51 protein-coding genes and 1 tRNA gene (1 of these 52 only partly in view) are annotated in these 56863 nt (G+C 70.6%); 20 read left to right on the top strand and 32 right to left on the bottom strand.

All coding sequences use genetic code 11. The features are described 5' to 3' along the window. From ABD298_RS02300 to ABD298_RS02290, 3 genes are all read right to left on the bottom strand, one after another. A protein-coding gene (locus tag ABD298_RS02300) for a transglutaminase family protein (RefSeq protein ID WP_344298068.1) crosses the window boundary here: on the bottom strand, positions 1–464 show its 5' portion. Its footprint begins 388 nt before the window's first position; only the first 464 of its 852 coding nucleotides appear in the window; it begins with the start codon at positions 462–464; the stop codon falls past the left edge of the window. After that, on the bottom strand, positions 461–1387 hold the full coding sequence (locus tag ABD298_RS02295; protein WP_344298066.1) for an alpha-E domain-containing protein: 927 nt from the start codon (positions 1385–1387) through the stop codon (positions 461–463). Before ABD298_RS02295 ends, ABD298_RS02300 begins: the two co-directional genes overlap by 4 nt. 63 nt (positions 1388–1450) lie before the next feature. Further along, complete coding sequence (locus ABD298_RS02290) at positions 1451–3007, bottom strand: circularly permuted type 2 ATP-grasp protein (protein ID WP_344298064.1); 1557 nt, start codon at positions 3005–3007, stop codon at positions 1451–1453. A gap of 91 nt (positions 3008–3098) precedes the next feature. Between ABD298_RS02290 and pepN the strand changes: the two genes are divergently transcribed. Next, positions 3099–5711: an aminopeptidase N gene (gene pepN / locus ABD298_RS02285; protein WP_344298062.1), complete on the top strand. Its 2613-nt coding sequence runs from the start codon at positions 3099–3101 to the stop codon at positions 5709–5711. A gap of 48 nt (positions 5712–5759) precedes the next feature. Here pepN and lplAB read toward each other — a convergent pair whose 3' ends face one another. Continuing rightward, positions 5760–6818 carry a lipoate-protein ligase LplAB gene (gene lplAB / locus ABD298_RS02280; protein WP_344298060.1) on the bottom strand — a complete coding sequence of 353 codons (1059 nt, stop codon included), beginning with the start codon at positions 6816–6818 and terminating at the stop codon, positions 5760–5762. A 107-nt stretch (positions 6819–6925) separates the two neighbouring features. Continuing rightward, on the bottom strand, positions 6926–7183 hold the full coding sequence (locus ABD298_RS02275; protein WP_208712510.1) for a type B 50S ribosomal protein L31: 258 nt from the start codon (positions 7181–7183) through the stop codon (positions 6926–6928). 120 nt (positions 7184–7303) lie between these two features. Here ABD298_RS02275 and ABD298_RS02270 point away from each other — a divergent pair, with 120 nt between their 5' ends. Then, positions 7304–8338, top strand: a complete 1035-nt coding sequence (locus ABD298_RS02270; protein WP_344298057.1) for an AAA family ATPase — start codon at positions 7304–7306, stop codon at positions 8336–8338. Here the strand turns inward: ABD298_RS02270 and ABD298_RS02265 are convergent. From ABD298_RS02265 to ABD298_RS02255, 3 genes are read right to left on the bottom strand one after another with little or no spacing between them, the layout of a single operon-like run. After that, positions 8312–9184 carry a TrmH family RNA methyltransferase gene (locus ABD298_RS02265; protein ID WP_344298055.1) on the bottom strand — a complete coding sequence of 291 codons (873 nt, stop codon included), beginning with the start codon at positions 9182–9184 and terminating at the stop codon, positions 8312–8314. The two genes, ABD298_RS02270 and ABD298_RS02265, sit on opposite strands and share 27 nt — an antisense overlap. A gap of 23 nt (positions 9185–9207) precedes the next feature. Beyond that, a complete protein-coding gene (locus ABD298_RS02260; RefSeq protein ID WP_344298053.1) occupies positions 9208–10005 on the bottom strand; it encodes a sulfite exporter TauE/SafE family protein in 798 nt (265 codons plus the stop codon). A gap of 1 nt (position 10006) precedes the next feature. After that, entirely contained in the window at positions 10007–10822 is an 816-nt protein-coding gene (locus tag ABD298_RS02255) for an ABC transporter ATP-binding protein (protein WP_344298051.1), read from the bottom strand. A gap of 69 nt (positions 10823–10891) precedes the next feature. Between ABD298_RS02255 and serB the strand changes: the two genes are divergently transcribed. Further along, positions 10892–11767 carry a phosphoserine phosphatase SerB gene (serB, locus tag ABD298_RS02250; RefSeq protein ID WP_344298049.1) on the top strand — a complete coding sequence of 292 codons (876 nt, stop codon included), beginning with the start codon at positions 10892–10894 and terminating at the stop codon, positions 11765–11767. A gap of 123 nt (positions 11768–11890) precedes the next feature. Here serB and ABD298_RS02245 read toward each other — a convergent pair whose 3' ends face one another. Continuing rightward, the gene (locus ABD298_RS02245; protein WP_344298047.1) at positions 11891–12634 is read right to left on the bottom strand and encodes an SDR family oxidoreductase; all 744 of its coding nucleotides are present in this window, start codon (positions 12632–12634) and stop codon (positions 11891–11893) included. Between the two features lie 55 nt (positions 12635–12689). Next, positions 12690–13415 (bottom strand): beta-ketoacyl-ACP reductase, encoded by a 726-nt coding sequence (locus tag ABD298_RS02240; protein ID WP_344298045.1) that lies wholly within the window; start codon positions 13413–13415, stop codon positions 12690–12692. Between the two features lie 132 nt (positions 13416–13547). Here ABD298_RS02240 and ABD298_RS02235 point away from each other — a divergent pair, with 132 nt between their 5' ends. Genes ABD298_RS02235 through ABD298_RS02220 form a run of 4 tightly spaced genes read left to right on the top strand, consistent with a single transcriptional unit; the run spans position 13548 to position 15590 of the window. Next, positions 13548–14012: a DUF3099 domain-containing protein gene (locus tag ABD298_RS02235; protein WP_344298043.1), complete on the top strand. Its 465-nt coding sequence runs from the start codon at positions 13548–13550 to the stop codon at positions 14010–14012. Between the two features lie 11 nt (positions 14013–14023). Continuing rightward, entirely contained in the window at positions 14024–14248 is a 225-nt protein-coding gene (locus ABD298_RS02230) for an acetone carboxylase (protein WP_344298163.1), read from the top strand. After that, complete coding sequence (locus tag ABD298_RS02225) at positions 14248–15111, top strand: SURF1 family cytochrome oxidase biogenesis protein (protein ID WP_344298041.1); 864 nt, start codon at positions 14248–14250, stop codon at positions 15109–15111. The genes ABD298_RS02230 and ABD298_RS02225 overlap by 1 nt, the downstream gene beginning before the upstream one ends. Beyond that, a complete protein-coding gene (locus tag ABD298_RS02220) occupies positions 15108–15590 on the top strand; it encodes a YbaK/EbsC family protein (RefSeq protein ID WP_344298039.1) in 483 nt (160 codons plus the stop codon). Before ABD298_RS02225 ends, ABD298_RS02220 begins: the two co-directional genes overlap by 4 nt. Positions 15591–15593: 3 nt before the next feature. Here ABD298_RS02220 and ABD298_RS02215 read toward each other — a convergent pair whose 3' ends face one another. Together ABD298_RS02215 and ABD298_RS02210 are read right to left on the bottom strand one after the other, a co-directional pair. Continuing rightward, a complete protein-coding gene (locus ABD298_RS02215; RefSeq protein ID WP_344298037.1) occupies positions 15594–17195 on the bottom strand; it encodes an ABC-F family ATP-binding cassette domain-containing protein in 1602 nt (533 codons plus the stop codon). An 87-nt stretch (positions 17196–17282) separates the two neighbouring features. Beyond that, a complete protein-coding gene (locus ABD298_RS02210; RefSeq protein ID WP_344298035.1) occupies positions 17283–18944 on the bottom strand; it encodes a RecQ family ATP-dependent DNA helicase in 1662 nt (553 codons plus the stop codon). 179 nt (positions 18945–19123) lie between these two features. On the opposite strand from ABD298_RS02210, the gene ABD298_RS02205 reads away from it, so the two are divergent. Together ABD298_RS02205 and ABD298_RS02200 are read left to right on the top strand one after the other, a co-directional pair. Next, a complete protein-coding gene (locus ABD298_RS02205) occupies positions 19124–19885 on the top strand; it encodes an energy-coupling factor ABC transporter ATP-binding protein (RefSeq protein WP_344298033.1) in 762 nt (253 codons plus the stop codon). Next, entirely contained in the window at positions 19885–20508 is a 624-nt protein-coding gene (locus tag ABD298_RS02200) for an energy-coupling factor transporter transmembrane component T family protein (RefSeq protein ID WP_344298031.1), read from the top strand. The genes ABD298_RS02205 and ABD298_RS02200 overlap by 1 nt, the downstream gene beginning before the upstream one ends. Before the next feature lie 58 nt (positions 20509–20566). Here the strand turns inward: ABD298_RS02200 and selB are convergent, their stop codons facing one another. From selB to ABD298_RS02185, 3 genes are all read right to left on the bottom strand, one after another. Continuing rightward, positions 20567–22363 carry a selenocysteine-specific translation elongation factor gene (gene selB / locus ABD298_RS02195; RefSeq protein WP_344298029.1) on the bottom strand — a complete coding sequence of 599 codons (1797 nt, stop codon included), beginning with the start codon at positions 22361–22363 and terminating at the stop codon, positions 20567–20569. Positions 22364–22366: 3 nt separating this feature from the next. Then, entirely contained in the window at positions 22367–23698 is a 1332-nt protein-coding gene (gene selA / locus ABD298_RS02190) for an L-seryl-tRNA(Sec) selenium transferase (protein WP_344298027.1), read from the bottom strand. A 36-nt stretch (positions 23699–23734) separates the two neighbouring features. After that, positions 23735–23829, bottom strand: a tRNA-Sec gene (locus tag ABD298_RS02185). Between the two features lie 41 nt (positions 23830–23870). Between ABD298_RS02185 and selD the strand changes: the two genes are divergently transcribed. Continuing rightward, a complete protein-coding gene (gene selD / locus ABD298_RS02180; RefSeq protein WP_344298025.1) occupies positions 23871–24893 on the top strand; it encodes a selenide, water dikinase SelD in 1023 nt (340 codons plus the stop codon). 14 nt (positions 24894–24907) lie between these two features. On the opposite strand, the gene nrfD is transcribed toward selD, so the two are convergent. The 5 genes from nrfD to ABD298_RS02155 all read right to left on the bottom strand — a co-directional run bounded on the left by nrfD (position 24908) and on the right by ABD298_RS02155 (position 33041). Beyond that, positions 24908–25999 carry an NrfD/PsrC family molybdoenzyme membrane anchor subunit gene (nrfD, locus tag ABD298_RS02175; protein WP_344298023.1) on the bottom strand — a complete coding sequence of 364 codons (1092 nt, stop codon included), beginning with the start codon at positions 25997–25999 and terminating at the stop codon, positions 24908–24910. After that, positions 25996–27006, bottom strand: a complete 1011-nt coding sequence (locus ABD298_RS02170) for a 4Fe-4S dicluster domain-containing protein (RefSeq protein ID WP_344298021.1) — start codon at positions 27004–27006, stop codon at positions 25996–25998. The genes nrfD and ABD298_RS02170 overlap by 4 nt, the downstream gene beginning before the upstream one ends. Beyond that, complete coding sequence (gene fdh / locus ABD298_RS02165; protein WP_344298019.1) at positions 27007–30351, bottom strand: formate dehydrogenase; 3345 nt, start codon at positions 30349–30351, stop codon at positions 27007–27009. A gap of 67 nt (positions 30352–30418) precedes the next feature. After that, entirely contained in the window at positions 30419–31660 is a 1242-nt protein-coding gene (locus tag ABD298_RS02160; RefSeq protein ID WP_344298017.1) for a thiolase family protein, read from the bottom strand. After that, positions 31641–33041: a class I adenylate-forming enzyme family protein gene (locus ABD298_RS02155; protein ID WP_344298014.1), complete on the bottom strand. Its 1401-nt coding sequence runs from the start codon at positions 33039–33041 to the stop codon at positions 31641–31643. The genes ABD298_RS02160 and ABD298_RS02155 overlap by 20 nt, the downstream gene beginning before the upstream one ends. Before the next feature lie 40 nt (positions 33042–33081). Between ABD298_RS02155 and ypfJ the strand changes: the two genes are divergently transcribed. Then, entirely contained in the window at positions 33082–33963 is an 882-nt protein-coding gene (gene ypfJ / locus ABD298_RS02150; RefSeq protein WP_344298012.1) for a KPN_02809 family neutral zinc metallopeptidase, read from the top strand. A gap of 80 nt (positions 33964–34043) precedes the next feature. Here the strand turns inward: ypfJ and ABD298_RS02145 are convergent, their stop codons facing one another. The 5 genes from ABD298_RS02145 to ABD298_RS02125 are packed head-to-tail and all read right to left on the bottom strand — an operon-like array spanning position 34044 to position 38780. Further along, positions 34044–34373 carry a metal-sulfur cluster assembly factor gene (locus ABD298_RS02145; protein WP_208712485.1) on the bottom strand — a complete coding sequence of 110 codons (330 nt, stop codon included), beginning with the start codon at positions 34371–34373 and terminating at the stop codon, positions 34044–34046. A gap of 17 nt (positions 34374–34390) precedes the next feature. After that, positions 34391–35164, bottom strand: coding sequence for a Fe-S cluster assembly ATPase SufC (sufC, locus tag ABD298_RS02140; protein WP_344298010.1), 774 nt, complete (start codon positions 35162–35164; stop codon positions 34391–34393). Positions 35165–35216: 52 nt separating this feature from the next. Then, complete coding sequence (gene sufD / locus ABD298_RS02135; RefSeq protein ID WP_344298008.1) at positions 35217–36509, bottom strand: Fe-S cluster assembly protein SufD; 1293 nt, start codon at positions 36507–36509, stop codon at positions 35217–35219. 1 nt (position 36510) lies between these two features. After that, positions 36511–37998: a Fe-S cluster assembly protein SufB gene (gene sufB / locus ABD298_RS02130; protein ID WP_344298006.1), complete on the bottom strand. Its 1488-nt coding sequence runs from the start codon at positions 37996–37998 to the stop codon at positions 36511–36513. Further along, positions 37998–38780: a helix-turn-helix transcriptional regulator gene (locus ABD298_RS02125; RefSeq protein ID WP_369802305.1), complete on the bottom strand. Its 783-nt coding sequence runs from the start codon at positions 38778–38780 to the stop codon at positions 37998–38000. Before ABD298_RS02125 ends, sufB begins: the two co-directional genes overlap by 1 nt. 136 nt (positions 38781–38916) lie before the next feature. Between ABD298_RS02125 and ABD298_RS02120 the strand changes: the two genes are divergently transcribed. Genes ABD298_RS02120 through ABD298_RS02110 form a run of 3 tightly spaced genes read left to right on the top strand, consistent with a single transcriptional unit; the run spans position 38917 to position 41589 of the window. Next, positions 38917–39909: an ABC transporter ATP-binding protein gene (locus tag ABD298_RS02120; protein WP_344298004.1), complete on the top strand. Its 993-nt coding sequence runs from the start codon at positions 38917–38919 to the stop codon at positions 39907–39909. Beyond that, the gene (locus tag ABD298_RS02115; RefSeq protein ID WP_344298002.1) at positions 39906–40646 is read left to right on the top strand and encodes an ABC transporter permease; all 741 of its coding nucleotides are present in this window, start codon (positions 39906–39908) and stop codon (positions 40644–40646) included. Before ABD298_RS02120 ends, ABD298_RS02115 begins: the two co-directional genes overlap by 4 nt. Positions 40647–40650: 4 nt before the next feature. Beyond that, positions 40651–41589: a COX15/CtaA family protein gene (locus ABD298_RS02110; protein WP_344298000.1), complete on the top strand. Its 939-nt coding sequence runs from the start codon at positions 40651–40653 to the stop codon at positions 41587–41589. A 91-nt stretch (positions 41590–41680) separates the two neighbouring features. Here the strand turns inward: ABD298_RS02110 and ABD298_RS02105 are convergent, their stop codons facing one another. Beyond that, positions 41681–42625 carry a heme o synthase gene (locus ABD298_RS02105; protein WP_344297998.1) on the bottom strand — a complete coding sequence of 315 codons (945 nt, stop codon included), beginning with the start codon at positions 42623–42625 and terminating at the stop codon, positions 41681–41683. Between the two features lie 430 nt (positions 42626–43055). Between ABD298_RS02105 and tkt the strand changes: the two genes are divergently transcribed. From tkt to pgl, 6 genes are read left to right on the top strand one after another with little or no spacing between them, the layout of a single operon-like run. After that, positions 43056–45158, top strand: a complete 2103-nt coding sequence (gene tkt / locus ABD298_RS02100) for a transketolase (RefSeq protein ID WP_344297996.1) — start codon at positions 43056–43058, stop codon at positions 45156–45158. 18 nt (positions 45159–45176) lie between these two features. Further along, complete coding sequence (tal, locus tag ABD298_RS02095) at positions 45177–46304, top strand: transaldolase (protein WP_344297994.1); 1128 nt, start codon at positions 45177–45179, stop codon at positions 46302–46304. Positions 46305–46306: 2 nt separating this feature from the next. After that, the gene (locus tag ABD298_RS02090; protein WP_344297992.1) at positions 46307–47917 is read left to right on the top strand and encodes a glucose-6-phosphate isomerase; all 1611 of its coding nucleotides are present in this window, start codon (positions 46307–46309) and stop codon (positions 47915–47917) included. A gap of 19 nt (positions 47918–47936) precedes the next feature. Next, positions 47937–49490, top strand: coding sequence for a glucose-6-phosphate dehydrogenase (zwf, locus tag ABD298_RS02085; protein WP_208712477.1), 1554 nt, complete (start codon positions 47937–47939; stop codon positions 49488–49490). Beyond that, complete coding sequence (locus tag ABD298_RS02080; RefSeq protein ID WP_344297990.1) at positions 49487–50428, top strand: glucose-6-phosphate dehydrogenase assembly protein OpcA; 942 nt, start codon at positions 49487–49489, stop codon at positions 50426–50428. The genes zwf and ABD298_RS02080 overlap by 4 nt, the downstream gene beginning before the upstream one ends. Next, positions 50418–51236 carry a 6-phosphogluconolactonase gene (pgl, locus tag ABD298_RS02075; protein WP_344297988.1) on the top strand — a complete coding sequence of 273 codons (819 nt, stop codon included), beginning with the start codon at positions 50418–50420 and terminating at the stop codon, positions 51234–51236. The genes ABD298_RS02080 and pgl overlap by 11 nt, the downstream gene beginning before the upstream one ends. Positions 51237–51342: 106 nt before the next feature. Here the strand turns inward: pgl and secG are convergent, their stop codons facing one another. From secG to whiA, 6 genes are all read right to left on the bottom strand, one after another. After that, positions 51343–51600, bottom strand: a complete 258-nt coding sequence (gene secG, locus ABD298_RS02070) for a preprotein translocase subunit SecG (protein WP_208712474.1) — start codon at positions 51598–51600, stop codon at positions 51343–51345. 71 nt (positions 51601–51671) lie between these two features. Beyond that, positions 51672–52484 (bottom strand): triose-phosphate isomerase, encoded by an 813-nt coding sequence (gene tpiA, locus ABD298_RS02065; protein WP_344297986.1) that lies wholly within the window; start codon positions 52482–52484, stop codon positions 51672–51674. Positions 52485–52578: 94 nt separating this feature from the next. Then, positions 52579–53823, bottom strand: coding sequence for a phosphoglycerate kinase (locus tag ABD298_RS02060; protein ID WP_344297984.1), 1245 nt, complete (start codon positions 53821–53823; stop codon positions 52579–52581). Positions 53824–53864: 41 nt separating this feature from the next. Then, entirely contained in the window at positions 53865–54872 is a 1008-nt protein-coding gene (gene gap / locus ABD298_RS02055) for a type I glyceraldehyde-3-phosphate dehydrogenase (RefSeq protein WP_208712471.1), read from the bottom strand. 235 nt (positions 54873–55107) lie between these two features. Continuing rightward, positions 55108–55740 carry a superoxide dismutase gene (locus ABD298_RS02050; protein WP_344297982.1) on the bottom strand — a complete coding sequence of 211 codons (633 nt, stop codon included), beginning with the start codon at positions 55738–55740 and terminating at the stop codon, positions 55108–55110. Positions 55741–55846: 106 nt separating this feature from the next. Further along, entirely contained in the window at positions 55847–56827 is a 981-nt protein-coding gene (gene whiA / locus ABD298_RS02045) for a DNA-binding protein WhiA (protein WP_344297980.1), read from the bottom strand. Positions 56828–56863: the final 36 nt, after the last annotated feature.

Here is a 56863-nt window from a genome sequence, read left to right as displayed (position 1 = left end):
ATCTCGCCCCGCATCCAGTCGAACACGGCGTGGGCGGCCTGATTCGGGTCGAGGTCATCGACGAGCCCGGGCACGATCCCGAGCACCTCGGTCCCCGGGCCGGAAAGCCGCGACTGGGGCAGCCAGTCGCTGAACTGGTTCTCGATCTCGGCGCTGCGGAGCCGGTCCCACGAGACGATGTCGCCCTCCACCGGGACCCGCTCGACCCGGTGCACCTCGACGGTGGTCGAGGAGACGACCTCGAGGTACTCGTGCGGGATCTGCATGTCGAAGGCCGTCACCCGGCTGCCCCAGTAGTCCTTGTAGGAGCTGATGGCCGCCTGTGACGGCGCCACCCGCACCTGCGATTCGAGCACCACCTGCTGCGGCTCAGTCAGGGGGGTCATGCGCGCCTCGTTGTACGAGAGCGTGACCCGCTGGTTGTAGCGGTACGCAGTGCGGTGCAGGATCCTCAGCCGGGTCATGAAACCTCTCCCACCCAGGCCTGCTCGTCGGCCTTGTTGAAGTACTTGCGCGAGACCGCGTCGGAGGTCTGGGCCACCGCCTTCTGCACCCGCTCCATGTGCTCGGGGAGCTCGACCATGAGGTCGTCCGTTCGGTGGAACTCGAGGAACGTGCGGGCCTGCCCCACGATCCTCCGCGCGTCGTTGATGAAGCCCACCCGGGTGTCGGACGGGTCGAGCTTGGCGAGCGCCTCGTCGGCGTCGCGGAGCGCGTACACGATCGAGCGCGGGAAGAGCCGGTCCATGAGCAGGAACTCCGCCGCGTGCCGCTCGTCGAAGGCAGCCCGGCGCGTGCGGAGGAAGGACTCGTATGCGCCCGCGCAGCGGAGCATGTTCACCCACGACATGCCCGCCGTGTGCACCTCGCGGGTCGAGAGCATGCGCGCGGTCATGTCGGCCCGCTCGAGGGAGCGGCCCAGGACCATGAACAGCCAGCCCTCGTCGTGGCTCATGGTCGTGTCCGCGAGGCCGCGCACCATGGCGGTGCGCTCGAGGACCCAGTTGCAGAACCTGTACGTGCCCACGACATCCTTGCGGTGCTGGCTCAGCCCGTAGTAGGTCGTGTTGAGGCACTCCCACAGGCTCGAGGACACGGTCTCGCGGGCACGGCGCGCGTTCTCGCGCGCGGCACCGAGAGAACCGGCGATCGACGTCGCGTTCGAGCGGTCGTACGCGAGCGCGTGCAGCAGCTCGGTGAGCCCGAAGTCCTCCTTGTCGGGGCGTGCGCCCATGACGCCGAGCAGCTCCTGGGCGACGCTGTGCTGCTCGGAGGGCGGCAGGTGGTTGAGCCGCTCGAGGTGCACGTCGAGGATGCGGGCGGTCCCGTCGGCCCGCTCCACGTAGCGGCCGATCCAGAACAGGGATTCAGCGATGCGGCTGAGCAAGTCGGCCTCCAGACGTTGGGGGGACAGACGGACGACGGCGACGGCTCGCCTGGGCGGGCGCGCTCACTGCTGCTGCTCCGCCTGGCGGTCGCGCCAGTTGCTCTCGACGGGCCAGACGCTCGTGCGCTCGCGGATGCTGATCGAGTGGCGTGGCTCGGCCTCCACCGGGACGTCCGCCGACTGCGCGAGCACCCAGGTGTCCTTCGACCCGCCGCCCTGGCTCGAGTTGACGATGAGGGAGCCCTCCTTGAGCGCCACCCGGGTGAGGCCCCCCGGGAGGACCCACACGTCGTCGCCGTCGTTGAGGGCGAAGGGGCGCAGGTCCACGTGCCTGGGCCCGAACTTGTCCCCGGACAGGGTGGGAACCGTGGAGAGCTGCAGGACCGGCTGGGCGATCCAGCCGCGCGGGTCGGCGATGACGCGGCGGCGGAGGGTGTCGAGCTCCTCGCGGGTCGCGTCGGGGCCGATCACGAGGCCCTTGCCGCCGGAGCCGTCGACGGGCTTGACCACGAGCTCGTCGAGCCGGTCCAGGACTTCCTCGCGCGCGTCGTCCTCCTCGAGCCGGTACGTGTCCACGTTGGCCACGATGGGGTCCTCACCGAGGTAGTACCGGATCAGGTCGGGAACGTACGAGTAGACGAGCTTGTCGTCCGCGACGCCGTTGCCGACCGCGTTCGCGATCGTCACCCCGCCCGCACGGGCGGCGTTGACCAGGCCGGGGCAGCCGAGCATGGAGTCGGAGCGGAACTGCAGGGGGTCCAGGAAGTCGTCGTCGATCCTCTTGTAGATGACGTCGACGCGCTGCTCGCCCGCCGTCGTGCGCATGTAGACCCGGTTCCCGCGGCAGATGAGGTCGCGTCCCTCGACCAGCTCGACGCCCATGAGCCCGGCCAGGAGCGTGTGCTCGAAGTAGGCGGAGTTGAAGACGCCCGGGGTGAGCACCACGACGGTGGGCTCGTCGACGCCGGCGGGCGCGGTCTTGCGGAGGGCCGAGAGGAGACGCCGGGGGTACTCCTCGACGGGGCGGATGGGCTGCTGGCTGAACGCCTCGGGCAGGCCCTTCGCCATGGCGCGCCGGTTCTCGAGGACGTAGCTCACGCCCGAGGGCACGCGCACGTTGTCCTCGAGCACGCGGAACGTCCCGGCGGCGTCGCGCACGACGTCGATGCCCGAGATGTGCACGCGCACGCCGCCGGCGGGCTCGAAGCCGTGGACCTGGCGGTGGAAGTGCTGGCTCGTCGTGATGAGGCGGCGGGGCACGACGCCGTCAGCCACGACCGCCATCTTGGAGTAGACGTCGTTGAGGAACGCCTCGAGGGCTCTGACCCGCTGCGCGACCCCCTTCTCGAGGACCGCCCATTCGGCGGCCGAGATGACCCGGGGCACGATGTCCAGGGGGAACGGCCGTTCCTCCCCGGCGAAGTCGAACGTGACGCCCCGGTCCAGGAAGGTCCGCGCCATCGAGTCGGCGCGGGAGCTCACATCGGTCAGGTCCAGACCGTCCAGCGCCTCCGCGAGCTGGCGGTAGCTTGGGCGCGCTACCTGGTCTGGGGCGAACATCTCGTCGTACGCGCCAGTACGGGCGGCGGCGACGGAGTAGTCCTCGAAGAGATCCGACATAGGGGACAGCTTTTCACCTATCCCCCGCTGACGCATAACGGGGCCCGCCCCGGGCCCCTGCGGTGTCGGGGCGTCGTGGTTGAATGGCCGCGTGCACACCCAGAACCTGCGCCGTGAGGAAGCCGCCGCCCGGGCCCGCGTGATCTCGGTCGACTCGTACCACGTCACGCTCGACGTCAGCGATGCGGAGGACCCGTCCGCGACGTCGTTTGGCACCACGAGCGTCATCCGCTTCAGCGCTGAACCGGGGGCGGAGACGTTCGCGGACTTCGTGGGCGAGGCGGTGACCGAGGTCCGGCTGAACGGCCGCCTCCTCGACGAGGCCATGGTGTACGACGGCGCGCGGCTCCGGCTGGCAGGCCTGGAGGCCGAGAACCAGCTCGAGGTGACGGCGCTCGGCCGCTACTCGCGCTCCGGCGAGGGCCTCCACCGGTTCACCGACCCCGCGGACGGGAAGACGTACCTCTACACCCAGTGCGAACCTGCGGACGCGCGCAGGTACTTCGTGAACTTCGAGCAGCCCGACCTCAAGGCGACCATTGCCTTCACGGTCCTCGCCCCCGATGGGTGGCACGTGAGCGCGAACGGGGCCCTCGCCGCGGTCGGCGCGGCGGGCGGGGACGCCGGCGTCGTGCGCTGGGACTTCTCCCCCACCCAGCGGATGTCGACCTACCTCGCGGCCGTCGTCGCCGGTCCCTACCACCGCGCGACTGACGAATGGCAGGGCACGACGCGCGACGGCGAGCGGCTCACCATCCCGCTCGCGGCCTATTGCCGCGCGTCGCTCGCAGCCAGCTTCGACGCGGACCGCATCTTCGACCTCACGCGGCGCGGCCTGGACTTCTACCATTCCGTCTTCACGCCGGGATACCCCTGGGGCAAATACGAGCAGGCGTTCGTCCCCGAGTACAACCTCGGGGCAATGGAGAACCCCGGCCTCGTGACGTTCACCGAGCAGTACGTCTTCACCTCACGCGCCGCTGAGTCCCAGTACGAGGCCCGGGCGAACACGCTCCTGCACGAGATGGCGCACATGTGGTTCGGCGACCTCGTGACGATGCGCTGGTGGGACGACCTCTGGCTCAAGGAGTCGTTCGCGGACTTCATGGGTACCTTCGCCGTGGACCGGGCCACCGGCTGGCGGACGGCGTGGGTGAACTTCGCGAACCGGCGCAAGGCGTGGGCGTACGTCCAGGACCAGCTGCCTACCACGCACCCCATCGTCGCCGACATCCCAGACCTCGAGGCAGCTGAGCAGAACTTCGACGGCATCACCTACGCCAAGGGCGCCTCCGTCCTCAAGCAGCTCGTCGCCTTCGTGGGCGAGGACGTCTTCTTCGACGCCGCCCGCTCGTACTTCCGGGCGCACGCCTACGGGAACACGAGCCTGACGGACCTGCTCGCGGCCCTCGAAGAGGCCTCGGGCCGCCCGCTGCGCGAGTGGGCGGAGCGGTGGCTGCAGACGTCCGGGCTGAGTGTCCTGGAGCCGGTGGCGGAGCACGACAGCGACACGCTGGCCCGCGTGGCCGTCCGGCAGACCGCTGTGGACCCCGTGACCGGGCGCGAGGCGCTGCGCCCCCACCGGCTCCGGGTGGGGCTCTACGCGCACGACGCCGCGGGCCGCCTCGTGCGCACAGCGTCGGCCGACGTCGAGGTCACCGGCGCACTCACCGAGGTGCCGGAGCTCGTGGGCCAGCCGGTCCCAGAGCTGGTCCTGGTCAATGACGAGGACCTCACCTACGCGAAGGTTCGCCTGGACCCAGCGTCCGAGCAAACGGTGCGCACGTCGCTCGGCGACCTCGACGACCCCTTGGCCCGCGCGCTGTGCTGGACGGCCCTGTGGCACGCCGCCCGCGACGGCGAGGCGCCAGCGCAAGAGTACGTGCGCGCCGTCGAGCGCTTTGCCGGCGCGGAGACGACCGTCGGGGTGCAGCTGACGGTGCTGGACAACGCCCGCACCGCGATCGAGAGGTACACGCACGGCGAGGGCCGGCCCGAGCTCCGCGAGAAGTACCTCGCCGTGGTGGCCCATGAGCTCCGGGCGGCCGCGCCGGGCTCGGACCAGCAGCTCGCGTGGGCGCGTGCGCTCGCGGCCGGGAGCCGGTACGGGGGCGGCCAGCTCGGCCTCGTGCGCGGCCTCCTGAGCGGCAGCCAACAGGTACCGGGCCTCGTCGTCGACCAAGACCTGCGGTGGCCCCTGTGGCAGGCGCTCGCGGCGCAGAGCCAGGCGGGAGCCGCGGAACTCGACGCCGAGCTCAGCAGTGACCGCACAGCCAAGGGGCGTGTGGGCCATGCGCTGGCCATGGCCGCCCGTCCCGACCCGAAGGTCAAAGAAGCGGCGTGGAAGGCGGCGGTCGAGGGCGAAGGCCTCACCAACGAGCTGCTTACTGCCACGGTCGAAGGCTTCATGGCGGGTCCGGTGGCCCTCCGCCAGCACTTCACGGAGCGCTACTTCGCCTCCCTCACCGGGCTGTGGGCGGACCGCTCGCAGGAGATCGCCACCCGGCTCGTGCGAGGCCTCTTCCCTGCCGACGCGGTGCTCGCGGTGGACCAGCGGCCCGACGAGGACCCGGTGCTGACGCGCACCGACGCGTGGCTCGACGAGAACGCGCACGCCCCGGCCGCGCTCCGCAGGCTCGTCGTCGAGGCGCGGGACCACCTGCACCGATCACTGAGCGCGCAGTACCGCTCGCGCCACGGCTGAGGAGGAATTGCAGGTCGGCCACACCGAGGGTGCTGGGCGCTCACACGCCTACGGCACCCGGTGGAGCCACTCGCGGGTGGCGAACTTGCGCTCCGCGAGGGCCCGCGCGTCGGCGAGGGACTCCTGGGACAGCGCCACGCGGCGGGCGCCGTAGCGCGCCTCGAAGGTGGACATCATGGCCTCGAAGAGGTCCGCGCGCGCGAGGCCGGTCTGGCGCTTGAGCGGGTCAACGCGCTTCTTGGCGCTCGCGATGCCCTTGTCGGAGATCTTCTCGCGCCCGATCCGCAGGACCTCGGTCATCTTCTCGGCGTCGATGTCGTAGCTCATGGTGACATGGTGAAGGAGGCCGCCGTTGGCGAGGCGCTTCTGCGCGGCCCCGCCGATCTTGCCGGCCTCGGTCGCGATGTCGTTGAGGGGCTTGTAGAACGCCTTGACGCCCACGGACGCGAGGGCCTCCATGACCCACGCGTCGAGGAACGGGTAGGAGTCGGCGAAGGAGAGGCCGTCGACGAGGGACGCCGGGAGGTACAGCGAGTACGTGATGCAGTTCCCGGCCTCCATGAACATCGCGCCGCCGCCGGAGATCCGCCGGACCACCGTGACCCCGTGACGCGCGACCCCGTCCGGATCCACCTCGTTCCGGTACGACTGGAAGCTGCCGATCACCACGGCGCGCTCGTCCCAGTCCCACAGCCGCAGCGTCGGGTTGCGCCGCCCCTCGCCGACCTCGCGGGTGAGCACCTCGTCGAGGGCGACGTTGTCGGTGATGGAGAGAGCGCTGGGAGGGATGACTTCCCAGCTGTGGTCGGCCCACGTGGTCGCGTGGCCGAGGGCGCGGCGCACGGCGACGGCGACGGCATCGGCGTCGAACCCGAACATCACCGTGGTGGGGCCCACGGCGTCGGCGACGGCGGCGCTGATCGTCGCGTTCGGGGCGAGCACCGACAGGCCGACGAGTGCGCCGTTGATGTCTGCAAGGGCCTCGTCGGGTTCGAGGAAGAAGTCCCCGTTGATGCTGGCCGCAGCGATCTCCCCGTCCTCGGACATGAGGTCCGCGACCACGAGCTTTCCCCCGGGCACCTTGTATTCGCCGTGATGTTCAGCCACGGCTCAAGCCTAGACCCGCGGACTGCCCGGACCGGGCCGCGTGGCCCCGGAGACGGCGAAGGCGCCGCCCCTGTACGGGGCGGCGCCTTCGAGCGGCAGGGCCTGGGTCAGGCCTTCTTGCCGAAGTTCTTGAAGCGGGCGTTGAAGCGCTCGACACGGCCAGCCGAGTCCATGATGCGCTGCTTGCCGGTGTAGAACGGGTGCGACTCGGAGGAGACCTCGACGTCGATGACGGGGTAGGTCTTGCCGTCCTCCCACTCGATGGTCTTGTCCGAGGAGACCGTGGAGCGCGTGAGGAACTTCTTGCCGGAGGCGAGGTCGTTGAAGACCACGTACTCGTACGACGGGTGGATATCAGACTTCACAATAGGCCCTTTGCTTATGCCCCTGGATTTTGCCAGAGGCCAGGTGTGAACGCCCTCCCGATTGGAGGGCCAGCAGTCAATGCTACCAGCTCCGCAGCCCTCGAGTACTACAGTGGGTGCATGGCTTCCAGCCGCCATCCGCTCGACGACCTGCGCGAAACCATCGGCCGGCTGGCCGATCAGCTCAAGCTGCCCGGTTCGGAGCGCGTGGACGACCTGGTCGGCGATCTCATCGGTGTAAGGCCCGGCCCCGCCAGACCGCTGTCCGAGGTGCAGGCCGAGCTCGACGCGCTGGTCGGACTGGAGACTGTGAAGGAACAGGTCCGGGCCCTCGTCGCACTGCTCCAGGTCCAGGCCCGCCGCAAGGCGCACGGCCTGCCGGAAGTGGCCACATCACAGCATCTGGTGTTCCTCGGAAACCCCGGCACGGGAAAGACCACCGTAGCGCGACTCCTGGCCGAGATGTACCGTGCGGTCGGTCTGCTGCAGAAGGGCCATCTGGTCGAGGTTGACCGCTCGGGCCTCGTGGGGCAGTACGTCGGCGCGACGGCCATCAAGACGGACCGGGTGATCCGGCGTGCGTTGGACGGCGTCCTGTTCATTGACGAGGCCTACGCGCTGGCTCCGGAGGACGGCCGGACGGACTTCGGCCCTGAGGCGATCGAAGTCCTGCTCAAGCGGATGGAGGACCACCGCCACCGTCTGGTCGTGATTGTGGCCGGGTATCCGCGGCTGATGGCATCCTTCCTGCTCTCGAACCCCGGACTGCGCTCCCGCTTCGCCCGCGAGATCACCTTCCCCGACTACTCGGTCGACGAACTCCAGACGATCTTCCACCAGATGCTGGCCCAGCACGAGTACACGCTGGAGCCGGGTGCGGACCAGATGCTGCGCCGCATCCTCGCCGGGCTCCACACGGGCGAGGACTCCGGCAACGCGCGGTTCGCACGCACGCTGTTCGAGCAGGCGCTCAACCGTCAGGCGCTGCGGCTGTCGCTTGACGAGGGACAGAGTCTCGACGCGCTCGATCGCGAGGCCGTCATGACGCTCACCGCGGACGACATCGTCGAGGCGGCGCTTGCCTTGGGCGAGCAGCCGGAGCCGGAACCGACGCCGGAATCGGAGCAGTCACGCTGGTGGCGCTGGCTGACCTGACCGCGTCGCGTAGAAGGCAACAGCCGACGACGCCGCGACGTTGAGGGAGTCGACGCCGTTCATCATCGGGATCGTGACCCGCCTGTCGAGCACACTGTCCGTCTCCGGCGTCAGTCCTTCACCCTCGGTACCGAAGACCAGTGCGAGGTTCTCGTGGTCCTCGGCGACCAGCTCGTCCAGCGTGATCGCGCCCTCCCCCAGCGTCATCCCCGCCACGACGTAGCCCGCGTCCTTCAGGAGAGCGACATCCTCGGGCCACGACTCGATCCGCGTCCACGGCACTTGGAAGACAGTACCCATGGACACGCGGATCGAGCGGCGGTAGAGCGGATCGGCGCACTGTGGCGTCACCAGCACCGCATCGACACCGATCGCTGCGGCGCTGCGGAAGACCGCGCCCACATTCGTATGATCGGTCAGGTTCTCAAGCACCGCGATCCTCGAACGTCCTCTCTCAGGATCGGCGCCCAGTTCCCGACGGGCGCCGGCGAGCAGCTCGGCGACGGGCACCGGGGCGGGCCGGTGCATTGCGGCCATCGCGCCGCGGTGCAGGTGGAAGCCGGTGATCTCCTCGAGGAGCTCGGGCGGGCCGACGAACGCGGGAACGTCCGGGTGCTCCGCGAGGACGTCGGCGAGGCCCTCGAGCCATTTCTCGGCGAGGAAGAACGAGCGTGGCTGGTGGCCCGCCGCGAGCGCCCTCCGCAGCACCCGGGACGATTCGGCGATGTAGAGGCCCTCCGCGGGCTCGCGCACCCTGCGCAGGTGCACGTCGGTGAGCTGGGTGTAGTCGGCCACGCGCGGGTCGTCCGCGGAGGCCAGCCGGACGATCTGCGAAGACTCTGCCATGGATGCTCGGACCGTGACGGCGCTCAGCCGTTGACCAGCTTGCTGATCATGTTGATCAGCGCCATCACGCCGAGGAGCACGATGACGACCCGCAGCACCGCGGGCTTCATGCGCCGGCCGATGCCAGCGCCGAGGAAGCCGCCAATCGTGGAGCCGACCGCGATCAGCAGCACGACGAGCCAGTTGATCCGGTCGAACGCGAACAGCAGGTAGGCGACCGCCGCGACCAGGTTCACGACGAGGCTCAGGACGACCTTGATCGCGTTCGACTGCTGGAGGGTGCCGTGGAAGAAGATCCCGAGCACCCCCATGAGCAGGACGCCCTGCGCGGCCGTGAAGTAGCCGCCGTACACACCGATGAGGAACGTCAGCACGTAGAGGATCATGGGGACCTTCTGGTGGTCCGCCTCCTCCGGCGTGATGTGCTCGAGCGACTGCCTCGCCTTCGCCCACGCCGACAGGCGGGGCTGGAAGATGACCAGGAAGATCGCGATCACGATCAGGATCGGGGCCACGATGCCGAAGACCGTCTCGGGCAGGTGCAGGAGCAGGAACGCACCCACGAGGCCGCCCACGAGCGAGGCCGGGAGGAGCCGCAGCAGCGTCCGCTTCGCACTCACCGCCTCGCGCCGGTACCCGTACGCCCCCGAGAAGCCCCCGGCCACGAGGCCCATCGCGTTCGAGATGATCGAGTTGACGGGGCTGTAGCCGAGGGCCACGAGGATCGGGAACGTCACGAGAGACCCGGAGCCAACGATCGTGTTGATCGTCCCGGCCCACAGGCCGCCGAGGAAGACGAGCGCTTCGCGCCAGAACTCCACGTCAGGACGCCGAGGCGGCGGCCGCGATCGCGCCGTCCTTCGCGGTGGCCGTGTAGCGGCCGTCCCGTGACACGACGTTCAGGGGCATGCCGAAGGTCTCGCTCAGGTTCGCCTCGGTCAGGGTCGAGGTGATCGGGCCGGAGGCGACCACGCCGCCGTCGCGCAGCAGGAGCGCGTGCGTGAAGCCGGGCGGCACCTCCTCGAGGTGGTGCGTGACGAGCACGAGGGCGGGCGCGTCGTCGTCGGACGCGAGCTCCGAGAGGCGCTGCACGAGCTCCTCGCGCCCGGCGAGGTCGAGGCCGGCACCGGGCTCGTCGAGGAGGAGGAGCTCGGGGTCCGTCATGAGCGCCCGGGCGATCTGCACGCGCTTGCGCTCGCCCTCGGACAGCGACGCGAACACCCGGCCCAGGAGCGGGCCCATGCCCCACTCGTTCAGGAGGCGGAAGGCGCGGCGCTCGTCGTCCTTCTCATACTCCTCGTTCCAGCGGCCGGTCACGCCGTAGGCAGCGGTCACGACGACGTTGAGGACCTTCTCGTCCTCGGGGATCTGGTTGGCCAAGGCTGCGGAGGCCAGGCCGATGCGGGGCCGGAGCTCGAAGACGTCAACCTTGCCGAGGGTCTCGTCCAGGATGCCGACGGTTCCGCGCGTGGGATGCATGCGCGCCGCGGCCAGCTGGAGGAGCGTGGTCTTCCCCGCCCCGTTCGGTCCCAGGACAACCCAGCGCTCCCCTTCGCGCACCTGCCAGTCGATGCCGCCCAACAGCGTCTTCCGCCCCCGGACGACGCTGACCCCGGACAGCTGGAGTACATTGCTCATGACTTCTGACCCTAGTGCAGAAAGTTCGCCCGCCGCGAACCATCGCCCCGCTGGCTAGAATCCTGAACTATGCCTTCCTCCTTCGCCGCCGTACTGCATGCCCTCTCGCTCTCCCCCGAGGACGCCGCCGCGGCGACCCGGGCCCTCGAAGGCGCCGGCGCCGCCGTCGGGCCCTTCGAGACCTCCGGCGACGGCCGCTACGAGGTGATGACGGCCTCGGTGGCGCTCGACGACGCCCGGCTCACCGAGGCGCGCGAGGCTCTGGCAGGCCTGCGCGCCGGCGCCGGCCTGGTCCCGGCCACTCTGCTCTCCGCGGAGCGGAAGCTGCTCATCATGGACGTCGACTCGACCCTCATCCAGCAGGAGGTCATCGAGCTCCTAGCCGACTACGCCGGCAAGCGCGAGGAGGTCACCGCGGTCACCGAGGCCGCCATGCGCGGCGAGCTGGACTTCGCCCAGAGCCTTGTGGCCCGCGTCGAGACCCTCGCGGGGCTACCGGCGGAGGTCATCGACAAGGTGCGCGGCGCCGTCGTGCTCTCCCTCGGGGCGGACGAGCTCATCAAGGCCTTCCACGCCGCCGGGCATGTGGTGTGCGTGGTCTCCGGGGGGTTCACCCAGATCCTCGATCCGCTCGCTGAGGCGCTCGGGCTCGACCATGCAAGGGCCAACGACCTCGAGGTCGTGGACGGGAAGCTCACGGGCCGGGTCCTCGGGGAGATCGTGGACCGCGCCGTGAAGGAACGGATGCTGCGCACGTGGGCCGCCGAGCACGCCATCCCGCTCGAGCACTGCATCGCGGTGGGCGACGGCGCCAACGACCTCGACATGCTCGGCGCGGCCGGGCTCGGGGTCGCGTACAACGCCAAGCCGAAGGTCCGGGCAGCGGCCGACGCCGCCGTCGACATCCCCTACCTCGACGTCGTGCGGCATCTCGCGGGGGTGTGACCCCGCAACGGGATGCCAGGGACCCCGCAACGGTAGGGCAGGGACCCCGCAACGGTAGGGCAGGGACCCCGCAACCGCGCTCGTGGTTGCGGGGTCCCTGCCGCGTTCTTGCGGGGTCCCTGGTCAGGCCTGGAAGTGCTCGGCCCCGCCGACGTACTCGGTGTGGCCGGTCGGGACGTCGGCCGTCACCATCTTCGCGACCTCGGCGGCGAACTCCTCGACGGAGTAGAGCTTCCCGGCGGCCTCGCGGCGGGAGGCGATGGCGCCCGGCGCCGCGCGCTCCAGGAGGGTCGCCGTGATGGTGCCCTCGATCATGTCCCCCGAGACGACGACGAACGTGATGCCTTTCTCCGTCAGCCAGGGGACCAGTTCGCGCAGTGCGGTCTCGCCCGCGCGCTTGGAGCGGGCCACGGGCTCGTAGGCGTCCATCGTGTCCACCGAGTCGATGAAGTGCGCCTGGTGGCTCGTGACGAACACCACGCGCGAGCCCGGCTTCATGCGCTCAGCTGCGGCCTTGAGCATCGCAACCTGGGCGTCGCGGTTCAGCTTGAGCGCGTAGTCCTCACCGAGGCCCGACTCCATGCCGCCCGAGGCGTTGAGCACCAGGACGTCGAGCGAGCCGAAGGCATCCACCGCGGCCTGGGCGAGGGCGTCGACGTCGGACTGGTCGGTGAGGTCCCCGCCCACGGCAGTCGCACGGCCGCCGGCAGCCTCGATCTCGGCCACGACCTTGTTGGCGCGCGGCGCCTTCTGCCGGTAGTTCACGACGACGGCGGCGCCCTCGCCCGCGAGGATCTTCGCCGTGGCGGCCCCGATCCCCCGCGACGACCCCGTCACGATCGCCGTCTTGTTGTCCAGAAGTCCCATGCGCGTTCCCTTTGTGTCTGATTCGTCTGTGTCTGATTCGCCAACGGGCTGGGGGTCAGTGTCCCATGCCGAGGCCGCCGTCGACCGGGATGACGGCCCCCGTGATGTACGCGGCCTCGTCGCTCGCGACCCAGCGGACCACGTTCGCCACCTCCTCGGCCTCGGCGAAACGTCCGGCGGGGACGCGCGAGAGGTAGTCCTTCTGCGTCTCCTCGGGCAGCTCGGCCGTCATGTCCGTGTTGATGAAGCCCGGCGCGACGACGTTGGCGGTGATGCCGCGGGAGCCGAGTTCGCGCGAGTACGAGCGGGCGAGGCCCACGAGGCCGGCCTTCGACGCCGAGTAGTTGATCTGCCCCGGCGCTCCGTAGAGGCCCGAGACGGACGAGATGAGGATCACGCGCCCCTTGCGGAGGCGGATCATGCCCCTGGCGGCCCGCTTGACCACCCGGAAGGCGCCCGTCAGGTTCGTGTCCAGGACGGAGGTGAAGTCGTCCTCGCTCATCCGCAGCAGGAGGGTGTCCTTCGTGATGCCGGCGTTCGCCACGAGCACCTCGACAGGGCCGTTCGCCTCCTCGACCGCCTTGAACGCGGCGTCGATCGAGGCCTCGTCGGTGACGTCGGCCTGGACGCCGAGGATGCCTTCGGGAAGGTCCGTCGGCGTCCGGTACGTGACGGCGACCTTGTCCCCGTTGGCGAGGAACGCCTTGGCGATCGCGAGGCCGATGCCGCGGTTGCCGCCGGTGACGAGGACGCTGCGCGGGGAGGTTGCTTCCGGACTCACAGTGCTCCTTGGGAAGAAGTGGTTGGGAGGCACCGCTCGACGGCGCCGGTTCACGCTGCATCCTAGCGGCTGGCCACCCCGCTTGGACCGCCCGCGGCGGCGGTGGGACAATAGAGGGTGCTTGGGAGTGTGATGACGAAAGAATCTGAGGGCCGCACGGGCCGGGCCGAGGGCCAGCCGCAGGGCGTCGACGATGCCGTGGTGCACAGCATCACGACGGCCGCGCCCGGGCACAGCGTCGACATGCACCAGCGCATGGTCCGCTACTCGTTGGCGATGGGCATCCGCATGGTGTGCATCATCGCGCTGTTCTTCCTGGACGGCTGGTTCAAGCTGATCGCTGTCGCGGGCGCCGTCTTCCTCCCGTGGGTCGCGGTCGTGATCGCGAACGCCCAGACCAAGGCGGAGACGTACGAAAGCGACCTGTACGATGCAGTCCCGATCGCCGAACTGGGCACCGGTCCTTGGCAGCCCGCCGATCCGGGTTCAGAGACTATCGCCGGCGAGACCGTCGACGACGCACCGGGCAACCAGGCGCCGGGTGACGACGGCGAGGGCCGCGACGGCCCGGCGTCTGCGGGTGGAGGGGCCGCGTGAACCTGCTGGACATGGTCCCGGACCCCGCAGGGGCCCCGGAGACCCCCGTGTGCTCCCGCAAGGGCTGCCGCAGCGATGCGGTCTGGCGCCTTCTCTGGAACAACCCCAAGATCCACACCCCGGAACGCCGCAAGACCTGGCTCGCGTGCGACGAGCACCGCGCGTGGCTCGAGGACTACCTCCGGCAGCGCCTCCTGTGGCGTGAGACCCTGCCGCTGACGGAGGCCGCCCGCTGATGTACCGCTTCCTGATCTCCCGGCGCTGGCTGACCTATCTGGGCCTCGCCATCCTCTTCGCCATCGCGTGCGTGCTGCTGAGCCGGTGGCAGATGGCGCGCCTCGACGAGGCCAAGGCCAACATCGACCTGGTCACGCGCAACTACGACGCCACGCCCGTTCCCTTCGCTCAGGCGGCCGACCAGTTCGCCGCCCTCGATCCCCAGCGCGAGTGGATGCAGGTGGAACTGCGCGGTTCCTACGACGTCGATCAGACCCGTGTGGTCCGCAACCGGCCCAACGCCGGGCAGCCGGGCTACGAGGTGGTGGTGCCCTTCCGGCTCACCTCCGGGCAGGCCGTCATCGTGGACCGCGGCTGGCTGCCGATCGGCAACAGCGAGGCGGGGCGCCCCGACGTGGTGCCGGCGCCCCCGGCCGGCGACGTGACCGTCGTCGTGCGCGTGCGCCCGAGCGAGCCGACGCTCGACCGCGGCGCGCCGCAGGGCCAGCTCGCCTCCATCGACCTGCCGGCCTACGCCCAGCAGCTCCCCTACCCGGTGCTGACCGGCGCCTACGGGCAGCTGGCAAGCGAGACGCCGGCGGCGGCCCAGACCCCCGCCCCGCTGCCCAAGCCCCAGCCCGACGAGGGCATGCACCTCTCGTACGCCCTCCAGTGGCTCGCCTTCGCCGTCCTCATGTTCATCGGCTTCGGCTACGCGGCGCGCCAGCAGGCCCGCAACGACGCGATCGACCGGGCCGCCGAGGCCGCGCGGTCCGGTGAGGGCGCGCACGACGCCGCTCCCGCACCGCCGAGGAAACGACGGCGCGGCCCCACGGCTGAGGAAGAGGAGGACGCCATCCTCGACGCGCAGGGCTACCGGTGAGCGAGGCGCCGCACAGCGACCCCTCGGCCGTCGCGCGGGTCCGGGCCGCCCTGACGGCGGCGGGGCTCGCGGACACCGTCGTCACGTTCGAGGACGCCGTCCCCACCGCGGTGGCCGCAGCCGGCGTGCTGGGGTGCGAGGTCGGCGCGATCGCGAACAGCCTCGTGTTCGAGGTCGACGGCGCGCCGCTACTCATCCTCGCCTCCGGCGCCGCTCGCGTGGACACCAGGTTGCTCTCGCGCCGGCTGGGCGGGAAGGTGCGACGCGCCGCCCCCGAGTTCGTGCTCGAGCACACGGGCCAGCGCGTGGGCGGGGTTGCGCCGGTCGGCCATCCCGAACGCCTCCGCACGCTCCTCGACGTCCACCTCGCCGCCCATCCGCTCCTGTGGGCGGGCGCTGGTGACCACCTCTCGATGCTGTCGATCTCCTACGCGGACCTCGCCCGCGTCACCGAGGCCGAGGAGCTCGAGGTCCGGTAGCCCCTACGCGAGCGTGATGAGGTCGAGGTAGTCGGCGCTCCACAGGTCCTCCACGCCGTCCGGCAGCAGGACCACTCGCTCCGGGTTGAGCGCCTCGACGGCGCCCTCGTCGTGGCTGACCATGACGACGGCGCCCTTGTAGGTCTTCAGGGCCCCGAGGATCTCGCGGCGGCTCGCGGGATCGAGGTTGTTGGTCGGCTCGTCCAGGAGCAGGACGTTCGCGCTCGAGGCCACGATGGTCGCGAGGGCGAGGCGGGTCTTCTCGCCGCCGGAGAGGACGCCGGCGGGCTTGTCGACGTCGTCGCCCGTGAAGAGGAACGAGCCCAGGATCCCGCGCACGTCGGCGTCGCCGAGGTGGTCGGGGGCGGCGCTGCGCATGTTCTCGAGGACCGTCCGGTCCGTGTCGAGGGTCTCGTGCTCCTGGGCGTAGTAGCCGATCTTGAGGCCGTGGCCCGCGACCACCTCTCCGGTGTCCGGCGAGTCGACGCCCGCGAGCATGCGCAGGAGGGTCGTCTTGCCCGCGCCGTTCAGGCCCAGGATCACCACGCGGGACCCCCTGTCGACCGCGAGGTCCACGTCCGTGAAGATCTCGAGGGAGCCGTAGGACTTGGACAGGCCCTCGGCCGTCAGGGGGGTCTTGCCGCAGGGAGCCGGCTCCGGGAAGCGCAGCGCGGCCACGCGGTCCGAGACGCGCTCCTCCGCGACCCCCGCGAGGAGCCGCTCGGCGCGCTTGGCCATGTTCTGCGCGGCGACGGCCTTGGTCGCCTTCGCACGCATCTTGTTCGCCTGGTCCATCAGGACCTGGGCCTTCTTCTCCGCGTTGGCGCGTTCGCGCCGTCGTGCGCGCTCGTCCGTCTCGCGCTGGGTGAGATAGCGCTTCCAGCCCATGTTGTAGATGTCGATCACGGCGCGGTTCGCGTCGAGGTGGAACACCTTGTTCACGGTCGCCTCGAGGAGGTCGACGTCGTGGGAGATGACGATGAGGCCGCCCTGGTGCGCCTTGAGGAAGTCCCGCAGCCATGCGATCGAGTCCGCGTCGAGGTGGTTGGTCGGCTCGTCGAGGAGGAGCGTGTCGGCACTCGAGTACAGGATGCGGGCCAGCTCGACGCGCCGGCGCTGGCCGCCTGACAGCGTGCGCAGCGGCTGGTTGAGGATGCGGTCCGGGAGGGCGAGGTTCGCCGAGATCGCCGCCGCCTCGGCCTCGGCCGCGTACCCGCCGCCCGCGAGGAACTCGGCCTCGAGCCGGTCGTAGCGCCCCATCGCCTTGCGCTGGACCTCGGCGTCCTCGCTGGACATGTCCGTCTGGGCCTCGCGCAGCTTGCGCACGACGACGTCGAGCCCCCGCGCGGACAGGATGCGGTCCCGCGCGAGCTGCTCCATGTCCGGCGTCCGCGGGTCCTGGGGAAGATAGCCGATCTCGCCGGAGCGCGTGACAGTGCCCGCCGCCGGGAGCCCCTCCCCCGCGAGCACACGGGTGAGCGTGGTCTTGCCCGCCCCGTTGCGGCCCACGAGGCCGATCTTGTCTCCCTTGTCGATCCGGAAGTTCACCTCGTCCATGAGCAGGCGGGCGCCGGCGCGCAGTTCGAGGTTGGAGACAGTGATCACGTCAGTCGGGTGCCTTTCGGGGGATGCGGCCCGGACCTGGGCCTCATCCCATGGTATCGGCCCGGACGGGTGCCTCCTGACCCGGTGTCAATCCGAGGCGCCTCCCCGGACCAGCAGGCCCTCGTTGTCTTCGATCGCGGCCAGGGCGAGCTCCCGATAGCCCACGGAGTCGAAGAGCACGGTGATGCGGTCCGGTTCCACGCCCATGACGAGGCCAGGCCCCCAGTCCCGATGGCGCACCGGGTCCTGCATCGACCACCCGCCCGGCGTCGCGTCCTCCCGCTCCCGGGCCTGCTCGCGGCTGCCCGTCTCCTCGCACCGGTCGCAGTTGCCGCACCAGGCGGGGGCATCCTCGCCGAAGTAGTTCAGGAGCCACTGCCGGCGGCACAGGTCGGTCTCCGCGTACCCGCGCGCCATCTCCACACGCGAGGTGTCCACGCGCCGTCGTGCGTCCTCCTCTGCCACGGCGCGCTCAACGGCGTCGGGCCGCCCCACGCCGTCGACCGCCTGGAAGCCGTGCCGGCCACCACGGACGGCCCCGCTCGCCTCGAGGAGGGCAAGCGCGCGGGACTGGGCGCGCGCGCTCAGTCCCGTCTCGCTCCGAAGAGCCGTCGGCCGCGCGGGGCCAGCCCCGCGCACGGCGTCGAACACCGCCGCGAGGTGACCCTCTGCGACCGATCCCCCCGCGAAGAAGCGCTGGAGGCCGAGGTCCTCGGACCGATAGTGGAGTACCGCAAGCGCCGGATAGCCGTCCCGGCCGGCGCGGCCGATCTCCTGGTAGTAGCTGTCGAGGGAGTCGGGGATGTCAGCGTGGACGACGAACCGCACGTCGGGCTTGTCGATGCCCATGCCGAAGGCGGTGGTGGCCACGACGACGTCGAGCTCGTTGCCGAGGAACCGCGCGTGGACGGACGCCCGGTCCGCCGCACGCCGGCCGGAATGATAGGCCTCGGCGCGCAGCCCCCGCTGGGCCAGTGCATCCGCATAGTCCTCTGAGGCGCGTCGGGTCGCGGCGTACACCAGTCCGGGTCCTCCGAGCTCGGCTACCTCGTCGAGCACTGCGGCCCGCTTCTCGCCGTCGGTCGCGTGCCGGGTGACGCGGAGGGTGAGATTGGGCCGGTCGAAGCTCTGCACCAGTACGAGCGGGTCCACGAGGCCGAGCTTGGCGACGATCTCCGCACGCGTCTGCGGTGACGCGGTGGCAGTGAGGGCCACGGTCGTCGGATGGCCGAGCCGTTCCACCGCTCCCCCGAGGGTGAGGTAATCGGGACGGAAGTCGTGACCCCACGCTGAGATGCAGTGGGCCTCATCCACGACGAAGAGGTCCGGCCGGAGCCCGGCGAGCCGCGCGAGGGTGTCCTCGCGGGCGATCTGCTCGGGAGCCAGGAACACGAACCTGGCCTCCCCGTCCTCGAGCGCCTCCCACGCGCGGCGCTCAGCCCGCGCCCCCAGAGTCGAGTTCAGGGCGACGGCCCGCCCGGCTCCCAGGGTCTCGTTGAGGGCGTCCACCTGGTCGCGCTGGAGGGCGATGAGGGGGCTGACAACTACCGTGACCGCGTCCAGCGCCGCCGCAGGGACCTGGTACACCGCCGACTTGCCGTGCCCCGTGGGCATTACGGCGAGCACGTCGCGGCCGGTTGCAGCGGCCTGGACCGCCTCGAACTGGCCCTCGCGCCACTCGTCGAATCCGAAGCGCCCTGCGGCGGTCCGGCGGAGCTCGTCATCGGTCGGAGGCTGGTTCTCTGTCATCGTGGATGCGCCTACCCGTCGCGGCGGCAGCGGAAACGACGGCAGGCGCCGCACCCGGTTGTCGGCGCCCGCCAAAGCCAGCCCGGCGCCGTCGTGGGCCGCCCACAAAATGGAGCGTCGCCGCGGTGCGTAGCCTTCTGAGACAGAGGGCCGCGTCCGGCGGCAGCACAGGAGGAACCATGGCCTGCATCGAGATCGACGGCGTCTCCGTCGCCGTCCCCGTCGACGGGATGACGGGCGCGCCCTCCGACGCCGCCTCGAAGGTGCTGCTCGACGGCGTCCGCGCGACACTCACGGAGCCCCGCATCGCCGTCGTGGGTGCCAACGGGTCCGGCAAGTCCACGCTCCTCCGCCTGCTCAACGGGCTCGTCGAGCCGACCTCGGGGAGCGTGCGCATCGACGGCCTGGACACCGTCCGCGACGGGCGCGCGGTGCGCCAGCGCGTGGGATTCGTGTTCACGGACCCGCTCTCCCAGCTCGTCATGCCCACGGGGCGCGAAGACGTCGAGCTCTCCCTGCGCCGGAGGCACCGCAACCGGGCGGAGCGGGCTGCAGCGGCGCAGGCCGTCCTCGACAGGTTCGGGCTCGGGGCGCTCGCCGACCAGAGTGTGTACGAGCTCTCCGGCGGCGAACGGCAGCTCATGGCGCTCGCCGCCGTGCTCGCCGTCGACCCTGGGGTTCTCGTCCTCGACGAGCCGTCCACCCTCCTCGACCTGCGCAACCGCGAACTCCTGCGCCGCACGCTGGCCGGACTCGGTCAGCAGGTGATCCTCTCCACCCACGACCTCGAACTTGCCCTGGACGCTGATCGGGTCCTCGTCGTCGAGGGCGGCCGGATCGCCTACGACGGCGAGCCCGCCTCCTCCGTGGGCTTCTACCGTGAGCTCTGCGCCGCGCCTGCCGGGATCGCCGGTCCGCGCACGACGGCGGAGGGCAGCTGATGCGCGCCCGCTCGGCCGGGGGCCTGCTCGCCGGATATGTCCCGGGCAACTCGTGGCTTCATCGGGCGCCGCTGTGGGCCAAGTTCCTCGGCGTGGGCGCGGCAGGAGCGGCGAGCTTCGTGCTCCTGGACTGGCGTGTCTCCGTGGGGGGCCTGGGGCTCGCGGTCGCGGTCTGGCTCTCGGCGCGGCTCGGAGTCCGCCGTCTGGCGACGTCGTGGAAGCTCGTGCTGCCGTTCGCCGTCGTCCTCTTCGCGTTCCAGTCCTGGCAGCAGGGGCCGGAGACGGCGACGCGGATCGTGGCCAATCTGCTGCTGTGCTTCGTGGCAGCGGGACTCCTCACGGCCACGGTGCCGCTCGAGCGGCTGCTCGACGCAGTCGCGTCGCTCGCTCGGCCGCTCCAGCGCTTCGAAGCGGACCCCGAGCGGTTCGCCCTCGCGATCGCGATCATGCTGCGGAGCATCCCTGTGCTCGCTGGCGCGTTCGCCGAAGTGGGCGATGCTGCCCGTGCGCGCGGGCTCGAGCGCAGCGTGCGGGCCCGGACTGTTCCTGTGGTGCTCTCGGCGGTGGCCTACGCGCGGCGCACTGGCGACGCGCTCGCCGCCAGGGGCCTCGGCGACGACTGACGCCCGCGCCCGCCCTCGGCGCGGTGGCCCATGCCCAGCGGTCTGCGAAGCCTCGGGGCTAGCGGACCACAGCGCGGTGGCCCGCGTCCAGACGCCGGGTCCAGCCGCGAGAGTCGAGATGCTCCAGCAGCGGAACTGCAATCCGCCGCGTGGTGCCGAGCGCCTGGCGCGCCTGGCTCGTGGTGAACGGCTGCTCGAGGCGGGCGAGGACGCGCATCGCGAGGGCCGGCGCCGTCGGGAGGAGAACCACGCCATCGCGCAGCCGCAGCACGCGCCCCATCCGCTCGGCCGCGGCCAGCTCCCGGGCTCCCAACTTGAGGGCGGCCAACTCGTCGGCCTCCGGGGCGCGGAACGGGTCTGCGGTGAGCCGTCGCTCCAGGTCGGCAACTGCCGACTCCGCAGCACCGAGGCTGCCGTGGCCGCCGGGCAGCCGAACGCGGCCACCCTCCTGTTCGAGGCCGGCCTCCCGGACGATGTGGGCGAGGAGCCTCTCGTCGGGCAGGGTGAGCAGGTCGCGGGCCGCACCCATGGACAGGCCCGGGGTCAACGGGTCGCTCTCCTGAAGCGCCTCAAGCGCGGTGCGCAGCCGTTGCTGCCATGACTCGAAGACAGGGGCATGCACCCACCACTCGCGAAGGACGCGGATCCCCGCGGGCGCCGTCGCGGGTTCCTCTGAGAGCAGCCCGAGCCGGCGCAGATGCTGTTCCTGGACCGCGCCCCGCGCTGCCACTTCGCCCAGGACGTCACCTGCGGGGTCCATGTGCGCGAGCCGCTCCGCCCACCGGGCGCCGTCCCCGCGCCGTTGCAGTTCCGGTGGATCGGCATCGAGGACCCGTGCGCCGCCGAGGACCGAGCGGCTCCCCGGGTCACGCAGCACCAGACGGTCGCCGAGGACGAGCGGCAGGGGCCGGTCGAGGACGAGCCGGGCGTGGTCAGCTCCGAAAGGGCGCAGCCGGGCCGGCACGGACGCGGTGCCGACGTGGACCATGAGCTGCTCCGGCACCTCGGTGTAGGGCGCGCCCGTCGTCCGGCGGACGCCCAGGACACGCGTGGAGGGCCAGGCATCGGGGGTGACGAGTGCATCCCCGCGGCGGACATCCTCGGCGGCAACGTCACGGAGGTTCAGGGCCACGCGGCTGACCGGCCCGACCGAGGCATACGAGGCGTCACGGCTTTCCAGGCCGCGGACCACCACCGGCCGGGGATCGCCGTGGCCGAGGAGCTGGAGCAGGTCACCCTGGACGAGGGTTCCTGCGCCCAGGGTCCCGGTCACCACCGTTCCGGAGCCCGTGATGGTGAATGAACGGTCCACCCACAGCCGGACCCGGCCCGTCGGCGTGGGGGACGGCACGCCGGCGAGGACGCCGTCGAGCACTGCGCGGAACTCGGCCAGGCCCGTGCCTTCGGTAGCCGACACCGCCACGGCGGGCGCGTCCCGCAGTCCAGTCCCGGCCAGCTCTCGGCGGGCCTGTGCGAGGACGTCGCCGATCTCGCGGGCGGACGCCCGGTCGGCGCGGCTCAGGACCACGACGCCGTGCTCGATGCCCAGTGCCGCGACGGCGTCGCGGTGGTCGCCGGACTGCGCCTGCCAGCCCTCGTCGGCGGCAACGACGAAGCAGACGACGGGTGCGGGGCCGATTCCGGCGAGCATGTTTCCGAGGAAGCGCTCATGACCGGGGACGTCGACGAAGGCGACCTCCCGTCCCGACGCCAGAGTGGTCCAGGCATAGCCCAGGTCGATGGTCAGCCCGCGGCGCCGTTCTTCCTCCCAGCGGTCCGGCTCCATGCCCGTGAGGGCGCGGACTAGGGTGCTCTTGCCAGAATCGACGTGTCCGGCAGTGGCCACGACGTGCATCGCTCAGCCCGCCCTGCCGGCACCCGCGCCGTCGAGGGCCGCCAGCGCCTGCCGCACTGCGGCGAGGATCCGGTGGTCGTCGTCCTCGGGGACGCAGCGCAGATCCACCAAGCACGAGCCGTCGTGGACGCGCGGCAGCACGGCCGGCTCGCCGGTGCGCAGGAGGGCTGCGATCCCCTCGGGGAGTTGGAGCGCCCATCCGGGCAGGGGAACACCGGGGGCACCGCCGCCGCCGACCCGACCGTCGTGCGGCACGACAGGTACGCCCAGGGCGCGCGCGAGCGTGTCCGTTCGGCGCCGCACCTCGCCCACGTCGGCGTGCAGCGACCGGACCACCGGCGGCGGGTCCCCCGCAACCGTCGCCTCGAGGGCGGCGAGGGCGAGCTTGTCCGCCCGGACGGCACGCGCGAGCGGGTGGCGGGCCAGCCGCTCGATGATCTCCCTGCGGCCCAGGAGCAGACCCGCCTGAGGGCCGCCGAGCAGCTTGTCGCCGCTGGCGATGACGACGTCGGCACCGTCGCCCAGCGCCGTCGCAGCATCGGGTTCGTGCGGCAGGTGCGGGTCGGGCGCCAGCAGCCCGCTCCCAAGATCAGCCACGAGCGGTATCCCGTGCCCAGCCGCCAGGGCACTCAACTCCCCCAGCCCGACTGCGGAGGTGAATCCGTCAACCCGGAAATTGCTCGGGTGGACCTTGAGCACGCAGCCCGTCTCGGGGCCGACGGCGTCGGCGTAGTCACGCAGGTGCGTCCGGTTGGTCGTGCCCACCTCGCGGAGCACTGCGCCGGTCGACGCGATCAGGTCGGGCAGGCGGAAGCCTGCTCCGATTTCGACGAGCTCCCCTCGGCTCACCACCACCTCCCGGCCGGCGGCGAGGGCTGTGGTGGCCAGGACCAGGGCCGCAGCCCCGTTGTTGACGACCAGCGCGTCCTCCGCGGCCGGGCAGGCGGCGAGCAACGCGGCCCGGGCGCTCGCCCCGCGGCGGGAGCGGGTGCCGTCTGCGAGGTCGAGCTCCACGTCGACGTAGCCGCTGGCGGCCACGAGGGCTTCAACCGCACGAGCGGAGAGAGGGGCGCGGCCGAGGTTCGTGTGGACGATGACGCCCGTCGCGTTCAGCACCGGGCGGAGGGTTGTCGCGCTGCGCGCAGTCAGAGCGCCGACCAGGGCCGGCTCCACATCGCTGGGCGCGAGCTCGCCGCGCCGTGCCCGCTCCTGAACCTGCCGGACGGTGTCCCGGATGACGCGCTCGTTCAGTCGGCTTCGGGCCTGATGGACAGCCGGCAGGGCCAGCAGGTCGTTCGTGCGGGGGATGAGGCGGCGAGGGTCGACGTCGTCCACATGCCCTCCTCAGTGCCGGCATCACCTGCCGATGGTTGGCGGTGGCGGACGGGAATCGAACCCGCCAGACCGAGATGCTCGGTCTCACCGGTTTTGAAGACCGGGGGGCCCACCAGGACCCGGACGCCACCGGAGCCCAATGTAGCAGCTCGGCTGCAGGTAGGCTGGGCCCGTGAATGAGGTCCGGACGTCCCTCCCGCGGCTCGACGACGGCGCTGGCGCGCGCCGGCTCACCGACTATGCGCACGGCGGAGGCTGCGCGTGCAAGATCCCGCCCGGCGAGCTCGAAGACGTGGTCCGCGGCCTCATGGGCCAGTCCGGCGCGGACGTGCTGGTCGGGCTCGACAGCGGCGACGACGCCGCCGCCGTCTTGGTGCGCGAGGATCTGGCGGTGCTCTCCACCGCGGACTTCTTCACCCCCGTCGTCGACAACCCCTTCGACTGGGGCCGCATCGCCGCAGCCAACGCCCTCTCCGACGTGTACGCCATGGGAGGCCGTCCGATCATGGCGGTCAATCTCGTGGGATGGCCGCGCGAGGTGCTCCCCACGGAGCTGATGACCGAGGTGCTCCGCGGCGGGCTGAGCACCGCTGCGGAGGCCGGCTGTCCGGTGATCGGCGGGCATTCGATCGACGACCCCGAGCCCAAGTACGGCATGGCGGTGACCGGCGTCGCCCATCCCGACCGGCTGCTGCGCAACGATGCAGCGCAGCCCGGTCTGCCGATCACGCTCACGAAGCCCCTCGGCGTCGGACTCCTCAACAACCGGCACAAGCGGACCGGGGAGGTGTTCCCCGAGGCGGTGGCGACGATGACGGCACTGAATCGCGATGCGTCCGAAGCGGCCGTGGCCGCCGGTGTGCGTGCTGCGACGGATGTGACCGGGTTCGGCCTGCTGGGCCATCTGTACAAGATGTGCCGCGCCTCCGGGGTGGGCGCGGTGGTCGACCTCGCGTCAGTGCCGCTGGTCGAGGGGGCCCGCGAGTCGCTGCAGGAGGGCTTCGTCTCCGGCGGGACCCGGCGCAACCTCGACTGGGTGCGGCCACATCTGCGGTTCGGTTCCGGGGTGACCGACGACGATCTGCTCCTCCTTGCCGACGCGCAGACCTCGGGCGGCCTGCTCGTGATCGGAGAACTGCCCGGGCATCCCGTGGTCGGCCACACCGTCGTGGGCGAGGGCATCGAGGTCCGCTAGACGGAGGTGGCGTATCAGCGCGCGGTGGTGATCGAATCGTCCGTGACGCCGGCCGCGCGGCGGGCAGCGAGCCGCTTCTTCTGCGGTTCGATCGTGTAGCGCGGGTCCTTGGCCGAGGAAAGGCCTGCTTCGAAGAGGCCGAACCTGGTGAGGGCGGAAGCGGCCAGCAATGCCAGCCCCGAGGCTGCGGCCACAGCGCGGCTGCGGCCGGCCAGCAGTGTCCCCACCCCGCCGGCGATCGCCAACCGCTCGCTCCATTTCAGCATGGCACCGGGCCTGCCCTCGTGCAGGGGCTCGGCTTCCACCGGATCCATTCGGTGCTCCATGACCCGCGTCGCCACGAGATCGCCGACGACGCCGAGCGCGCCCAACGTCCGGGCCGGACCGGCCTCGTGGATTGGAGTCGTGATCATGGCGAGCCCGGCTGAGGCGAGCGACGCCGAACTCACGAAGACGAAGGGCAGCTCCTCATGGGCTGCGTTCCAGGTCGGCGTGGCAGTGTCGCCGAGCAGGACCGCTGTGTACGCCGCCAGAGGACCGGCGAACAGCGCCGCCTCGAATCCGGCCGGCCCCTCGACAGCCTGCAGTACCGGCCGCAGCGGGCCCAGCGGCAGCCGCCTGCCACTCATGCGGTCGATCTCCGCGACCGCCGCCACGCCTGCTCCGGCGCTGAACGCGCTGAGGATCCAGGAGCCGACACTCATCGGCGAGGTCAGCTTGAAGGTACGGAGCATATGCAGGAAGCGTTCCGGCCTGCCGAGGTCCTTCACGAGTGCAGCCGCACCGAGGCTCACCGCTGCGAGGGCACTCAGCCGCGCGTTCCGGCGAAGCGCCTCGCGGCCGGTCAGCTGGCCGCCGAAGCCGAGCAGCGCGGAGCCTCCCGCGACGCCGCCAAGGAACAGGTAGGCGGCAACGTCGTCGCCCCACGGCGCAGGCTTGACCACGGGACGGCCGTAGTAAGAAGTGAACTCGGGCTCCGGCACCATCGGCATTTCCCGGGATCCATCGCCGCCGTCGCGGCGGCGTACGCCACGCTTGGGGCCGCCCCGGAGACCGCGGCGGGGAGGCATCGGTGGCCGGAAGCTGTCAAAATCCGAGTGGGTCACGCACGTCCTCTCACGAAAGCCAACGCGGCCGCGGCCACCATTCCGGCCACGGCGATTCCCGCACGCCGGTACATGCGGGGCAGATCGGCAGTGGGAACCTTCGGGTCAGGCGGAAGCCCATAGACCTCGGGCTCGTCGAGCAGCAGGAAGACTGAGCCGGTTCCGCCGACGCCGTCGAGCTCGTTCGCGCCGTAGAGCCTCGCCTCCGTCAGGCCCTGCGCGTGCAGGGCGGCAACCCGCTCCCTCGCCGTTTCCACCATGTCGTCATGGTCGCCGAACTTGATGGACGTCGTCGGGCAGGCTTTGGCGCAGGACGGTGTCTCGTCGGCCACCAGTCGGTCATAGCACAGCGTGCACTTCTGGGCGATGCCGACATTGGGGACCGCGGGGTGGTCGGCGTGCCGGTCCTCCCGCTCGGCGGCCACCGCGACAGTCCCGTCGCGGCGGCGTTCGATCACGCCGAAGGGGCACCCTGCCACGCAGGTCCCGCAGCCGTTGCACACGTCGTCCTGCACGACGACGGTGCCGAACTCGGTGCGGAAGAGCGCTCCGGTGGGACAGACGTCGAGGCATCCGGCGTGGGTGCAGTGCTTGCAGACGTCAGAGGACATGAGCCACCGGAAGTCGGCGGTGTCCGGCGGCGTCGTATCTGCCTCCGCGAGGCTCACCGTCATCTCCGCGGCAGCCGCTGGAGGGCCGACACGGGGCATCCCGAGGTTGACGAGCGCACGTCCGGACTCGCGGGCTTCCGCAATCCGTTCCTTGCCCTGCTCGACGAAGGCGACGTGGCGCCACGTGCTCGCCCCCAGTGCCCCGGTGTTGTCGTACGAGGATTCGAGCAGCTCGAGATTCCCGTCCTGGGGATTGTGGTTCCACTCCTTGCACGCAACTTCACAGGCCTTGCAGCCGATGCAGATAGAAGTGTCAGTGAAGAACCCCTTGCGCGGCTGGGCGTTCTCCCAGTGAGCATCGGCAGTGGGATCGGTCGGTCCGGACAGCTGGCCCATCTAGTCCTCCACCCTCGCGTCGGTGCCCGGCTCGCCGCCCTGGCCGGGTCCGGGAGCGAAGCCTTCCGCAGCGGGATCGGTGACCGCGCTGTTCCCGGTCTCGGGTGTCGTGCCCGCCCGCGCCTGGTACTCGGCCACCAGGGCCAGCAGGTCCGCCCCTCGGGGCCGGCGGCCAGGCCGGATATCGCAGGACGCCACCTTCGACTCCTGGATCTGGACATTCGGGTCCAGTGTCACGCCCAGGAGGTCGTTGGCCGCATCGCCGCTGACGACCGCGTTCTCCCCGACGCCCCAGTGGTACGGCAGGCCGATCTGGTGCACCGTATGGTTGCCCACGGTCAGCGGCTTCATCCGTTCGGTGACGATCACCTTCGCCTCGATGGCGGAGCGCGGCGAGATGATCGTTGCCCACCCGTAGGGCTCGAGCCCTCGCTCGGTGGCCAGCTCGGGGGAAACCTCGCAGAACATTTCCGGCTGCAGTTCCGAGAGGTACGGCAGCCAGCGGCTCATGCCTCCCGCAGTGTGGTGCTCCGTGAGGCGGTAGGTGGTGAAGACGTAGGGATAGACGTCAGCGCCGCTGATGCCAGCGCTTGGCGCACTGAGGTTGTCGGCTCGGGGGAACACGAGCCGTGCTGGGCTCTGCTGCTGCGGGTACAGCGCGTTGGCCACCGGCGATTCCTGAGCCTCGTAATGAGTGGGAAGGGGTCCGTCCACGAGGCCCTTGGGCGCGAACAGCCAGCCCTTGCCGTCAGACTGCATGATGAACGGATCATCTCCGCTGAGCGCGGCGGGACCGCCGAGCGCGGGGTCGGGCTTGCTCCCCGGGGCCCTGTCAGGTGGGAAGTCGGGAACGTCGTCGCCGACCCATCGCCGCTGTTCCTCGTCCCACCAGATGTACTTCTTCCGTTCGCTCCACGGCTTGCCGGCCGGATCGGCAGATGCCCGGTTATACAGGATCCTGCGGTTGGCGGGCCAGGCCCATCCCCATTCCGGAGCCGTGGGCCCCTGCTCGTGGCCGGGCTTCCGATTGGCGGCGTGATTGATGCCGTCCGCGTACACGCCCGTGTAGATCCAGCAGCCTCCCGAGGTTGAACCGTCGGCACGCAGCTCGGTGTACGCCGAGAGGAGCCTGCCTGCGTCCGGCCCCTCGAGATGACGGCCGTTGATCTCGGCCAGCACCGACTCGGGGTCAGGATCGCCGTGCTCGTCCGTGGGATAGTCCCAGGTGAGGTCGAGCAGCGGGCGGTCGCGTTCGTCGTCGGACCCGGCCAGCTTCTCTCGGATCCGCTGGCCCAGCTCGACGAAGAACTGCAGTTCGCTCTGGCAGTCTCCTGGCGGTGTGACCGCTTGATGCCGCCACTGCAGCAGCCGTTGGGTCTGGGTGAACGACCCTGCCTTCTCCACATGGGTGGCGGCAGGCAGGAAGAACACCTCGGTCTCGATGTCCTCGGTTCGCAGCTCCCCGGACTCGATTTCCGGGCCGTCCTTCCACCACGTCGCCGACTCGATGAGATTCAGGTCCCGCACCACCAGCCATTTCAGGTGCGACATCCCCAGCCGTTGCATCCTGCCGTGGGCTGAACCGACGGCCGGATTCTGTCCGAGGAGGAAGTAGCCCTCGACCTGGTCGTCGAGCATGCCCATCACGGTCTCGTACGTGCCGTGCGCTCCGGTCAGCCGGGGAAGGTAGTCGTACGCCCAGTCCTTCTCCGCCGTCGCGGCGTCGCCCCACCAGGCCTTCAGCAGGCTGACGGTGTAGGCATCTGCGTCGGCCCAGAAACCCTTCTGCTTCTTCGAGGCGACGGCGTCCAGATAGGCGCTGAGGGTGTCGTGGCGGCCTGCGCTGGGCATTGGAAGGTACCCAGGGAGCAGGTTGAAGAGCGTCGGGATGTCCGTGGAGCCCTGGATGCTGGCATGGCCGCGCAGAGCCATGATCCCGCCGCCGGGGCGGCCCACGTTTCCGAGCAGAAGCTGCAGGATCGCGGCGGCCCGGATGAACTGCGCCCCCAGTGTGTGCTGGGTCCAGCCCACGGCGTAGGCAAAGCACGTCGTCCGCTCGCGCCCCGAGTTCTCCGTGATGGTGCGCGCCAGATACTCGAAGTCGGCGATGTCGATTCCGCACATGTCCCTGACCACCTCGGGGGTGTAGCGGGAATAGTGACGCTTGACGATCTGGAAGACGGTCCGCGGGTCCTGCAGCGTGTCATCACGCTGCACCTGGGCATGCTCCAAGGCGGGGCCGCCACTGCCGAAGGCGTCGCCAGCGGCCCGAGCCGAAGCGTGAACGCCATGTTCCGAGCCCGCCCCCGGCTCCTTGACGCCGTCACCGCCCTCTTCCGCGTACGACCACGAGGCCGTGTCGTACGCCCGCTTGTCCCGATCGAAGCCGGAGAACAGTCCGCCGAGATCCTCGGCGTCGCGGTAGTCATCGTGCACCAGCGTTGCCGCATTGGTGTACGCCTTCACGTACTCCGTGAACCAGAGGTCGTTGGTGATGACGTAGTTGATGAGCGCGCCCAGGAGGACAACGTCCGAGCCGGCACGGATCGGGATGTGCCTGTCAGCGACCGCGGAGGTACGCGTGAACCTGGGGTCGACGTGGATGACCTTCGCGCCGCGGGCTTTCGCCTCCGCTACCCACTGGTATCCCACAGGGTGGCACTCGGCCATGTTCGAGCCCTGGATGACGATGCAGTCGGCATTGGCCATGTCCTGCAGTGATTGCGTCGCACCACCGCGTCCAAAGGAAGCTCCCAAACTGGGAACCGTGGCGGAGTGTCAAATGCGCGCCTGGTTCTCGGTCTGCACCGCCCCGGCAGCCGTGAAGAGCTTCTTGATGAGGTAGTTCTCTTCGTTGTCGAGGGTGGCGCCGCCCAGCGACGCGATCCCCATCGTCCGGCGAAGCGGCCTTCCGTGCTGGTCTTCCTGCTGCCAGGTCCTGCGGCGCGTCTCGATGAACCGGTCCGCCACCATGTCGATGGCCTTCTCCAGGTCCAGATGCTGCCATTCGGTGGAGCGGGGGGCGCGGTACAGCACTCGGGTCTGCCGGCCCGGCGAGTTGACGAGCTGCTCGCTCGCGGAACCCTTGGGGCAGAGCCGGCCCCGCGAGATCGGCGAGTCCGGATCGCCTTCGATCTGGACAACCTTCTCGTCCTTCACGTAGACACGTTGTCCACATCCGACAGCGCAGTAAGGGCAGACGCTCTGCACGACGCGGTCCGCTGTGGACGTCCGCGGGGCGACCGCCTGTGTCTTGGGCGACGTGACCGATGGTCCGCGGCCGAACAGGTCGCCCGTGGTCACCTGCCGAACCACCGGCCACTCGAGGAAGCTTCGCCGTGCCATGTCCGGGAGCATATCCCACATCACACCGCACGCGACAGAACCTCGCGGTCCCATGGGCGGCGTTCCCTCAGCCGTGCGGCGTCCTGGCCTCGAAGAGGGCCGCTGTGCCAAGGCCCCCCGCGGAGCTGATGAGCGCGAGGCACAGCGCGCCGTCGGGGAGCGATTGTGCGCGGGCGAGCAGCCGGACCACCGAGACCGCCCCGGAGGCACCGTATGCGTGCCCGAGGGCGAGCGCCCCGCCGTCAGTGTTGAGCACGGCCTCCAGCTGCGTTGGCCCGAGGCCGAGCCGGTCGGTGCACGCGAGGACCTGGCCCGCGAAGGCTTCATTGAACTCGATGGCGGCGACGTCCTGGATGTCCAGCCCGAGATCCGACAGCAGCGACCCAGCCGCCGCTGCCGCCCCGAGGCCGAGCCGCCGAGGGTCCACGCCCACGGTCGTCGCGCCCACGAAGGCCAGCGACGCGCGCCCGCTGGCCCCGTGGCAGTCGACCGCGGTACCGCGGGCTGCCACGAGCACCGCTGCCGCGCCGTCGGCGTCGAAGCACGAGTTCCCGGCCGTGACGGTCCCGCCGGCGGCGAACGCCGCCGGGAAGCGGGCCAGGAGCCGGGCATCGAACCGCGCGCGGGGCCCGTTGTCCGCCCGCACGCACCCGCCGCCTCCGCGCACGGGCACGAGCTCGCCGTCGAACGCCCCCGAGGACGCCGCGGCGAGGGCCAGACGGTGGCTCCGCAGCGCGAACGCGTCCTGGCGGTCACGGGCCACGCCGGCCTCGCGTGCCACCGTCTCTGCCGCGAAGCCCATGTCGGGGTCGCCGGGCTCCGCCTCGCCGTCCCGCGTCGGGGCGTGCTGGGCGCGGCGGTAGAAGTCGACGCCGCCGCCTGGCAGCCGTCTCCCCCGCACCGGTGCGGTGCTGATCGACTCCGCGCCTCCGGCGAGGAAGGCCTCGCCGGCGCCCGCCTGGGCGAGTCGGCACGCGAGGACCACGGCGTCGAGCCCCGACCCGCACTGCCGGTCCACCGTGATGCCCGGGAGCCGCTCCGGCAGTCCGGCGTCCAGGGCGGCGAGGCGGGCGAGGTTGCCGCCGCCCCCCGCGGCGTTCCCCACGACGACGTCGGCGAGCCGCGCGGGGTCGAGGCCGGGCGCCGCGGCCAGCGCCTCCAGGACGGGGGCCAGCAGCCGATGGGCGGGGACGTCGGCGAGCAGGGTGCCGGCGCGCGCGAGCGGGGTGCGTCGGCCGGCGACGACGAGGGGCGCGCCGTCCGGCGCGAGCCTCCGGCCGGCGCCGGACTCAGGGAAGGGGCCGCGCACGCGCGTCGCCCTCGAGGATCCAGCGCTGGAACTCGGCCCGGCTGAGCTTGCCCCGCTCCGTGGTGGGGAGCTCGGCCAGCTCGAGGTACGCCAGCGGCCGCTTGACCGGCGGGAGCGAGCCCTCGAGGCCCGCGCGCACGGCGAGCTGGCCGAGCCCCGCGTGCGAGGGCACGATGCCGGCCACGATCCTCTGCCCGCGCACGTCATCGGGAACGCCGGCGACGACGACCTCCGCCACGCCGGGAAGGATCGCCAGCGCCGCCTCGACCTCGTGCGGGTACACGTTGGCGCCGCCCGTGTTGATCATGTCGGCCCTGCGGCCGAGGACGTGGAGGATGTCGCCGTCGAGGAATCCCTGGTCCCGCACCGTGGCCCAGCCGCTGAGCCTGGTGAACGCCTCGCCGTCGTCGCCCCACACGTAGCCTGCGGAGACGAGGGCGCTCTTCACGCAGATGTTGCCCACCCCGCCGGCGTGCACCGGCTCGCCCGCGTCGTCGAGGATGGCCAGGCGGACGCCGGGGAACGCGCGCCCGACGCCCGTTCCGACCTGAGCGCCGACAGTGCCCGGCTCGTGGAGCCGAGCCGCGACGAACGAGAGCTCGGAAGCGCCGTAGTACTCCCACACCGCGGCCTGAGGCGCCCAGCGCCGGACGGCCTCGAGCGTGCGGAGGTCGAGCTTCTGCCCCGAGCACACGACGGCGGTGACGCCGCTCGCGTCGATGTCCCCGGTGAGGCCCCGCTCGGCGAGGACCCGCAGCATCGTCGGGACCAGGACGAGCCTGGTGATGCCCCGCGAGGTGATCTCGGCGTGGGCGTCGCCGACATCGAAGTGCGGGAGGGTGTGGAACGTGGCCCCCGCGTACAGGCACTCGGAGAGCGCGTACAGGTTCAGGCTCGCCGAGAGCGGCCCCGGCGCCAGGACCCGGTCCTCGGGCTTGAGCGCGAAGCACTCGATCGAGGCGTCGAAGGACCGCCGCCACGAGTCCCGCGCACGCGAGAAGCCCTTCGGCAGCGAGGTCGTGCCCGAGGTGAGGCCGACGAGGAAGGATGAGTTGGGATCGCCGTCGGCCAGTTCCGCCGGGCCCGGCTCCACCGTGCGCCAGCGCTCGGCGAGCCGGGCCTCGACGTCGGCGGCGAGCTGCTCCGGCCACAGCGGGTCCAGGACGGCACACTCGCGCTCCCCCGCCACGCCCGCGGCCCACCGGACGGCGAAGTCGACGCCGTTGCCCTGCCGGAGGATGCCCGTGGGCTCGCCCGACCGCGCAAGGGCCGCCGCGGCGTCGTGCAGCTCGGACCAGGTGAGCCGCTCGCGCCCGCACACCACCGCGGGCTCGTGCGGCTTCTGCGCCGCCCAGCGGCGCAGCTGGTCAAGGAAAGGCATCACAGCAGTCTACGGCGGCCGCCCCGCTACTCTGGGGTACATGAGCTTCAATGACGGTGCACAGCTGGACCCGTCGCAGGTCCAGGACCGGCGCGGCGGCGGCCTCGGGCGCGGTGGGGTGATCGGCGGCGGGATCGGCGGGGGCATCGTCGCGCTCATCCTGGTGCTCCTCGGGGTGAACCCGCAGATCCTCGGGGACCTCACGAACCAGGCGCCCCAGACACAGCAGGCCAATCCGAGCAGCCTCGCCGAGTGCCGCACCGGCGCGAACGCCGACGAGCGGCTCGACTGCCGCATCGTCGGCACGGTGAACAGCCTCAACGCGTTCTGGGGCAGCTACCTCCCCCAGCGGGGCGTGAAGTACCCGCGGCCGCAGGCAGTCATCTTCAGCCAGGCGACGAGCACGGCCTGCGGATCCGCCACGAGCGAGGTGGGGCCGTTCTACTGCCCCGGGGACACGACCGCCTACTTCGACCCCGGGTTCTTCCAGCTGCTCGAGACCCGGTTCGGGTCCTCCGGGGGCCCCCTCGCGCAGGAGTACGTGGTGGCGCACGAGTTCGGCCACCACGTCCAGAGCCTCATCGGCACCCTCGACTACGCGCAGAAGGACCCGCAGGGACCCCAGTCAGGCTCGGTGCGCGTCGAGCTCCAGGCCGACTGCTTCGCCGGGATCTGGGCGCACTACGCGTCCGACAAGGGCTCGGGCCAGCCGTTCCTCGAGCCGCTGACGCAGAAGGACGTCCAGGACGCGCTCTCGGCTGCCTCCGCCGTGGGCGACGACCGCATCCAGAAGTCGGCGACCGGCCGTGTGAACCCTGAGGGCTGGACCCACGGGTCGAGCCAGCAGCGCCAGACCTGGTTCATGCGGGGTCTCCAGAGCGGCGACCTCGACCAGTGCAACACGTTCTCGGGAGCCATCTGACGGACGACGACGGGCGGTCACCTTCCGCGGGGAAGGTGACCGCCCGTCGTCGTGCTTGGCGCAGGTGCGGACGCCGGCTGTCAGATGTTGAAGCCGAGGGCCCTCATCTGGTCGCGGCCGTCCTCGGTGATCCGCTCGGGACCCCACGGGGGCATCCACACCCAGTTGAGGCGCCACTCGTCCACCACGCCGTCGAGCGCCTGGCCGACCTGCTCCTCGAGGATGTCGGTGAGCGGGCACGCGGCCGTGGTGAGCGTCATGCTGATGAGCAGGGCGCCGTCCTCGCCGTACTCGAGGCCGTAGACGAGCCCCAGGTCCACGACGTTGACGCCGAGCTCGGGGTCGATGACATCCTTGAGGCGTTCTTCGACGTCCTCGAGCGAGGTCTGTGCGGGCTGGATCTCAGTCATTGCTGCCTTCCAGGTGATCAGGCCGTCACTGCCGAGCCGGCGCCGGCCACGTAGCGGTCGTAGCCCTCGTCCTCGAGGCGGTCGGCGAGCTCGGGGCCGCCCTGCTCGACGACCCTGCCGTCCACGAACACGTGCACGAACTGAGGCTTGATGTAGCGCAGGATCCGCGTGTAGTGCGTGATGAGCAGGGTTCCCATGTTGCCCTCGTCCTGGGCGCGGTTGACGCCCTCGGAGACGACCTTGAGGGCGTCGACGTCGAGGCCGGAATCGGTCTCGTCGAGGATGGCGAACTTGGGCTTGAACAGCTCGAGCTGGAGGATCTCGACCCGCTTCTTCTCGCCGCCCGAGAAGCCCTCGTTCACGTTGCGCTGGGCGAAGTCGGCGTCGATGCGCAGCTGCTCCATGGCGCTCTTGACGTCCTTGGTCCAGGTGCGCAGGGCCGGGGCCTTGCCGTCGATCGCGGTCTTGGCGGTGCGCAGGAAGTTCGTCATCGTCACGCCCGGCACCTCGACCGGGTACTGCATCGCGAGGAACAGGCCGGCGCGGGCGCGGGCGTCGACGCTCATCGCGAGGACATCTTCGCCGTCGAGCGTGATGGAGCCCGAGGTGACGGTGTAGCGCGGGTGGCCGGCGATGGTCGAGGCGAGGGTGGACTTGCCCGAGCCGTTGGGGCCCATGATCGCGTGGGTCTCCCCCGTCTTCACGCTCAGGGTGACGCCCTTGAGGATCTCCTTGACGCCCTGTTCGGTCTCGATCGAGACGTGCAGGTCCTTGATCTCCAGAGTGGACATATGTGTGTTCTCCTTGTGCCCGGTAGGCCCGGGCTAGCCGAAAAGGTGAGGGTCAGATCTCGCTGGCTTCGAGCTCGCGCTCGACGGCCTCGGTGAGGTGCTCTTCGATGGACGGGACGCCGATCTTCTGGATGATCTCGTTCAGGAAGCCGCGCACGACCAGCCGCCGGGCCACATCCTCGGGGATGCCGCGTGCCATCAGGTAGAAGAGGTGCTCGTCGTCGAAGCGGCCGGTCGCGCTCGCGTGGCCTGCCCCTTCGATGAGTCCGGTCTCGATCTCGAGGTTCGGCACCGAGTCTGCGCGGCAGCCGTCGGTCAGGACGAGGTTCTGGTTCTTCTCGTAGCTGTCCGTTCCCTCGGCCTGCTTCTGGATCAGCACGTCGCCGACCCACACCGTGCGCGCGTCCTTACCCTGGAGGGCTCCCTTGTAGAGGACGTTGGAGACGCAGTTGGGCTGGGCGTGGTCCACGAAGGTGCGGTGCTCGAGGTGCTGCCCGGCGTCGGCGAAGTAGAGGCCGAAGAGCTCGGCCTCGCCGCCCGGAGCCGCGAAGCGTGCCGTGGGGGTGACGCGGACCACGGACCCGCCGAGGCTGACGCTGATGTGCTTCAGGTGGGCATCGCGGCCGATCTTGACCTGTTGGCTCGAGGCGTGGACCGAGACGTCGGTCCACTCCTGCAGGGTCACCACGGTGAGGTCTGCGCCGTCCTCGAGGACGATCTCGACGTTCTCGGACACGACTGCCTCGCCGACGTGGTTGAGCACGACGACGGCGCGGGCGCCCTTCTCGGCGACGATCACCAGGTGCAGGGCTGCTGCCGCGGCGCCGGCGCCGGTCACGGTCACGAGGACGTGCTCGTCGAGCTCGGACCCCGCGGGGACCGTCACGACGGTGGCCTCGGAGAAGTGCGCCCACGCGTTCGCGGAGACGCGGTCCTCCGGGATGCCGGCGGTGCCGATGCGTGCGTCGTCGCGGCCGACCGTCTCGACGCGGACCGCCTCGGGCCCCGTGACGTCGACTGTCGGGGCCGCGCCGTCGAGCGCCGCCGTGTGGAGCCCACCGAGGCGCTTGAGCGGCGTGAAGCGCCACTCCTCCTCCGTGCCCTTGATGGCCGGGAAGTCCTCGAGCCGGTACGACGTCAGGCGGCCGGCGCGCGAGCTGTCCGGGATGCCGTAGCCGCCGCCGTGGGAGTGGCTCTTGGCGGCGGCGCCGCCCAGGGGCGAGGCGGTGGTCTGCGCCGGGGCGAGCGTCTCGCCCTCCTCGGTCAGCCCTGGGATGGACGGCGCGCCGATCCGGGCCTTCTCGTCGAGCTTCTCTTCGGTCGTCACTTCGGTAAGTTCAGCCATATCAGCCGACGGACCCTTCCATCTGCAGTTCGATCAAACGGTTCAGCTCGAGGGCGTACTCCATGGGGAGCTCGCGCGCGATCGGCTCGATGAAGCCGCGCACGATCATCGCCATGGCCTCGTCCTCGGGCAGGCCGCGGGACATGAGGTAGAAGAGCTGCTCCTCGGACACGCGGGAGACGGTCGCCTCGTGGCCGAGCACGACGTCGTCCTCGCGGATGTCGATGTACGGGTAGGTGTCGGAGCGCGAGACGGTATCCACGAGCAGCGCGTCGCAGCGGACCGTGTTGGCCGAGTGCTTGGCGCCCTCGCGGACCTGGACGAGGCCGCGGTACGCCGCGCGCCCGCCGCCACGAGCCACCGACTTGGAGACGATCGAGGACTTCGTGTTCGGGGCGATGTGCACCATCTTCGAGCCCGTGTCCTGGTGCTGGCCCTCGCCGGCGAAGGCGATCGAGAGGGTCTCGCCCTTGGCGTGCTCACCCACGAGGTAGACAGCCGGGTACTTCATGGTGACCTTGGAGCCGATGTTGCCGTCGATCCACTCCATGGTGGCGCCCTCGTGGCAGATCGCGCGCTTGGTCACGAGGTTGTACACGTTGTTCGACCAGTTCTGGATCGTCGTGTAGCGGACGCGGGCGCCCTTCTTGACGATGATCTCGACGACCGCAGAGTGCAGCGAGTCGGAGGTGTAGATCGGGGCCGTGCAGCCCTCGATGTAGTGGACGTAGGAGTCCTCGTCGGCAATGATCAGCGTCCGCTCGAACTGGCCCATGTTCTCCGTGTTGATGCGGAAGTAGGCCTGGAGCGGGATCTCGACGTGCACGCCCTTGGGCACGTACACGAAGGAACCGCCGGACCACACGGCCGTGTTGAGGGAGGCGAACTTGTTGTCGCCGACCGGGATCACGGTGCCGAAGTACTCCTGGAAGAACTCCGGGTGCTCCTTCAGCGCGGTGTCAGTGTCAAGGAAGATCACGCCCTGGGCCTCGAGGTCCTCACGGATCTGGTGGTAGACGACCTCGGACTCGTACTGCGCCGCGACGCCGGCCACGAGCCGCGCGCGCTCGGCCTCCGGGATGCCGAGCTTCTCGTACGTGTTGCGGATGTCCTCGGGGAGGTCCTCCCACGACTGCGCCTGCTTCTCGGTGGAGCGGACGAAGTACTTGATGTTGTCGAAGTCGATCCCCGACAGGTCGGCGCCCCACAGGGGCATCGGCTTGCGGTCGAAGTACTTCAGGCCCTTAAGTCGGAGGTCGAGCATCCACTCGGGCTCGTCCTTCTTGGCCGAGATGTCGCGGACCACGTCCTCGTCGAGGCCGCGCCGGGCGTTGGCGCCGGCGTCGGTCTTGTCGGCCCAGCCGTACTCGTAGGTTCCGATCCCGTGGAGCTCCGGGTTCTTCTCCAGGATCTCAGTGATCACCGTGGTCTCGGCGCCGTCGGCGCCCACGGCCCGTGCGGTGGCGTTGTCAGCTAATTGATCCGTCATCACGGCCTCTCGTGCTGCTTGGTTGCGGTCTCCGGGTCGGCCGGCGTGAGCTTGGCCCTCCCGGTGGGTATGTGGGTAGTGCACACGTGCCCGCCTTGGGCGAGCGTTGACAGCCTGCGGACGTCGACGCCCAGGAGTCGGGAGAACGCCGCAGTCTCGCTGTCGCAGAACACGGGGAACTCGGCCGCCAGCTGCTGGACGGGACAGTGTCCCTGGCAGAGCTGGACGCTTGCGAGGTGCGCGGGCAGGGGCGCCTTCCCCTGGACCGACGCGGCCGACGCCACGAAGCCGTCGGCGGTGAGAGCCTCGGCAAGGGCGCGGGACCGGGCCTCGACGTCGTCGCCCGCGGCGTCGACGAGCGGCTGGTAGCGCCGCTCCATCGCCGCGAACCGCTCGTGGGCGAAGTCCTCCACGGCGCTGCGGCCGCCAACCTCGGCCAGGCGTTCGAGGGCCTTGCGGGCGATGTCGAGGTAGTCGTCACCGATGGTGGACTGGCCTCGGGAAGTGAGGACGTAGCGGCGTGCCGGCCGGCCGGCGCCCGTCCCGGAGGTCGCGACGCGCTTGACTTCGACGACGCCGGCCTCCGTGAGCGCGTCGAGGTGGCGGCGCACGGCCGCGGGCGTCACGTTCAGCATGTCGCCGAGCTCGGCGGCGCTGACAGGGCCGTGCTCAAGCACGGCGCTGAGGACGCGGTCACGCGTGCGGTCCTCGGAATCGGCCGGACGCGGTGCTGGGCGCCCGGCAGCGTGCTGCGCAGGCTTCGGCGTCGTCACGGAATACACAACACAATCATTGCCTAATATTCCGCAGGTCTCCAGTAAGGAGAGGCTTATCACGCCGCTGGCGAACCGAGGAAGGGGACTTTGGTCCCTGATCCGCCCGCCGGGCCGATCCTACTACCCCGCGTAGAATGTACGGGTGCTCAGAACCGGTACCCCCTGCCTCGAGATCGAAGGCCTGGTCAAGGACGTCGGCCCGCTCCCAGCCCTCGACGGGCGGATGAAGAGGGTCCTGGCTGGCGTCGACCTCACAGCGAATGCGGGCGAGATCACCGTGATCCTCGGTGTCAACGGCGCGGGGAAGACCACAACCCTCGAATGCGCCCAGGGCCTCCAGCGCCGCACGGACGGCACGGTCAGACTCCTCGGGGAGGACCCGGAAACGGCCAGCGCCGAGCTGCGCGCGCGTGTCGGCATCATGCTCCAGGAGGGTGGTCTCCCGCCCTCGGCCCGCCCCGTGGCACTCCTGCGCCATGTCGCCGGGATGTACACCGACCCGCTCGACGTTGACGAGCTCGCCGGACGCCTCGGGATCGACGACTTCGCCTCGACCACCATCCGCCGCCTCTCCGGGGGACAGAAGCAGCGCGTCGCCCTCGCCTGCGCGCTGGTCGGCCGTCCGGAGGTGGTCTTCCTCGACGAGCCCAGTGCGGGCCTCGACCCGCAGTCCCGGCAGCTCGTGGTCGACCTCATCGACGGGCTGCGCCGGGACGGGCTCGGCGTGATCCTCACGACGCACCTCCTCGACGACGCCGAGCGACTGGCTGACGTCGTCCACATCCTCGACCGGGGTCGTGTCGTGGCGAGCGGCACCGTCGCGGAGCTCGCCGCCCACCGCGGGCCGGCCCAGCGCCGCCTGAGCCTCGCCTCGGATCCCGCGCTCCCGCTCGCCGACGCCTTCGGCAGTCGCCCCGGCCTGGAGGTCACCGAGCGCTCGCCCGGGCAGTACACGGTCGACGGCGAGCTCACGCCGGCTGATCTCCTCGCGCTCGCAGGGTGGCTGGAGGCGCGCGGAATCATGCCGCGCAGCCTCGAGCTGGGAGCGCAGAACCTCGAGGACGTGTTCCTCGCGATCGCCGCGGAGTCCGAGTCGGAGGCGGCCGCCGCCGGGCGCGCGGGTGAGGCCGCATGAAGGCCGCGACCCTCCCCCGCCGGATCTGGCAGCAGGGACGCTACGAGACCGTCGCGATGCTGCGCAATGGCGAGCAGCTCATCCTCATGATCGTCCTCCCGCTCATCGCCCTCATCGGCCTCAGCGTCACGCCCTTCCTCGACGGGCTGGGGCCGAGCCGGGTCGACGTCGCGGCGCCCGGCGTGCTCGCGCTGTGCACTATGAGCGTCGGCTTCACCGGGCAGGGCATCGCGACCGGGTTCGACCGCCGATACGGGGTCCTCAGGTTCCTGTCCACGACGCCCCTCGGGCGCGGGGGCCTCATCGCGGGCAAGGTCCTCGCGGTGCTCGTGGTCCTCGCGGTCCAGACTGTTGTCATCGGCGGCACTGCCCTCGCCCTGGGCTGGAGGCCGGCGGCCGCCGGCGTCGTCCTGGGCGTCCCGCTCCTCGCTCTCGGAGCGGCGGCCTTCACGGCCCTCGGCCTGCTCATCGCCGGCACCGCGCGTCCCGAGGCGACCCTCGCCGTGACGAACCTCGTCTGGATCCTCCTCGGCCTCTTCGGCGGCATCGTGCTCCCCGCCACCCGCCTCCCGGCCGCGCTCGCCCCCGTTGTCGGATTCCTGCCCTCGGGCGCCCTCGGAAACGCGCTGCGGAGCGCGTTCCTCGACGGCACCCTCGACCTCGGCGCCGCCGGGGTCCTCGCCCTGTGGGCCGTGCTCGTCGGCACGGCCGCCACCCGCTGGTTCCGATGGAGCTGATCTCATGACCACCACTGGCCCGACCGTCCTCAAGCGCTTCGCGGCGCGGCTTCCGCACGAGGTGGACCGCCGCATCCGCGCCCTGTCGATTGCGTCCCTCGTCGGGCAGATCGTCCTCATCGGCACCGGCGGCGCCGTGCGCCTGACCTCGTCCGGACTCGGCTGCCCCACGTGGCCGCGCTGCACGGCGGAATCGCTCACCACGACGGCCGAGATGGGACTGCACGGGGTCATCGAGTTCGGCAACCGCCTGCTGACGTTCGCCCTCACAGCGGTCGCCCTCGCGATGCTCGTCATGCTCTGGAACCTGCGGAAGGAGCGCCGCGACCTGTTCTGGCTGGCCGTGGGCCTGCTCGCGAGCGTCCCCGCGCAGGCGATCATCGGCGGCATCACCGTGCTCACCCAGCTCAACCCGTGGGTTGTGGGGCTGCACTTCCTCGTCTCCATGGCGCTCGTTGTGCTGGCGATGCTGCTCGTGAACCGCGCGTTCGGGCGCACGGGCCGCTTCATGGACCGCTCCTACCCCGCGCTTCCGAGCTCGGCATTCCCCGCGGCCGCGGCCACAGCGGTGGCAGCGGGCGCCGCCGTCGTGCTCGGTGTGGTGGTGACCGGCGCCGGCCCCCACGCGGGCGACGCCGATGCCCCCCGCAACGGGCTCGACTGGGACCTCTTCTCCCACATCCACGCGGTCCCCGCCTATCTCGTGGCCTTCGGCGCACTGTTCGGGATCTGGGTGGCGGTCCGCTACCGCGCGCGAGGCGCGTACCGCAACGGCGTCGCCGCGCTGTTGGCGCTCACCGTGGCGCAGACGGTCCTCGGCATCACGCAGTACTACACCGGCATCCCGCCGCTGCTGGTGGGAACCCACATGGTCGTGGCGGCGCTGCTCGTCGCAGCGGCAGTGAACACCGCGGACATCGCAAAGCACAGCCCGCGAGCCTAGGATCCGCAGCCCGCCCCGAGGATGCACACAGACGCAGGAAGGGCCACGCCGGAATCCGGTGTGGCCCTTCCTGCGTCTGCCGCGTTGCCAGTCAGCCGACGAGCGGCGCCCCCACGAACGGGTCCACCGCGAGGGCGAGGAACAGGACGGTGAGGTAGCTGATCGAGCCGTGGAAGACCTTCATGGCCTTCTTGTCCTCGATCTCCTCCCGCTGCGCCCGCGTGTAGAGGGCGTGCGAGACGTAGAGGAACCAGATCCCGCTCGCGACCGCGGCCACCGTGTACACCCAGCCGGCGCGGCCGAGCGGGATCAGCAGCAGCGAGCAGATCACCATGGCCCAGGCGTAGAGGACCACCTGGACGGCCACGATCTTCGCGCCGGCGATGGCTCCGAGCATGGGGACATTCGCGTTGCGGTAGTCATCGCCGTAGCGCATGGACAGCGGCCAGTAGTGCGGCGGCGTCCAGAGGAAGATGACCATGAAGAGGATGATTGCCGGCCACTCGACCGTGTTCGTGACGGCGGCCCAGGCGATGAGCACGGGGAAGCAGCCCGCGGCGCCGCCCCACACGATGTTCTGCGCGGTGCGGCGCTTGAGCACGAGCGAGTAGACGACCACATAGAAGAAGATCGCAGCGGCCCCGAGCACCGAGGAGAGCGGATTTGCCCCGAACCACAGGATGGCGAGGGAGGCGATGCCGAGGATCCACGCGAACGCCAGTGCTTCCCGGGGCGTCACCTCGCCCGTGACGAGCGGCCGGTTCACGGTGCGGCGCATGAGGCGGTCGATGTCGCGGTCGATGTAGCAGTTGAAGGCGCCGGCGCTGCCCGCCGCGAACGCGCCGCCCACCATGGTGGCGAGGATGAGGCCGATCGACGGGAACCCTCGCTCTGCGTAGATCATCGTGGGCAGGGTGCTGACGAGGAGGAGCTCGATGACGCGAGGTTTCGTGAGGGCGACGTACGCCTTGACCTTGCGGCGCAGACCGAGCTTGGCTGATCCGGACTGGGCAACGGGTGCGTCTGCTGTACTCACGGGTGCGCGACTCTGTTCTACTCGGTATCACTCAGTTGAGATGCGGGCCGTGACGCGGCCTCGAAGGCGCACGTGGCCGCCTCCATGATACCCGGCGCCTGTGCTGTCCCCGATTCCGCGCTCGCCCCGCATGTCCGGCGGATTTCCGCGGCATCACGCCCGCACGCGGGTCGCGTGATTCACACTGCGGAATATCGCGGCAAATTTTGGGAACACCCTCTCGTCGGACCCCGCCGCGTGGCTAGTATGTGAGCTGGACGTCCCTTACATGCCATGTGTCCTGCCGGCCCCCGCCAGGACGTGGACGTCCGCAGACAACGTTTCGATGGTGAACGGCTGGCAGTGCGTCGCAGGCCCACCATTTTTTCGCGGGCTCGCCGGAGGCTGCTTGCCGTCAGCAATGGAGAGGGGCTCGGTCTTAGTGCCTGCTGTGGATGTACAAGAACTGGTCTGGACGGATCTGGACCGCAAGGCTGTGGACACGGTGCGCGTGCTGGCTGCGGACGCGGTGCAGAAGGTGGGCAACGGGCACCCGGGCACGGCGATGAGCCTCGCCCCGGCCGCGTACCTGCTGTTCCAGAAGCTCATGCGCCACGACCCCGCCGATCCCACGTGGATCGGCCGGGACCGGTTCATCCTCTCCCCCGGGCATTCCTCCCTGACGCTGTACATCCAGCTGTTCCTGGCCGGGTACGGGCTGGAGCTGGACGATCTCGAGTCGCTGCGCACGTGGGGCTCCCTCACCCCGGGCCACCCCGAGTACGGGCACACCAAGGGCGTGGAGATCACCACCGGCCCCCTCGGGCAGGGCCTGGCCTCCTCGGTGGGCTTCGCGTACTCCCAGCGTCGCGAGCGGGGCCTCTACGACCCCCAGGCGCCCGCCGGCGAGTCGCCGTTCGACCACACGGTGTGGGTCATCGCCTCGGACGGCGACCTGCAGGAGGGCGTGACCTCGGAGGCCTCCTCTCTGGCCGGGCACCAGGAGCTGGGCAACCTCGTGGTGATCTACGACGAGAACCACATCTCCATCGAGGACGACACCGACGTGGCCTTCACCGAGGACGTCCTGAAGCGCTACGAGGCCTACGGCTGGCACACCCAGCGCGTGGACTGGACCGCCTCGGGCGAGTACAAGGAAGACGTGCAGGGCCTGTGGGACGCGCTCGTGGCGGCAAAGGCCGAGACCGGGCGTCCCTCAATCATCTCGCTGCGGACCATCATCGGCTGGCCGTCTCCGACCAAGCAGAACACGGGCAAGATCCACGGCTCGGCCCTCGGGGCGGACGAGGTCGCTGCGCTCAAGGAGGTCCTGGGCTTCGACCCGGAGAAGTCCTTCGAGGTCGATCCCGAGGTCCTGGCGCACACCCGCGGCGCCATCGAGCGCGGCGAGGCCGCCAAGGCCGCCTGGCAGGAGTCCTTCGACGCATGGAAGGCGGCGAACCCCGAGGCTGCGAAGCTGCAGGAGCGCATCGAGGCCCGCCAGCTTCCCGCCGGCTGGGAGAAGTCCCTGCCGGTGTTCCCCGCCGGCAAGGAGGTGTCCACCCGTGCCGCCTCGGGCAAGGTCCTGAATGCGATCGGCCCGGTCCTGCCCGAGCTCTGGGGCGGGTCCGCTGACCTTGCCGAGTCGAACAACACCACGATCGAGGGATCCCCCTCGTTCATCCCCTCCTCCCGCTCCACTGGGGCGTGGAAGGGCAACGAGTACGGCCGGGTGCTGCACTTCGGCATCCGCGAGCACGCCGCCGCCGCCATCGTCAACGGCATCACCCTTGGCGGCAAGACCCGAGCCTTCTCCGGCACGTTCCTGATCTTCTCCGACTACCAGCGCCCCGCGATCCGCCTCTCGGCCCTGATGGGCATCCCGTCCACGTACGTGTGGACGCACGACTCGATCGGCCTCGGCGAGGACGGCCCGACCCACCAGCCCGTGGAGCAGCTCGCGTCGCTGCGCGCCATCCCGGGGCTCGACGTCGTGCGCCCCGCCGACGCGAACGAGGTCGCCCAGGCATGGAAGGCCATCCTGGAGAACACGGACCACCCCGCCGGGATCGTCCTGACCCGCCAGAACCTGCCCGTCTGGGACCGCGCTGAGGGCGGCTTCGCCGACGCCGCGGGCACCGCCCGCGGCGGCTACGTCCTCGCCGAGGCCCAGCGCGACGGGAAGGACGTGGACCCCGAGGTGATCCTCATCGCCACGGGCTCCGAGGTCCAGCTCGCCGTTCAGGCCCGTGAAGCACTGGCCGCCGACGGCATCGCCGCCCGAGTGGTGTCCATGCCGTGCGTCGAGTGGTTCAAGGCCCAGGACCCCGCCTACCAGGAGTCCGTGCTCCCCGCCGCCGTGAAGGCCCGCGTCTCCGTCGAGGCCGGCCTCGCGCTCGGCTGGCGCGAGTTCGTCGGCGACGCCGGCCGCACCGTCTCCCTCGAGCACTACGGCGCCTCCGCCGACTACAAGACCCTGTTCCGCGAGTTCGGCATCACCGCGGAGGCCGTGACCGCCGCCGCCAAGGACTCCCTCGCCGCCACCGCGGCCTGACCCCACCAGGAGGACACCATGACCACCCCGACTCAGGCCCTCTCCGACGCCGGCGTCTCCATCTGGCTCGACGACCTCTCCCGTGCCCGCCTCACCGACGGCTCCCTCAAGGCCCTCATCGAGGAGAAGAACGTGGTCGGTGTGACCACGAACCCGACCATCTTCCATCTGGCCATCACGAAGGGCCACGGGTACGACGCGACCCTCGCCTCCCTCGCGGCAGAGGGCGCCGACGTCGAGCGCGCCGTCTTCGAGCTCACGACCGCGGACGTCGCGGACGCATGCGACCTCTTCGCTCCCGTTGCCGAGGCCACGGGCGGAGTCGACGGCCGCGTCTCGATCGAGGTCGACCCGCGCCTGGCCTGGGACACCGCTGCGACCATCGCCGAGGCGAAGAAGCTCCACGCCAAAGTTGCCAAGTCCAACGTGCACATCAAGATCCCGGCCACGGTCGAGGGCCTGGAGGCGATCTCCGAGACCCTCGCGTCCGGGATCAGCGTCAACGTCACCCTGATCTTCTCGCTCGAGCGGTACCGCCAGGTCATCAATGCCTTCATGACCGGGCTCGAGAAGGCCAAGGCCAACGGGCACGACCTATCCCAGATCCACTCGGTCGCCTCGTTCTTCGTCTCCCGCGTGGACACCGAGATCGACAAGCGCCTCGAGAAGATCGGCACGGACGAGGCCAAGGCCCTCAAGGGCAAGGCCGGCCTGGCCAATGCCCGCCTCGCCTACCAGGTCTACGAGGAGGAATTCTCCTCCGAGCGCTTCAAGCTCCTCGCCGATGCGGGCGCGCGGCCCCAGCGCCCGCTGTGGGCCTCCACCGGCGTCAAGGACCCGAGCCTTCCGGACACCCTCTACGTCACGGGCCTCGTCGCCCCGGACGTCGTGAACACCATGCCGGAGAAGACACTCGAGGCGACTTTCGACCACGGCGAGGTCACGGGCGACACCGTCACCGGAACCTACGCTGAGGCGAACGCGCACCTCGATGCCCTGGCCGGCCTCGGCGTCGACTACAACGACGTCGTCGCCGTCTTGGAGTCCGAGGGCCTGGACAAGTTCGTCGCGTCCTGGAACGAACTCCTGGCCGACACCGAGGGTGCCCTCGCCTCCGCCAAGACCGCCGACGCGAAGGGGGCCTGAGTATGAGCGCCCTCACCTTCGACGCGACGGGTTCGGCCCGCGAGGCGGTCGAAGCGCACGCCCCGGCCCTCGCGGCAGACAACGTCGCGAGCCGGATCTTCGCGAAGGACCACACCCTGTGGGGCCCGGAGGCCGAGGAGGAGTCCGCGAAGCGGCTCGGATGGGTCGAGGCAGCGTCCGTCTCCCGGCCGCTCGTCGCGGACATCCTTGCCCTGCGCGACGAGTTCCGCGCGGAGGGCGTGGACCGGATCGTGCTCTGCGGCATGGGCGGCTCGTCGCTCGCCCCCGAGGTCATCGCCGCCACGGCGGGAGTGCCGCTCGTCGTCCTCGACTCGACCGACCCCGAGCAGGTCGCCTCGGCCCTCTCCGAACGCCTCGAGAACACCGCTATCGTCGTCTCGTCCAAGTCGGGTTCCACGGCGGAGACGGATTCGCAGCGGCGGGCGTTCGAGGCGGCCTTCACCGGAGCCGGCATCGATCCGGCGCGCCGGATCGTCGTCGTCACGGACCCCGGCTCGCCGCTGGATTCGGCGAGCCGCGAGGCCGGCTACCGCGCCGTCTTCAACGCCGACCCCACGGTGGGAGGCCGGTATTCGGCGCTCACCGCGTTCGGCCTCGTGCCCTCGGGGCTCGCGGGCGTGGACATCGAGGCGCTCCTCGACGAGGCCGAGGAGGCCGCCGAGCTCCTGCGTGACGACTCCGAGGACAACGTCGGCATCCGGCTCGGCGCCGTGCTCGGCGGCACCTCCCCCCTGCGGGACAAGATCGTGATCGTTGAGGACGGATCCGGGATCGCGGGCTTCGCCGACTGGGCGGAGCAGCTCATCGCGGAATCGACCGGCAAGAACGGCCGCGGGGTCCTCCCTGTCGTCGCGACCGTGGACTCGCCCGAGGTCTCTGCCGGCGCGGCCGATGTGCTGGTCGTGCGGCTCGTGTCGGCCGACGCCGAGCCCTCCTTGGGCGCGGACGAGGCCGCCGTGGGCGGAACCCTCGCGACGCAGATGTTCGTGTGGGAGTTCGCCACCGCGGTCGCCGGTCGGCTCCTCGGCATCAACCCGTTCGACCAGCCCGACGTCGAGGCCGCCAAGGTCGCTGCGCGCGGACTCCTGGATGGCCGCCCCGAGCCGACCCCGGCTGCCTTCAGCGACGGCCCAATCGAGGTGCGCGGCGGCGACTGGCTCGGGGGTGCGTCGACGGCCGAGGAAGCGGTGAAGGCACTCCTGGCCCAGCTCGGCCCGGACGGCTACCTGAGCGTGCAGGCGTACCTCGACCGACTCGCCTTCCCTGAGCTCGAATCGGTCCGCGACCGGTTCGCCGCGGCGACCGGACGGCCCACGACGTTCGGGTGGGGCCCCCGCTTCCTGCACTCCACCGGGCAGTACCACAAGGGCGGTCCCGCCGTCGGCGTGTTCCTGCAGATCACGGCGGAGGCCGCGCAGGACGTCTCCATCCCGGACCGGCCCTTCACGTTCGGCCAGCTTATTGCGGCGCAGGCAGCCGGCGACGCCCAGGTGCTCGCGGAGCACGCCCGTCCCGTGCTCCGCCTCCATCTGACCGACCGCCGTGCCGGTGTCGCAGCGCTGGTCGAGCTCGTCTCGGCGCTCGCCCGGTAGCCACGAGAAGAAAGCAGCTATGCCAGAGAACGACAAGGGCGGAGCCCGGCGGCCCGCCAATCCCCTGCGCGACCCGCGGGACCGTCGGCTGAACCGCATTGCCGGCCCGTCGTCGCTCGTCCTCTTCGGGGTGACCGGCGACCTCGCCCGCAAGAAGCTCATGCCCGCCGTGTACGATCTGGCCAATCGCGGCCTGCTCCCGCCGAGCTTTGCCCTCGTGGGCTTCGCCCGGCGGGAGTGGGAGCGCGAGGACTTCGCGGAGGAGGTCAAGGCGTCGGTCAAGGCCCACGCCAGGACTCCGTTCGACGAGACGGTGTGGGCGCAGCTGAGCCAGGGCATCCGCTTCGTCCAGGGAACGTTCGACGATGACGACGCGTTCGTCCGCCTCCGGGACACGATCAAGGAACTCGACGAGCAGCGCGGGACGCGGGGGAACCACGCGTTCTACCTGTCGATCCCGCCGAAGGCCTTCGAGCAGGTGTGCCGGCAGCTGTCCAAGCACGGTCTCGCCCAGCCTGAGGAGGGCAAGTGGCGCCGGGTGGTGATCGAGAAGCCGTTCGGGCACGATCTGGCCTCGGCGCGGGCGCTGAACGAGATCGTCGAGGACGTCTTCCCGGCCGACGCGGTGTTCCGCATCGACCACTACCTCGGCAAGGAGACCGTCCAGAACATCCTGGCGCTGCGCTTCGCGAACCAGCTGTTCGAGCCGATCTGGAACGCCAACTACGTGGACCACGTCCAGATCACCATGGCCGAGGACATCGGCACCGGGGGCCGCGCGGGCTACTACGACGGCGTCGGCGCGGCCCGCGACGTGATCCAGAACCACCTGCTGCAGCTCCTGGCGCTCACTGCCATGGAGGAGCCGATCTCGTTCAACGCCGAGCACCTGCGGGCCGAGAAGGAGAAGGTCCTCGCAGCCGTGAAGCTGCCCGAGGATCTGTCGACCCACTCCGCCCGGGGCCAGTTCTCCGGCGGGTGGCAGGGCGGGGAGCTCGTCAAGGGCTACCTCGAGGAGGAGGGCATCCCCGCGGACTCGACCACGGAGACGTACGCGGCGGTGCGGCTGGACATCAACACCCGCCGCTGGGCCGGGGTCCCCTTCTACCTGCGCGCCGGCAAGCGGCTCGGGCGGCGGGTGACCGAGATCGCCGTCGTGTTCAAGAAGGCGCCGAACCTGCTCTTCCAAGACCAGGCCGAGGCCGAGTTCGGCCAGAACGCGGTGGTGATCCGCGTCCAGCCGGACGAGGGCGCGACGATCCGCTTCGGCTCCAAGGTTCCGGGCACCCAGATGGAGGTCCGCGACGTGAGCATGGACTTCGGCTACGGCCACTCCTTCACGGAGTCCTCGCCCGAGGCCTACGAGCGCCTCATCCTGGACGTGCTGCTCGGGGAGCCGCCGCTGTTCCCGCGGCACGAGGAGGTCGAGCTGTCCTGGAAGATCCTGGACCCCTTCGAGGAGTACTGGGCCAGCACAGGCGAGCAGCCCGAGCCCTACGCACCCGGCAGCTGGGGGCCCTCGTCCGCGGACGAGCTCCTGGCCCGTGACGGACGTTCCTGGAGGCGGCCATGATCATCGACCTGCCCAACACCACCACCTCCAAGATCTCCAAGGAGATCACCAACCTCAGGCACCGCGGCGGCGTCGTGGCCCTGGGCCGGGTCCTCACCCTCGTGGTCATCACCAGGCACGGGTTCGAGGAAGAGGCCATCGAGGCGGCGAACCAGGCCAGCCGCGAGCACCCCTGCCGGATCATCGTCCTCGTCGACTCGGGCCGCGACTCGGCGAACCGCATCGACGGGCAGATCCGGGTGGGCGGGGACGCGGGGGCCTCGGAGGTCATCGTCCTGCGCGGCTACGGCATGCTGGCCGAGGAGAGCGAGTCCCTCGTGGCGGCCCTGCTCCTGCCCGACGCCCCGATCGTCGCCTGGTGGCCCCATGGCGCGCCCGCGAACGCGGGGAAGACCTCGATCGGGCGCATCGCCCACCGCCGCATCACGGACTCCGGCAACGAGCCGGACCCGACGGCGGCCCTGTACCGCCTCCGCGAGACGTACACCGCGGGCGACACGGACCTGGCCTGGACCCGGCTCACGAACTGGCGCATCCAGCTCGCCGCTGCCCTGGACCAGGCCGACGACAGCCCGGTCACCGGCGTGACCGTCGAGGGCGCCTCGGACTCACCGAGCACGGCCCTGCTCGCGGCCTGGCTCACCCTCGCGCTCGACGCGCCGGTGACCATCGTCGCCGATCCCGCCGGGACGGGGATCCGCCGGGTGCGCCTGCACCGCGGTACCGGGGACGTCCAGCTCTACCGACCGGGCCTCACCGTCGCCGAGCTGACCCAGCCCGGCCAGCCCCCGCAGCGCATTGCCCTGGCGCGCCGGAATCTGCAAGACTGCCTGTCCGAAGAACTGCGCAGGCTGGACCCGGACGAGGTCTTCGGCGAGGTGCTCTCCTCGGGACTGCCGCGCACCAACCTGAGGAGCGTGCAGCCCAGTGAGCGCTGATCCCCGTGTGAGCGTCCATCCCGACTCGTCGGTGCTGCTGGCAGCCATCGCGGCGCGCCTCATCACGAAGCTCGTGGACACCCAGGACCGGTACGGGGAGGCGACTGTCGTCCTGACGGGCGGATCGACCGGGATCGGGACCCTTGAGGCCCTCGCCGCGTCCTCCGCCCGCAGGGCGGTCAACTGGGCGAAGGTGAATGTCTGGTGGGGCGACGAGCGCTTCGTGGAGGCTGACTCCGACGAACGGAACAGCCGTCAGGCCGCGAGGGCCCTGCTGGACGACCTCCCGCTCGATCCCGAACGGGTCCACGTGCCCGGCGCCGCGGGCGAGTTCGCGACCGCGGACGACGCCGCCGCGGACTACGCGCGCCGCCTCGCCGAAGCCGCCGCCCGGGAACACGCGGCGGACTACTCGGATCACCGCCCGGACGAGCCCGGCGCCCTGCCCCGCTTCGACGTCCTCCTCCTCGGCGTCGGCCCGGACGCCCACATCGCGTCCCTCTTCCCGGAGATGGCCGCTGTGCGCGAGACCGAGAAGCTTGTGGTGGGAGTCGAGAACTCCCCCAAGCCGCCGCCGTCGCGCATCTCCCTCACCCTGCCCGCGATCCGCTCCGCGGAGGAAGTGTGGATGGTCGTGGCGGGCGAGGACAAGGCCGGCGCCGTCGGGCTCGCTCTTGCGGGCGCCGGACCTGTCCAGGTGCCGGCGGCCGGTGCCCGTGGGCGCTCGCGCACGCTGTGGCTCATCGACGCCGCAGCGGCCGCGAAGGTCCCGGTGGAACTCGTCCGCAAGGAGCCGGCCTCGGCCTGATGCCATCAGGAGCCGGGGCGCACCGGCGACACGGAAGGGGCGGGAGCAGCAGCTGCTGCTCCCGCCCCTTCCGTGTCGCGACGGTGTCAGGGACGCGGCGGCTCCGTCAGGAGTCCCCCACGCTCGTGATGCGCATGATGAGGCCGAGGGCGATGATGACGACCGCCCACGTGACCCCCAGGATGATCGTGAAGCGGTTCAGGTTGCGCTCCGCGACGCCCGACGACGAGAGCCCGGACGACATGCCGCCGCCGAACATGTCGGAGAGGCCGCCTCCGCGGCCCTTGTGCATGAGGATGAGCAGCGTGAGCAGCAGGCTCGTGATGCCGAGCAGGATCTGCAGGATGATCGTCAGGACTTCCACGTGGGAGCTCCGGCCTTTCTCGCGGCGGTCTCATGCCTGCTCTGCGCAGGCTGCTTGGTCAAGGCAGGCGGCTAGGCCGCCGTGTGGCTCTCGAACCTGACAATGCTAGCAAATTCGGCGGCGTCGAGGCTTGCGCCGCCCACGAGCACACCGTCGACGTCCTTCTCGGCGAGGATGGCGGCCGCGTTGTTCGCCTTGACCGAGCCGCCGTACAGGAGCCGGGTGGCGTTGGCCGCGTCCGCGCCGAACAGCTCGGCAAGCTCGGACCGGATGGCGGCGCACATCTCCTGCGCATCGCCGGGGCCGGCGACCTCGCCCGTCCCGATGGCCCAGACCGGCTCGTACGCGACGACGAGGGCGGTCGCCTGTTCGGCGGTGAGTCCCTCGACATCGGCCCTGAGCTGTCCGAGCGTGTGCTCCACGTGCGTGCCCGCCTGCCGGACCTCAAGGCCCTCACCGACGCACAGCACGGGTACAAGACCGTGGCGGAACGCGGCCTTGACCTTGGCCGCCAGCACCTCGTCGGTCTCGCCGTGCACGGTCCGCCGCTCCGAGTGGCCCACGAGGACATACCGGCAGCCGAGCTTGGCGAGGAAGGCGCCGCTGATGTCGCCCGTGTATGCCCCGGAGTCGAACTGTGAGAGGTCCTGGCCGCCGTAGGCGAGCGGAAGGTCGTCGCCCGCCACGAGGGTCTGGACGCCGCGCAGGTCCGTGAACGGCGGGAAGACGGCCACCTCGACGCGCGCGAAGTCGTGCTTGGCGTCGTCGAGCGTCCACGCGAGCTTCTGGGTCAGCGTGATGGCCTGGAGATGGTCCATGTTCATCTTCCAGTTCCCGGCGATCAGCGGGGTACGTTCGAACGAGCCGTTGGCAGAGGTGGTCACAGTGTCTCCTTGGAGGGTCCTGCTGGGCGCCGGACAGGCCGACGCGGGGAAGAGAGCGCGCCACGCCCCCTTGGGGGGCGCGGCGCGCGTGGGGTCAGGCGCCGAGGGCTGTGAGGCCCGGCAGCTCCTTGCCCTCGAGGTATTCGAGGCTCGCGCCTCCGCCGGTCGAGATGTGGCCGAACTGGCCGTCCTCGAAACCGAGCGTGCGGACCGCGGCCGCGGAGTCGCCGCCGCCGACGACGGTGAGGGCACCCGCCGCCGTCGCGTCGGCGAGGGCCTGGGCGACAGCCTTGGTGCCGGCCGCGAAGGCCGGGAACTCGAAGACGCCCATGGGCCCGTTCCAGAACACCGTCTTGGCTTCGGTGATCTCCTTGGCGAACGCGGAAGCGGTGTCCGGTCCGATGTCGAGCCCGATTCCGGCCTCGCCGAAGCCCGTGGACTCGATGGCGTCGGCCGCGGCGACCTCGTGCTCCGCGTCCGCGGCGAACTTCGAGGCCACGACGACGTCGGTCGGCAGCACGAACTCGGTGCCCGCCGACGCAGCCCGGGAGAGGTACTCCTGGACCGTCGGGATCTGATCCTGCTCGAGCAGGCTCGAGCCGACCTTGTGCCCCTTGGCCGCGAGGAAGGTGAAGAGCATGCCCCCGCCCACGAGGAGCTTGTCCGCCTTGCCGATGAGGTTGTCGATCACGGCCAGCTTGTCCGACACCTTCGAGCCGCCCAGGACCACGACGTACGGGCGCTCGGCCCCGTCGGTGAGGCGCCGCAGCACCTCGACCTCGGTGCGGACGAGCTCGCCGAGGTACGCGGGGAGGATCTGGGCGATGTCGAACACCGACGCATGCTTGCGGTGCACCGCACCGAAGGCGTCGTCGACGTACGCCCCGCCCTCGCCGGTCAGAGCCGCGAGTTCGCGGGCGAACGCGGCGCGCTCGGCGTCGTCCTTGCTCGTCTCGCGGGCGTCGAAGCGGACGTTCTCGAGGACGAGCACCTGGCCGTCCTCGAGCGCGGCAGCGAGCGCCTGCGCGCTCTCCCCCACGGTGTCCTCGGCGCGCTGTACCGTGATCCCGGTGGGTTCCGCGAGCTCGGCCAGGCGGTCAGCGGCCGGCTTGATCGAGTACTTGGAATCCGGTGTGCCCTTGGGGCGGCCGAGATGGGCCATCACGAGGACCCGCGCACCCGCCTGGGCGAGCTTCTGGATCACCGGCAGGGAGGCGCGGACGCGGCCGTCGTCAGTGACGGTGGACCCGTCGAGCGGCACGTTCAGGTCCGACCGGACCAGAACGCGCCGCCCGCGGACACCATCGGCGAGCAGCTCGTCGAGAGTGTGTGCAGTCATGGACTCAGGCTATCCGAGTTCCCCTTACGTTACGGACCGGGTCAGAGCTTGGACGCGACCAGTTCCGTGAGGTCGACGAGGCGGTTGGAGTAGCCCCACTCGTTGTCGTACCAGGACACGACCTTGACCTGGTTCCCGATGACCTTGGTCAGCCCGGAATCGAAGATCGACGAGGCGGGATCAGTCACGATGTCCGAGGAGACGATCGGGTCCTCGGTGTACGTCAGGATGCCCTTGAGGCCCTCCGACTCCGATGCGGCCTTGACGGCGGCGTTGACCTCTTCCTTGGTGACCTCTCGCGAGACGGTGACCGTGAGGTCGGTCGCCGAGCCGGTCGGAACGGGAACGCGGATCGCGTAGCCGTCCAGCTTGCCCTTGAGCTCGGGGAGCACGAGGCCGATGGCCTTCGCAGCGCCGGTTGAGGTCGGGACCATGTTGATCGCGGCGGCACGGGCACGGCGGAGATCGCGGTGCGGGCCGTCCTGGAGGTTCTGGTCGGCCGTGTAGGCGTGGACCGTGGTCATGAGGCCGCGCTCGATGCCGAACGCGTCGTTGATCGCCTTGGCGAGCGGGCCGAGGCAGTTCGTGGTGCAGGAGGCGTTCGAGATGATGTCGTGGCTCGACGGGTCGTACAGGCCGTCGTTGACTCCCATGACGATCGTGACGTCCTCATCCGTTGCCGGGGCCGAGATGATGACCTTCTTGGCGCCCGCGGCGAGGTGCTTCTTGGCGTCCGCGGCCTTGGTGAAGAAGCCGGTGGACTCGATGACGATGTCGACCCCGAGGTCGGCCCACGGCAGGTTCGCGGGATCCCGCTCAGCGAGGACCTTGACCTCCTTGCCGCCCACCACGATGATGCCGTCGCGGACCTCGACGGACTGGGCGAGGCGACCGGTCACGGAGTCGTACTTCAGGAGGTGGGCCAGCGTCTCGGGGCTCGTGAGGTCGTTGACCGCCACGATCTCGAGGTCGGCGCCCTGGGCGAGCGCTGCGCGGAAGAAGTTGCGGCCGATGCGGCCGAAGCCGTTGATGCCAATACGAGTGGTCACTCTGGTCGATCTCCTTGATGCTCAGTCGAGCACCCGGATGACTGCTCGAACTGTTAGACGGTCCCGCACATCATTGGGCAGAGATTTGCACAAGGAAAGGCCGACAGCCTGAGTCTCCATTGTCCATGGCCAAAAGGCCGCCGGGGCCTTTCCGCCCTCCATCCTACGGGGAAAGGGCCCGTCTCGGAACAGACGGACCCTTTCGCACCGAAAGTCACAAAATGTGACGAGCCTCTCAGACGATGACGAGACCGGCGGCACCCTTGCGGGCCGCGTCGAAGCGCTTGGCGACGTCCGCCCAGTTCACGATGTTCCAGAACGCCTTGACGTAGTCAGCCTTGACGTTCTGGTAGTCGAGGTAGAAGGCGTGCTCCCACATGTCGAGCTGGAGGATCGGAGTGGTCGCGACCGGCACACCGTTCTGCTGGTCGTACATCTGCTCGATGACGAGGTTGCCGCCGATGGGCTCGTACGCGAGGATCGCCCAGCCGGAGCCCTGGATCGTCGTGGCGGCAGCGGTGAACTGGCCGCGGAATGCGTCGAACGAGCCGAAGTACTCGTCGATCGCGGCAGCGAGCTCGCCCTCGGGCTTGTCGCCGCCCTCCGGGGAGAGGTTGTTCCAGAAGATCGAGTGGTTGATGTGGCCGCCCAGGTTGAACTGGAGGTCCTTGGACAGCTTGGCCGCAGCAGCGCCGTCGCCGTTGTAGCGGGCCTCGGCCATCTTCTCGAGGGCCGTGTTGGCACCGGTCACGTACGCCGCGTGGTGCTTGTCATGGTGGAGCTCCATGATCCGCGCCGAGATGTGCGGCTCGAGTGCCGCGTAGTCGTACGGGAGCTCGGGCAGTGTGTAGGTCACAACATCCTCCATCGGTTGGCTTCCCGCACCACTGGCCGTGATGTGCGGGCTGGTGACGGCTCCATCCTAAGCAGGTGCCCGGACAGGATACCGAAACGTGATGTCACAGGCGCCGGGATCAGCCGTCCAGCATGTCCGGCGTCACGCTGGCCTCGGTTCCCGGAATCCCCGACTCCGCAGCCTTCTTGTCCGCCATGGCGAGCAGACGGCGGATCCGGCCGGCGATCGCGTCCTTCGTCAGGGGCGGGTCCGCGAGCCGGCCGAGCTCATCGAGGCTCGCCTGCTTGTGCGCGACCCGCAGCTCTCCGGCGTAGCGCAGGTGCTCGGGGACGTCGTCGCCGAGGATCTCGAGGGCGCGCTCGACCCTGGCGCCCGCGGCCACGGCGGCCTGGGCGGACCGGCGCAGGTTGGCGTCGTCGAAGTTCGCGAGGCGGTTCGCGGTGGCCCGCACCTCCTTGCGCATGCGCCGCTCCTCCCACGCCATCAGCGCGTCGTGGGCGCCCATGCGTGTCAGGAGCGCGGCGATCGCGTCGCCGTCGCGCACGACGACGCGGTCCACCCCGCGCACTTCACGGGCCTTCGCCGCAATGCCCAGACGCCGGGCCGCACCGACGAGCGCGAGGGCCGCCTCCGGACCGGGGCACGTGACCTCGAGCGCGCTGGATCGCCCCGGCTCGGTGAGGGAGCCGTGGGCGAGGAATGCACCGCGCCACACCGCCTCGGCGTCGGCCGCGGACCCGTTGACGACGACGGACGGAAGCCCGCGCACGGGCCTCCCGCGATTGTCGAGGAGGCCCGTCTGGCGCGCGAGCGCCTCGCCCTCGCGCACCACCCGGACCACGTACCGGTTGCCGCGGCGCAGCCCACCGCCCGAGACCACGATGATCTCGCTCGGATGGCCGTAGACCTCGGCGATGGCGGCACGGAGCCTGCGGGCGGTCGCGGCGAGGTCCACCTCCGCTTCGATCACGATGCGCCCCGAGATGATGTGGAGCCCGCCGGCGAAGCGCAGGATCGCGGAGACCTCGGCCTTCCGCTCGGAGGACTTCTTGACGGTCAGCCTCGAGAGCTCGTCCTTGACGCTCTGGGTCAATGCCATGGTGTCCCCTCCTGCTCCCGCGGCTGGCCCTGCGGA

It is taken from the genome of Sinomonas flava, assembly GCF_039531875.1.
GTDB lineage: Bacteria > Actinomycetota > Actinomycetes > Actinomycetales > Micrococcaceae > Sinomonas > Sinomonas flava.
This window is presented reverse-complemented; position numbering and strand designations above follow the sequence as displayed.

Excerpts from the sequence above, each read along its gene's own strand:
- ABD298_RS02290 (WP_344298064.1), bottom strand. The coding sequence starts at position 3,007 with ATGTCGGATCTCTTCGAGGACTACTCCGTCGCCGCCGCCCGTACTGGC.
- ABD298_RS02270 (WP_344298057.1), top strand. The coding sequence starts at position 7,304 with ATGGCTTCCAGCCGCCATCCGCTCGACGACCTGCGCGAAACCATCGGC.
- ABD298_RS02265 (WP_344298055.1), bottom strand. The coding sequence starts at position 9,184 with ATGGCAGAGTCTTCGCAGATCGTCCGGCTGGCCTCCGCGGACGACCCG.
- ABD298_RS02255 (WP_344298051.1), bottom strand. The coding sequence starts at position 10,822 with ATGAGCAATGTACTCCAGCTGTCCGGGGTCAGCGTCGTCCGGGGGCGG.
- serB (WP_344298049.1), top strand. The coding sequence starts at position 10,892 with ATGCCTTCCTCCTTCGCCGCCGTACTGCATGCCCTCTCGCTCTCCCCC.
- ABD298_RS02245 (WP_344298047.1), bottom strand. The coding sequence starts at position 12,634 with ATGGGACTTCTGGACAACAAGACGGCGATCGTGACGGGGTCGTCGCGG.
- ABD298_RS02235 (WP_344298043.1), top strand. The coding sequence starts at position 13,548 with ATGACGAAAGAATCTGAGGGCCGCACGGGCCGGGCCGAGGGCCAGCCG.
- ABD298_RS02230 (WP_344298163.1), top strand. The coding sequence starts at position 14,024 with ATGGTCCCGGACCCCGCAGGGGCCCCGGAGACCCCCGTGTGCTCCCGC.
- ABD298_RS02225 (WP_344298041.1), top strand. The coding sequence starts at position 14,248 with ATGTACCGCTTCCTGATCTCCCGGCGCTGGCTGACCTATCTGGGCCTC.
- ABD298_RS02210 (WP_344298035.1), bottom strand. The coding sequence starts at position 18,944 with ATGACAGAGAACCAGCCTCCGACCGATGACGAGCTCCGCCGGACCGCC.
- ABD298_RS02205 (WP_344298033.1), top strand. The coding sequence starts at position 19,124 with ATGGCCTGCATCGAGATCGACGGCGTCTCCGTCGCCGTCCCCGTCGAC.
- ABD298_RS02200 (WP_344298031.1), top strand. The coding sequence starts at position 19,885 with ATGCGCGCCCGCTCGGCCGGGGGCCTGCTCGCCGGATATGTCCCGGGC.
- selB (WP_344298029.1), bottom strand. The coding sequence starts at position 22,363 with ATGCACGTCGTGGCCACTGCCGGACACGTCGATTCTGGCAAGAGCACC.
- ABD298_RS02170 (WP_344298021.1), bottom strand. The coding sequence starts at position 27,006 with ATGGGCCAGCTGTCCGGACCGACCGATCCCACTGCCGATGCTCACTGG.
- ABD298_RS02155 (WP_344298014.1), bottom strand. The coding sequence starts at position 33,041 with ATGCCTTTCCTTGACCAGCTGCGCCGCTGGGCGGCGCAGAAGCCGCAC.
- ypfJ (WP_344298012.1), top strand. The coding sequence starts at position 33,082 with ATGAGCTTCAATGACGGTGCACAGCTGGACCCGTCGCAGGTCCAGGAC.
- ABD298_RS02145 (WP_208712485.1), bottom strand. The coding sequence starts at position 34,373 with ATGACTGAGATCCAGCCCGCACAGACCTCGCTCGAGGACGTCGAAGAA.
- sufC (WP_344298010.1), bottom strand. The coding sequence starts at position 35,164 with ATGTCCACTCTGGAGATCAAGGACCTGCACGTCTCGATCGAGACCGAA.
- sufD (WP_344298008.1), bottom strand. The coding sequence starts at position 36,509 with ATGGCTGAACTTACCGAAGTGACGACCGAAGAGAAGCTCGACGAGAAG.
- sufB (WP_344298006.1), bottom strand. The coding sequence starts at position 37,998 with ATGACGGATCAATTAGCTGACAACGCCACCGCACGGGCCGTGGGCGCC.
- ABD298_RS02115 (WP_344298002.1), top strand. The coding sequence starts at position 39,906 with ATGAAGGCCGCGACCCTCCCCCGCCGGATCTGGCAGCAGGGACGCTAC.
- ABD298_RS02110 (WP_344298000.1), top strand. The coding sequence starts at position 40,651 with ATGACCACCACTGGCCCGACCGTCCTCAAGCGCTTCGCGGCGCGGCTT.
- tal (WP_344297994.1), top strand. The coding sequence starts at position 45,177 with ATGACCACCCCGACTCAGGCCCTCTCCGACGCCGGCGTCTCCATCTGG.
- ABD298_RS02090 (WP_344297992.1), top strand. The coding sequence starts at position 46,307 with ATGAGCGCCCTCACCTTCGACGCGACGGGTTCGGCCCGCGAGGCGGTC.
- zwf (WP_208712477.1), top strand. The coding sequence starts at position 47,937 with ATGCCAGAGAACGACAAGGGCGGAGCCCGGCGGCCCGCCAATCCCCTG.
- ABD298_RS02080 (WP_344297990.1), top strand. The coding sequence starts at position 49,487 with ATGATCATCGACCTGCCCAACACCACCACCTCCAAGATCTCCAAGGAG.
- ABD298_RS02060 (WP_344297984.1), bottom strand. The coding sequence starts at position 53,823 with ATGACTGCACACACTCTCGACGAGCTGCTCGCCGATGGTGTCCGCGGG.
- ABD298_RS02050 (WP_344297982.1), bottom strand. The coding sequence starts at position 55,740 with ATGGAGGATGTTGTGACCTACACACTGCCCGAGCTCCCGTACGACTAC.
- whiA (WP_344297980.1), bottom strand. The coding sequence starts at position 56,827 with ATGGCATTGACCCAGAGCGTCAAGGACGAGCTCTCGAGGCTGACCGTC.